We start from the raw sequence: 57,671 nt of genomic DNA, 5'->3' as shown, positions 1-57,671 counted from the left end.
CGTAATGTCGCTTTCCTGTTACAGAGTCACGACTTTTCGCACAGATTGCGACCGCCTGTTCGTCCACCTCACCAGGAAGCTTTCCGTAGGGCAGGTGTAATTGCCGGGCGGTATTCCGTTTACGAGCGCCAGAATATGGCCGCCAAGAGCATGACAGAAATAGTATTCGATTTATCTGCCGTATCGTTCCGCCCGGTTTTCACTGGGTTTCCCGTCGTTTTCTGCTGTGTCACGGGAACGGAGGGAGGGGAGCGGCGCAAGGGCGCTGCGCCCTGACCGGGGCACCGGAGGGTGAGAGGGGTAGCGCCCGCCCGATACCGTTAGGGCGTGCAGGCAGCAAGTGAACTTCCCGAGAGCCCCAGCGGCCGACTCCACCGCGCGCGTGTCCTCTACCGGAACGTCTCCAAGCGCAGGACCGCGTGGCTGTTGCTCAAGGACACCGTCAACTCGTGCATCGAGTACCGGATCCTGGGTCTGGCGGCGGAGGCGGCCTTCTTCACGCTGCTCTCCGTGCCGCCACTGCTGCTGAGCCTGATCGGGCTGCTCGGCTACGTCGACGACTGGACCGGCACCGACACCATCACCAGCCTGGAGACCAACATCCTGGAGGCGTCCCGCACGGTCCTGTCCGACAAGGGCGTCGCCGAGATCGCCCGGCCGATCCTGGACGACGTGATGAAGGGCGGCCGGCCCGACGTCATCTCCATAGGGTTCCTGTTCGCCCTCTGGTCCGGCTCGCGCGCGGTGAACGTCTTCATCGACACCATCACCGTGATGTACGGCCTCGACGGCGTCCGCGGCATCGTCAAGACCCGGCTCGTCTCCTTCGTGCTGTTCGTCGTGGGGCTGCTGATCGGCTCGGTCGCGCTGCCGCTGATGGTGGCGGGCCCGGACGCCGTACTCAAGGTCCTGCCCTGGTCGGAAACGCTCGTACAGGTCCTGTACTGGCCCGTCGTGATCCTGCTGTCCATCGCCTTCCTGACGACGCTGTTCCACGTGTCGGTCCCCGTGCGCTCACCCTGGATCGAGGACGTCCCGGGCGCGCTGATGGCCCTCGCGATGTGGGTGTTCGGCAGCTTCCTGCTGCGCATCTACCTGACCAAGACGATCGAGGGCGCCACGATCTACGGATCGCTCGCCGCGGCCGTCGCCGTCCTCCTGTGGGTCGGGGTGTCCGCGTTCGCGGTGCTCGTCGGGGCCGCCGTCAACGCGGCGATCGACCGTGTCTGGCCGGCCGCCGCCACCGCCGCCGCGCGCGCCGCCAACGAACGGATCCGTGAGGAGGAGGCCGCCGAGTACGTCGCCCGGATGGCCACCGTCCGCTCCTACGAGCCCGATGGCGACGCCGATGACGACCCCGACGACTGCGACATGCCCTCCGAGTTCCCGGAACGCTGGTCGCGCTTCCTGCCCCCGGAGGACGTGACGTCCCGCCTGCGGACCCACGTGAAGAGCACACCCAAGACGGGAGAGGGCCCGCCTCCCGTGAAGTGACGCGCCCCGACCCCCTTCGACGCCACCCCGCACGCCCGCCGGGTCGGCCACGGCAGCGCCTTCAAACGGGTGTTCGGTGGCTGCCCCGAAGAACACCGGCGGCGTAGCGTGTCGTACGTGTACGAGGAACGGGCCTCCCGACTGCCGGGCGCGACGGTGTGGACGAACACCCCGGCCGGCTCCGGCGACGCGCGGCCTGTCCTGCCCGACGGCTGCATGGACCTGCTGTGGAGCGAGGGCCGACTGCTGGTCGCGGGACCCGACACCCGCCCGCACGTCCCCGAAGGCGCCCCCGCGCACTGGGCGGGTGTCCGTTTCCACCCCGGTACGGCGCCGGCCCTGCTGGGCGTACCGGCGCACGAACTCCGGGATCGGCGCGTCGAGTTGGCCGACCTGTGGGGAGCTGCCGAGGTGCGACGCCTGACGGCACGCTTCGACGCGGTGGCCGACCCCGCGACGGCGCTCGAAGAGGTGGCACTGGAACGGGCGGCGCGCTCGGACCCGCCGGACAAGCTGCTGGGTGGCCTGGTCACGGCCCTTCGAGCAGGCCGCCCCGTCGCGCGTACGGCCGACGAACTGGGCCTGAGCGCACGTCAGTTGCACCGCCGCTCCCTGACCGCCTTCGGCTACGGCCCCAAGACGCTGGCCCGCATCCTCCGTCTCCAGCGCGCACTCGCCCTGGCCCGGAAAGGGATGCCCTTCGCGGAGACGGCGACCCGTGCGGGCTACGCCGACCAGGCCCACCTCGCCCGGGACGTACGCGAGTTGGCGGGGATGCCGCTGGGAAAGCTACTCGGCTGAGGGGGCGGGGGAGGAGGCCAGGGGTGCGAACAGGTCGACCCCGTTGCCGTCCGGGTCGAGCACGGTCGCGTACCGCTGTCCCCACACGGCGTCCCAGGGCTTCAGCTCGCTCCGATACCCCGCACCCACCAACTCCTCGTACAGGGCGTTGACGTCGGAGGCGGAGCCGCACAGCATGGCCAGCCCGATCCGTCCGCCGCCGCTGGGTGACCGCCACCCGGGGTGGAAGGACCGGACGGTCTCCTCGGTGTCGAGCAACAGCCGCAGCCCGCCCGGAAGTTCGGCCTCGACATGCGGCTGCTCCTCGGCCCCCTCGGGGAAGTCGAGCCCGAGCCGGCGGTAGAACGCGACGGAGGCCGCCAGATCGGCGGTGACGATGCCGATGGCGTCGAACCGGGGAGTGGGGCGTGGGGTCGGTTGTGAAGTCATACAGCCAGGTTAGGCGGGGTGCCCCGGGCCGGTCTTGAACGAATCGGACGCGACGGCATCCCCGTTCCACCCCCGGTTGCGGGCCCGGCGCAGGGCGCCAATAGTGGGAAGGACAGCTGCACCTTGACCGGTGGCCAGAGCCCCGCGCAAGGAGCCGGCTCGGTCTCCTGACCGCGGCTGCCCACCGCCCCACACCTCACTGACCTCTCCCCTTGCGCAAGAGATCCTTGCCAAGAGAGGAGTGCTGCCATGCGCAAGCACACTCGGGCACGTCGACTTCTGACAGCCTCGACGGTCCTCTTCGCCGGCGGCGTCCTACTGCTGCCCACCCCCACGATCGCCCAGCCGGAGAAGCCGGAATCGCGGGACTCCGCAGCAGTGATCCCGGCATCCGAGTTCCAGATAAGGAACCCGCAGACCGGCAAGTGCATGACGGTCGCAGGCGGGCGCTCGACCGAGAACAACGTACGGCTCGTCCAGTTCAACTGTGACAAGGACCCCTCGCGCCGCTGGAAACTTGTCGGCGGAAGCGACAACTCCCACCAGCTCGTCAACGTGCAGACACGCAAGTGCGCGACGGTCGCGGGCGGGCGCTCGACCGAGAACAACGTCGAACTGGTCCAGTTCGACTGCGACTCGGACGCCTCACGCCGTTGGAGTCTCGTCAACTGGGACAGCGGCGCCTTCGAACTCGTCAACGACCGGACAGGCAAGTGCGCGACGGTCGCCGGTGGCCGCTCCACCGAGAACAACGTCGTTCTGGTGCAGTTCGAGTGCGACGGGGACCGGTCCCGCACCTGGACCCTGAACCTGGCGGGCTGACGGCCCGCACCCACCGAATGGCTCCTTCCGCGGGAATACCGGCAGGTCATGTGTTGCTCTGATCTGAACGGTTCACGAGCGGCGGCGAGGGAGCTGGTGGGCAGATGACGGACGAATCGACGCGGCCCGTCGTGCGGACGCCCTACGGGGACGTCCGCGGCAGATACGAGGGCTACGAAGGCCACAAGGGCTACGAAGGCCACGAAGGACACGAGCGCCGCGAAGGACACGACGACGACAGGATCGCCGTGTTCCGCGGTGTCCCGTACGCCGCCCCGCCCTTCGGCCCCCTCCGGTTCAGGCCGCCCGTGCCGCCCACCCCCTGGGACGGGGTGCGCGACGCGGGCGGCTTCGGTCCCACCGCGCCGAAACCGCCGTACTCCGAGGCCTTCGCCCGGCTGCTGTCGGACCCGGTGGTGCCCGGCGACGACTGCCTCAACCTCAACGTCTGGACACCGGAGCCCAGCCGCGGCGCCCGGCTCCCGGTCATGGTGTGGATCCACGGCGGCGCCCTGACCCGTGGCTCATCCGCCGTGCCCGTCTACGACGGCCGTGCCTTCGCCCGCGACGGCGTGGTCCTCGTCTCGGTCAACTACCGTCTGGGCGTGGAGGGTTACGGCCTCTTCCCGGACGCACCCCCGAACCCCGGCCTCCGCGACCAGCTCGCCGCGCTGGAATGGGTGCGCGCGTCGATCGCGGCCTTCGGCGGCGACCCCGACCGCGTCACCGTGTTCGGCCAGTCGGCCGGCGCGATCAGCATCGGCGCGCTCCTCGCCTCCCCACGGGCGCAGGGGCTCTTCCGGCGGGCGGTGCTGCAGAGCGGGTCGCCCGAGGTGAGCGACCGCGACAAGGTGCGGCGGATGGTGCGCCGGATGGCGACCAGGCTGAAGATCCCGGCGACCGCCGAGGCCTTCGCCGCCGTCGACCGGGAGCTGCTGCTGCGTGTCCAGGGCGAGGTGGGGCGGCTGAGCAGCCCGGTGCTCGGCGGGCCCGCCTTCGGCATCGTCGTCGACGGCGACCTCGTACCCCGCGACCCCTTGAAGGCCCTGGTCGACGGCGCCGCCGCCGGCATCGACCTGCTCCTTGGCTGGACCCGGGACGAATACCGGCTGTGGCTGGTGCCGGGCGGGCTGATGGAGCGTGTCGACCGGCTCGGCCCGGTCGCCCTGGCCGGCGCGATGGCCCGCTGCCACTGCGGCCCAGAGGTCCCGCGCGGCTACCGTGCCCTGCACCCGGGCGCCGGCACGGCCGATCTCGTCGGCCAACTGGTCACCGACCACCTGCTCCGCGTACCGCTGCACCGACTCGCGGACGCCCGGGGCGAGGACGGCAGTGCCGCGTACGTGTACGAGTTCGCGTGGCCGTCCACGCAGCCCGGCCTGGGCGCCTGCCACGCCCTCGAACTGGGATTCGTGTTCGACACGCACGAGGCCCCCGAGTCGGCCAAGCTGGCGGGCCAGGGTGCTCCGGAGGAACTCGCCGAGGCCATGCACAGGGCGTGGGTGCGCTTCGCCGTCGACGGTGACCCGGGCTGGCGGCCCTGGGACGCCTCGCACCCGGTGCGCGTCTTCGGTGAGGGCGACCCGCACACCGTGGAAGGCCCACGGGACCGCGAACTGGCCCTGTGGGCCGCCGACCGGGCCTCCGTGCCCCCGACGGCTGCGGAGCCCGAACCCCGGTCGGCCACGCGGCCCCGGTTGCCCCTGCGGGGTGCGGAACCGCTGTCCGTCGTACGACGGCTTCGCCGCTCCGGCGGTGTGCCCCGGCGCTGACCACCGCCACCCGGCGGGATCCGGCCAGGTGGCGGATCTGCCGCTCGTGACGGCAAACCGCCAGTTCACGCCGGTGAACGACCCACGACGGGGTGGTGCAACACTGCCGCAACACCACCGGGGGCGGCCGGTTACGGCCCGGGGGACACGAACCGTTCGCCGCCGTCCGCAAGGCCGCCGTCCGGGCGCTGCGCCACCGAGGCCACGACGGGCTACCAGGGTCGCCGACGCCCTCGCCTCGGTGGCGGGGGACGCGGACGCGGACTTGGACGCGGGACGTACGGGCCTACGCCCGGCTGTAGTAGCGGTGGAGTGGGGGCGGCCGGCCCTTCCGCGCCACCGCGAGATGCGCCGAGTGCGTCGTCAACGAAACGTGTCGGCGATCGACGTGATCGCCTGCGGCCCCACCCGGCAGCATCCGCCGATCAGCCGCGCGCCCGCGTCCCGCCAGCCAGTCACCTGACCGGCGGCGAAGGTCGAACTGCCGGTCCAGGTACGGGCGTCGGCGTCCCAAACCTCGCCGCTGTTCGGATAGACCACGACCGGCTTGCCGGTCACACGGGCCGCCAGTTCCACGGCGCCGTCCACGTCCTCGGGCACACAGCAGTTCACGCCGACCGCGACGACCTCGTCCGCCTCGGCGGCGAGCGCGAACGCCTCGGCCAACGGCTGCCCGGCCCGCGTCCGCTCCCCGGCCACGCTGTACGAAAGCCACACCGGCACCCCGAGCCCGCGCACCGCGCGCAGCAGGGCGTCGGCCTCGTCGAGGTCGGGAACCGTCTCCAGGGCCAGCACATCGGGTCCGGCGGCGGCCAGCACCTCCACCCGAGGCTGGTGGAAACGCTCCAGCTCGTCCACGCTCAGCCCGTACCGCCCCCGGTACTCGGAGCCGTCCGCGAGCATCGCCCCGTACGGCCCGACGGACGCCGCCACCCACAACGGCCGCTCCGTCTTCGCCCGGCGCGCCGCCTCGCGGGCCAGCTCCACGCTCAGCGCGAGCAGCTCGGCCGCCCGTTCGCGGCCGATGCCCCGCTTGGCGAAGCCCTCGAAGGTGGCCTGGTAGCTGGAGGTGATCGCGACGTCCGCGCCCGCCTCGTAGTAGGCGAGGTGCGCGTCGACGATCGCCTCGGGCTGCTCGACGAGCAGCCGCGCCGACCACAGCTCGTCGCTCAGATCATGCCCGGCGGACCGCAGTTGGTTGGACATGCCGCCGTCGAGGACGAGGGGCGCGCCCGAGGTCAGGGCGGCGGAGAAGGAGTCGTCGGCGGAGGAGCTGGCGGCTGCACTGGTCTCGCTGGTCATGCCTCGACGCTAGTCGACGGCTGACCTGACGGCCGCATGTGTCCAGTACATGAACAGATGGACCACAATGTGGGATGGCGAGTTACGATCACGCCCTCCCCACGCCCCCTCCCCGCCCCCCGGAAGTGTCATGACTGCTCCCAGCACCACCGAGGCAGACGAGCCGGAGCTGACTCCGACCGCGCCGACCGAGGCCACCCCCCGCCGCACCTTCGGCCTGGCCGCCGCCACCGCGCTCGTGATGGGCAACATCATCGGCGGCGGCATCTTCGTCCTGCCCGCCACGGTCGCCCCGTACGGCTCGGTGAGCCTGCTCGCCTTCCTGGTCCTGTCGGTGGGCGCGGTACTGCTCGCCCTTCTCTTCGGCAAACTGGCCCGCCGCAGCCCGGTCACCGGCGGCCTTTACGTGTACCCGCGCGACGCGTTCGGGCCCTTCGCGGGGTTCCTGTCGGCGTGGTCGTACTGGACGATGACCTGGGTCAGCATCGCCGCCCTGGCGGTGGCGGCGGTGGGTTACGTCGACGTACTGATCCCCCTGAACGACAGTCACGCCCTGGGCGCGCTGGTCGCGATCCTGGCCCTGTGGCTGCCGGCCGCCGCGAACTTCGCGGGCACCCGGTGGGTGGGGCGCGTACAGATCGTGTCGACGATCCTCAAGTTCGTACCGCTGCTGGTGGTCGCCACGGTCGGTCTGTTCTTCATCGACACGGACAACTTCGGCGCGTTCAACGCGTCCGGCGACAGCGTGCCCGGCGCCCTGGCCGCCTCAGCCGCGCTGCTCCTCTACAGCTTCCTGGGCGTAGAGTCGGCGGCCGTCAGCGCGGGCGAGGTGGATAACCCCGAGCGCAACGTCGGCCGCGCGAGCGTCCTGGGCACGCTCGGCTCGGCCCTCGTCTACATCCTCGGTACGGTCGCCGTCTTCGGCCTGGTCCCGCACGACAAGCTGGTCGACTCCGGCGCCCCCTTCGCCGACGCCGTGAACTCGATCACCGGCGGCAGCTGGGGCGGCACGGCCATCGCGCTGGTGGCGGTGGCGTCGATCGTCGGCTGCCTCAACGGCTGGATCCTGCTCGCCGCCCAGATGCCGTACGCGGCGGCTCGCGACGGCCTCTTCCCGGCACCGTTCGCGAAGGTCGGCAAGGGCGGGGTGCCCGGCTTCGGCGTCTGGGCCTGCGCGATCCTCGGCACGATCCTCATCGCCTTCAACTACACGGCGGGCCCGGACACCACGTTCCGCGTCCTGGTCCTGATCACGACGTTCACGGGCTGCTTCCCGTACCTCCTCTCGGCGGCGGCCCAGCTGTACTGGCTGGCCAGGGGCTCGCGGTACCGCGTCCGCCCGGCCGGCCTGGTCCGCGACCTGATCGTCGCAGGCCTCTCCTTCGCCTTCTCCTTCTGGCTGATCGCGGGCGCGGGGTACGCGGCGGTGTACCAGGGGGTGCTGTTCCTGTTCGCGGGGATCCCGGTGTACGTGTGGATGCGGGCTCGGCAGTGGACGGGAGAGCCGGAGGAGGCGGAGGGGTCGGAGGAGAGCGAGGTGGCGGAGGGGTCGGAGGAGAGCGAGGTGGCGGAGGCTGTGGCCTAGCCGCGGTCAGGTCGTCCTGGGCGGAATCGAATAGGTTGGCGAAAACCTCGCGTGTTACCTGCCAGTAGGGAATGATGGCGGCCGGACGACCATCCACACGGCAGAGGCTGAGGCAGCGGTGACGACTTTCGACGAACGGACCATCGTGCACGCTTTCAGGGACGACTCCCTGGGCGAGCACGACGCCGTCGGTCTCGCCGCGGCGATCCGGCGGGGCGAGGTGTCCCCCGCCGAGGTCGCCCGGGACGCCGCGGAGCGGGTGCGGGCGGTCGACGCACGGCTGGGCGCGGTCCAGGTGCACGTCGACAGCCCGGCGCACGCCGCCGGAACGGGCGGTGACTTCGCCGGGGTGCCGACGTTCCTCAAGGACAACACCGACTACCAGGGGCTGCCCACGGGCCACGGCAGCGCCGCCTTCCGGCCGAGGCCGGCGCGGCGGCACGCACCGTTCGCCCAGCAGCTCCTGAGCAGCGGCGTCACGGTGCTGGGCAAGACCCGGCTGCCCGAGTTCGGGTTCAACGCGAGCACCGAGTACGACGGTGCGGAGCCGGTGCGCAACCCATGGAACACGGGCTACTCGGCAGGCGGTTCGTCGGGCGGCAGCGCGGCACTGGTCGCCGCCGGTGCCGTGCCGATCGCGCACGCCAACGACGGCGGTGGCTCGATCCGGATCCCCGCGGCCTGCTGCGGACTCGTCGGCCTCAAGCCGACTCGTGGCCGCGTCGTGGGGAGTGAGCTGGGCCGTCGGCTGCCGATCGACATCGTCTCCGACGGAATCGTGAGCCGTTCCGTGCGGGACAGTGCCGCGTTCCTCGCCGCTGCGGAGACGCACCGGCGGAGTCCCGGACTGCCGCCCGTCGGCCTGGTCGAAGGCCCCTCGGAGCGACGGTTGCGCATCGGGTTCCTGCTGGACTCGCCGAACGGAGCTCACACCGACGCGGCGACCCGGGCGGCGGTCACGGAGACCGTGGCCACGCTCGGACGGCTCGGACACACCGTGGAACCGGTAGAGCTGGACTTGGACCCGAACTTCACCAGCGACTTCCTCACGTACTGGGCGATGCTGTCCTTCCTCCTCGGTGTCACGGGCCGAAGCCTCGGCGCGGACTTCGACCGGCGCCGCATGGACGGCCTCTGCCAGGGGCTGCGCGAGGACTATCTGCGGAAATGGCGGCGGACTCCCGGAGTGGTGCGACGGCTGAAGCGTACGAAGGAGGCACACGCGGCGTCCTTCCGCGGGCTCGACCTCGTGATGTCGCCCGTGCTCGCCCACACCACGCCACCGATCGGCCACCTCAGCCCGACCGTTCCCTACTCGACGCTGATGGAGCGGCTCATCGCGTACGCGGCGTTCACACCGCTCGACAACATCGTCGGCACTCCGTCGATCTCGGTGCCCGCCGCGAGCGGTACGACGGACGGGCTACCCATCGGCGTCATGTTCTCCGCCGCCTCCGGCGGTGAACGCAAGCTGCTGGAGATCGCCTTCGAACTGGAGGCCGACCGGCCCTTCCGACGCATCCAGGACCTTGACATCGGCACTGTCCGCCGAACCGACCCGACCTGACCAGGGCCCGCCCGAGGTCGGACGCACCTCGTAGGACCGGTCACCGACTCCTGGCGGTCGGCCCGGTCGCCCGGCCGGGTACGGCGGAAGTATGGGGCGCCTGCGGCATCCGGACGACCGCGACCCCGCCCTCCAGGTCCACCGTCGTCCGGTGCGGCGGCGCCCCGTCCTCCTCGTCGTCCCGCATCAGCAGCGACGACTGTCGCTCCTTGAGTTCGTTCTGCTTCCCGGGGGAGAAGGTCGCGTGGAGTTGTTCGAACCCGGTCGCCGATATCTGGCCCTGGCGGGCGCTGTTGCGCCAGGGGAGCCATCCGGCCCGCCCGGCACGCAACAGCAGCTGGTCCGCGAAGGCCGTGGCGGTCAGCAGGATGACCAGCCCGGGCAAGGTCATGAAGACGGCGAATCCCATGCCCTCCAGTATCCGGGGCGGTGGGCGAGGCCGACAGGCATCGCCCACCTCGGATCAGTTCCGCCCGGTTCCTCGGTTCCGCTTGGGCACGCTCAGCCCTGCGCCGCGTGCCGTCCGCCCCGCCGCCGCCCGTTCCCGCGGCCCCGGACCTTCCGGGTAGCCGGAATCATCAGCCCCGCCAACAGCCCGACCGCCATCGCGTACGGCCAGAAGCCGAGCCCCGTACCGGCCGCCGCGGAGGCGGAGTCGGTGCTCGCGTCGGACGCCGCGACCGAGCCTGATCCTGCCCCCGCAGCCGACCCCGAGCGCGCTCCTGAACCCGCAGCCGGTGACGCGCTCCTCGCGACCGCCGTCAGGACCACGTCGTTGCCGTCGCCGCCCCGGTAGCTGATCCGGTACGTCGTGTCGCCGAGCTTCAGCGCCGTGCCCTCCTTCAACCCGCTGAACGCACCGGTCGTCTTCGCCCGCCCCGCGTGGTTCAGCACTGTGATCGTGCGGGCGGAGGCGGAGGCAGAGACCGAGGGCGAACCCGTTGCCGACAGGTCCAGCGACCCCGTCAGCCGCACCGCACCGGTGACCTTCAACGGCCGCTCCCGCAAAACCAGTTCGCCCGCCGCGGCCTGCGTATAGCTCCCCGTCACCGTCAATCCGCCCGCCACCACGCCCTCGTTCGTCACCGAGCCCTTCACCGTCCCCGAGCCGGTGAGCGTGGTCCTCACGTGCAGTCCCGCCGAGCCCACGTCCAACCGTGCGCCCGGCGCAGTCAGCCGAATCGCCTTGCTGTGAGAGAGAGTTGCTCCGCCCCTGAGCGCCAGCGTGCCCTTCGTGACCGTCGTGCTCCCGTCGTACGTCACTCCGCTGCCCGTCAGTGTCGTCGTCGCCGCGCCCGACTGTGTGAACGAGCCGCCGCCGCTGATCCGCGACAGCGACAGTGCCCTGCTCGCGTTCCGTACCACCAACGAGCCGTTGTTCACGACCTTGTAGAGCGAGCCCGCGGTGTACAGACCGCCGTCGCCGCCCGCCCTTCCGCTGCCCAGTCGCAGTACCGCGCCCTTCTCGACCGTCGTCGACCCGTCGTAGTACTGGACGGCGGCGAACGTGACATCGTTGCCGCGCGTTCCCTTGATGACGATGTCCCCGGCGCCGGGCGCGGACAGGGTGTCGTGGAACCGGCCGCCGCCGATGGGAGCGCCCAGCGTCACCGGGCCGTTGTAGTCGAACGTCAGGAGCGAACGGGACCTCGCCGCGAGGAGGTTGATGTATACAGTCTCCGACGTACCCGGCATGAAGATCTTGTTCGTCGTGCCGTCGCCCCACTGGACGTTCGCGCCCTTGATGTTGGTGCCCCGCTTGTTGACGTTCTTGCGGGCGGGCGTCCAGTTGAGGGCGGGGTCGCTGAGCGAGGGGTCGGTGTCGCCGCCCCGGTTCGACCAGCTGTACTGACCGGTCAACACCACCTTCGAGCCCGGGCGGGACTGGACGTTGATGTCGCTGCCGTACTCGCGCTGGTAGAAGTCCATCCCCATGGTGACGGTCTGGCCGAGTGGCGTGTCGACCGTCCAGGTGCCCTGGTTGAGGACCTTGCGCACGCGGGGGAGCGACGTCGCGAACTCCGGTCGTCCCGCGTTCACTTGAGTGCCGTTGTCGATCACTCCGGAGAAGGCGTGGACGCCCGAGAGATCCCAGGTGCCCCAGAGGAAGCGGGGCTGGGTCACGAGTCCCGCGCCGCTGATCGTGCCCAGGTTGTACGCGCTCTTCAGCGACAGCCGCAGGGTGCCGTCCACCCGGATGTTGTCCTGGTTCAGTCGGAACGCCGGGGTGTTGTACGGGAAGTGGCCGATCAGGCCCGTCGTTCCGCCGTTGCCGTACTGGAGGGTGGCTCCCCGCTCGACCGTCACCGCTGGTGGGTCGGGGTTCTTCACCGTGACGTACGGATGGTTGCCGCCCGGGATGCGGACCTGCTGCCCCTGCCGGGACCTGGGCAGCGTGAAGTCGCTGTCCCTCGTCAGGATCAGGGTGCCGGTGCCGCGCACGGTGAGGGTGCCCTCGCCGCGGAAGACACCGTTGTACGTCGTCGTCCCGGCGGGCACGCTCACCACCGTGTTGCCGGTGAGCGTGACGTCCCGGCCGGCGAGTACGTCGGCGGTGGCGTCCCGGGGGCCGGCCGCCGACGCGGGCGGGGCGCCGAGCAGGAGGGAGGTCAACGTGAGGGCCGCGGCAGCCGTGACGGTCGTCCGGTGAGCGGTCCTGGGGGCGGGGCTGGTGTTGGGGGAGTGGCTGTGCACATGACGGGAGACGGACGGGACTTCCCGGTAATAACAGAAAGTTGCTCAGCGGATTCATCTCTTCCGACCCGTTGACCTTCCCGTAACACGCGCTTACCTTTTCGGCACTCGGAATGACAGATCTTGTTCGCAATTACGAACGTTTCTCGTGTCACCCCCCACGCACGCACACAAATGCACACCCGAGACCCGAACCCATCGACACGACACCGACACCGACACCGACATCTCGTGCCCCACCCCCGAGAGGCAGTCCGCATGAGCCGCGCCGACGACCTGCCCGAAGACCCGCCGGGAGACCTGTCCGATGACTCCGCCGTCTCCGCTCTCTCCGCCCGGAGAACCCTTCTGAAGGGCGCCCTGGCCGGCGGGGTCCTGGCGGCCAGCTCCGCCGTCCCCGGTGTCTCCGGCACCGCGCACGCCGCCACCACCCCGGCGGGTGCCCCCTGCGCCGGCACCGCCCCGTACGTCAACCCCCTCGTGCGCAATCGCGCCGACCCCCACATCCACCGTCACACCGACGGCCGTTACTACTTCACGGCGACCGCCCCCGAGTACGACCGCATCATCCTGCGCCGCTCCCGCACCATCCGGGGGATCGGCACCGCCGACGAGTCCGTCATCTGGCGCAAGCACGAGACGGGCGCCATGGGCGCGCACATCTGGGCGCCGGAGATCCACCACATCGACGGCAAGTGGTACGTCTACTTCGCCTCCGCGCCCGCAGAAGCCATCTGGGACATCCGTATCTGGGTCCTGGAGAACGCCAACCGTGATCCGTTCACCGGCACTTGGGTCGAGCGTGGGCAGCTCAGGACCGCCTGGGAGACCTTCTCCCTGGACGCCACCACCTTCACCCACCGCGGCTCCCGCTATCTCGCCTGGGCGCAGCACGAGCCCGGCATGGACAACAACACCGCCGTCTGGCTGTCGAAGATGGCCGATCCGCTGACCCTGACGGGTCCTCAGATCCGGCTCACCACACCGGAGCTGGACTGGGAGCGCATCGGCTACCGGGTCAACGAGGGGCCGTCGTTCATCAAGCGCAACGGCCGGATCTTCATGTCGTACTCGGCGAGCGCCACCGACTTCCACTACTGCATGGGCCTGCTGACCATCGACGCCCGCGCCGACCTCATGGACCCGGCCAACTGGACCAAGTCCCCGACACCTGTCTTCACCAGCAACGACACCACCAAGCAGTACGGCCCCGGCCACAACTGCTTCACCGTCGCCGAGGACGGCCGTACCGATGTCCTCGTCTACCACGCACGGCAGTACAAGGAGATCGTCGGCGATCCGCTCAACGATCCCAACCGGCACACCCGGGTGCAGAAGCTCGGCTGGAACACCGACGGCACCCCGGACTTCGGCGTCCCCGTCGCCGACACACAGGCAGGCACACAGACAGGCACGCAGGTCGGTTCACTTTTGGAGAGTGGCTCATGAGACGTGTGTACGCGGTTCTCCTCGCCCTTTGCCTGGCGCTGGCCGGCGCCCTCGCCACCGCCGGGCCCGCCCAGGCCGCAGCCGTGACGATCACCAACGGCACCCAGTTCACCGCCACCAACGGCGACCCCGTGCACGCGCACGGCGGCGGGGTCATCAAGGTCGGGTCCTACTACTACTGGTTCGGCGAGCACCGCAACGCCGACAACACCTTCCAGTACGTGGATGCCTACCGCTCCACCGACCTGAAGACCTGGGAGTTCCGCAACCACGTCCTGACCCAGTCCAGCGCCTCCGAACTCGCCACCGCCAACATCGAGCGGCCGAAGGTCATATACAACGCGGCCACCGGCAAGTACGTGATGTGGATGCACAAGGAGAACGGCGCCGACTACAGCGAGGCCCGCGCCGCCGTCGCCGTCTCCGACACGGTGGACGGCAACTACACCTGGCAGGGAAGCTTCCGGCCGCTGGACACCCACATGTCCCGTGACATCACGGTGTTCGTGGACACCGACGGCACCGGCTACATGATCTCGGCGGCCCGCGAGAACTACGACCTCCAGATCTACAAACTCACCGCCGACTACACCGGCATCGCCGCGCTGGTCGCCGACCCCTGGCACAACGGTCACCGCGAGGCGCCCGCCCTGTTCAAGCGCAACGGCGTCTACTTCATGCTGACTTCGGCCGCCACCGGCTGGAGCCCCAACCAGCAGCAGTACGCCACCGCGACCAGTATCACCGGCCCGTGGACCGCCATGACGAACGTAGGCGACTCGACGACGTACGGGTCGCAGACCGCGTACGTCCTTCCTGTGCAGGGGAGTTCGGTCACCTCGTACCTCTACATGGGTGACCGCTGGGGCAACGCCTTCGGCGGGACCGTCAACGACTCCCGTTATGTCTGGCTGCCGTTGAGCTTCCCGTCCTCGACCACCCTGTCCCTGTCCTGGTCGCCGGAGGTCACCCTCGACACCGCCACCGGGACGGTGACAGGCAACAGCGCCACGTACAACACGCTGATCGCCCGGCACTCGTCCAAGTGCGCAGATGTCACCAGCCAGTCGCTGTGGGCGGGAGCCCAGATCAAGCAGTACACCTGCAACAGCGGCAACAACCAGAAGTACTGGTTCAAGTCCGTCGCCGGTGGTTACTACCAACTGATGGGCCGGGGCAGCTCGTTGTGCGTCCAGGAGAACGCCGGCACGGTCACCCAGGAGAACTGCAGCTCCTCGGCCACCAACCAGCAGTGGTCGCTCACCACCACCGGCTCCTACGTCAAGGTCGTCTCCCGCGCGAGTGGCAAGTGCCTCGACGTGAACGGCGCGTCCACCGCCGACTCGGCCGCCATCATCACGTACACGTGCGGCAGCGGAACGAACCAGCAGTGGACACGCGGAACATGACGAACAGTCAGGCTGTCAGGTCAGCAGGTCGAGCGCGTCGATCGCCGTCCCCGCACTGAGGTAGGAGGTCGTCCCCGAACCGCTCACCACGTTGATCTTCAGCACGTTGTACTGACTGGTGTCCGTGAGCCAGGCGCTCGCCGGCACGCTGTAGGTGAACGTGTTGTTGTTCCCCCGGTAGGACCCGTTGGTCAGGGACCGGCTGGTCGGCTGGGTGGGCGGGGACGGGATGGCCGACGTCCAGGTGTCGTTGACGACGACCTGCGGGCGGCCGTTGGCGAAGGCCGTCGTCACGCCGATGCGCAGGGTGTGCGCGGCGGCGGCCTGGGCGGCGGTCAGCTTGAAGTACACCAGCAGGCCGCTGTTGACGTCCTTCCAGATGTAGCAGGGGAAGCCCGACGTCTCGGTGCCGCTGCCGATGACCACGTTGCCGGTCCAGGCGGCGGCCCGGACGTCCGACGGGTGTGCGTACGTCATCAGGTCGGCGTTCTTGAAGCCGCTCGGCGTGCCGTTCCAGTCGTTGATCCGCCAGATCGCGCTCGCGTTGCTCGGGTCGTTCGTGGACGGGATCGCGATCGAGTTGAGAGTGGTGGTGCCACCGGCGGTGACCGTCACCGAGGTGGTGTAGACGCCGAGTTCGCCCTTGAACACCGTGAGCGTGTACGTCCCCGGCAGGGCGCCCGCGATGGAGAAGTAGCCGTCGGACGAGCGGGCCGAACCCCAGTACTGCGCGGCCGAGTTGGCGATCCCGACCGTGTACGCGTACGTCGTGTTGCGCCCGGTGATCCCGACGCCCGCGACCCGGCCCCGGCCGCCCGCGGCGACGTAGCCGGAGATGCCGAGCGAGTCCGCCCAGGAGGTGATGAGGGTCCCCGCGTACAGGGACGAGGAGGGCGCTCCGCCGTCCGTGAGGGCGATGACATACGGGCCCTGGAGGCCGAAGCGCTGGTCCTCGGTCTGGTTCTGGCCGTAGTACAGGATCTCGTACAGGCCGCCGCCGTCCGCGCTCTGGTGGCGCAGGAGGGAGCGGTAGAAAGGGCCGCCGGAGGCCTTCTCGTGGTTGCTTCGGACGACGTACAGGCCGACGCTGCCGGTGGTCCAGCCGACGTAGTTGTAGTCCATGACGCGCAGCTTCGAGTAGTGCTTCGAGCGGGTCTGGCCGTCGGGCTTCGCGAAGACGTCCGAGGCCTCGATCGTGCTGTTCGTGTAGGTGTACGAGTCGGGCTCGTCGTTGAGGAACAGGCCGGCCTTGACGCGCAGGATGAAGCGGGTCGCCGAGACCGACGTGTCGGCCTTGTTGGTCCACACGTAGACGTTGTTCTCGCCGCTGCGGGCCGCGTAGTAGTGCTTCAACGTGCCGTAGGTGACGCTGACCAGGATCGTCGAACCGGACTGCCGGATCGTCACCGTGGAGGAACCGAGGCCGGACTCGATGTGCGAGTTGTTGCCGCCGTAGCCCTGGTACTCGGTGCCCCGGTAGACCAGCGAGGACAGGTCGCCGTTGGACTTGCGGACCTTGAAGACGAGGTTGGCGCCGGTGTCGATGACGTAGTTCGTGCCGTCGTCGGTGTAGCCGAAGGTCGCCGCCTGCGCGGTACCGGGAAGGGCGAGTCCGGCGGCGGTGGCCGTGGCGCCGAGGACGAGCGCACGGCGGCCGAGGTGGGTCCCGGGGCGTCTGCTGTTGGCTGCGGACATGTGGGGGTGCCTCCTTCGGAGGTGGGGTGTGGGGTGTTGGGGGTGGGTGTGTGGGGGGTGCGGTGCTCGGAAGACTGACAGTTGAATCGATTTCGCGAAAGGGCTTTCGTCGTAAGGAAGTTGGCGGATATGTGAAATCGTGCAGGACTCTAGAAAGCGCTTGCCAGACGATGTACGGTCCTGCCGCTGGGCCTTGTCGAGCGTCGGAGGACTGCTGTGGGAACCGCGATGAGACGTTTCAACCGAGCCGTGCTGGCGGCCGTGACCCTGAGCACCGTGACCACCCTGGCCGCCGTGCCCGCCGTCGCTCACGAACGGCCCTCGCACGGCCCGCGTGCCCTGGGCATCGAGAACTGCACAGGCACCGCCTGCCACTTCGACGTGGCGCCAGGCACCTACGACGTCCGGGTGCTGCTGGGCGGTGAGGCCGCCGCCGGTACCGCCGTCACCGGCGAGACCCGGCGCGCGCTCCTCCCGGAGACCGCCACGGCGGCCGGCGAGCACGTGGCCCGCAGCTTCACCGTCAACGTCCGTACGCCCGAGGGCGAACCGACCGGCGCCGAGGGCGCCCCCGGCCTCGACCTGGTGCTCGGCGGCTCGGCACCGGCCCTGGCGGACATCCGGGTGACCCCCGCCGCACGCCACACCCGGCAGATCTTCCTGGTCGGCGACTCGACCGTCTGCGACCAGCCCGGGGACCCGTACACCGGCTGGGGCCAGGAGCTTCCGCAGTACCTGCGCAGGGGGCTGTCCGTCGCCAACTACGCGGATTCCGGGGAGAGTACGGTCACCTACCTCGCCAACTCCGCGCTCTTCCCGACCGTCCAGCCGCTGATCCGCCCCGGCGACCTTGTCCTCGTCCAACTCGCGCACAACGACAAGCAGACGGACGAGCCGACGTACCGCGCGAACCTGGAGACGCTCGTCGCGGGTATTCGCGAGCGAGGGGGGAAACCGGTACTGGTGACTCCGATCGTGCGCCGCTGGTTCAACTCCGACGGCACCCTGAACAACGGCACGGCGCTCCTGGTCAACGGCCTCGGCGTCGACCACCCGGCGGTGATCCGCGCGGTCGCGGCGGCACAGGACGTACCGCTGATCGACCTGACGGCGAAGACGAAGGCGCTGGTGGAGTCCCTCGGCGTCGAGGGCTCCAAGGCGCTGTACCTCTACAACGAGAAGCGCGACAACACGCACACGTCCGTCCACGGGGCCACGGCGTACGCCGAGTTGGTGCGCGACGAACTGGTGGCGCAGCGGCTGGTTCCGCGCGGCGGGGTCCGATAGGGCCACCACAAAAGCGCCTGGAGCGTCCTGACCGGAACCGGGGCGCTCCAGGTTCGACAGCGGCTCGCCTCGGCCGGCCCCGACTACTTCGGCGCCGCGACCAGCCGTACGGCGAGGCCGGTGAAGACCGTGCCGCTGAAGATGTTGAGGCCGCGGGCCACCCGGCGGCTGCCGCGCAGCGCCGACGACAGGCGGCCGGAGAGCAGGCCGATCGAGGCGTCGACGGTGAGGCCCATCAGGACCAGCGTCAGCCCCAGCAGCAGTAGCTGCCAACTCACTTGTCCCAGGGCCGGGTTCACGAACTGCGGCAGGAACGCCACGTTGAACAGGATCATCTTGGGGTTGAGGAGGTTGGTGACGGCGCCCTGCCAGAAGGCGCGCCGCAGGCCCGGGCCGGATGGGCCCGCCGCCGCTGTGCCGTCCTTCTCGGCCGCCAGTGGCGAGCGGTCGCGGAACGCCTTGACCGCGAGGTGGAGGAGATAGGCCGCGCCCAGCCAGCGAAGTACGTGGTACAGCACCGGCAGAGTCGTGAAGAGCGCCGACAGGCCGAGCGCCGCCGACACCGCGTGCACCAGGGCACCGGCCGCGACACCCAGCGCGGCCAGCACTCCGGTTACCGGGCCGCCGCGTCCGCCGATGGCCACGATGAACATCATGTCGGGGCCGGGAGTGACGCACAGGGCGAAGGCGGCGGCCAGGAAGGCCGCGTACAGAGAGGGATCCACCATGGCGGTCATGCTCTGCGGTACGCGGCGAACCGTCGATCGAATTTCGCGGGCCGAGACGCACGAGGTCCTGCCGGTGCGGCCGGTGTTGCCGGTTCAGAGCGCCAGGCGGGCGATCCGCAGGGTCGCCGCCGTCGGGGACGCGCCCGTCAGGGGGGTCGCGTACGACGGTGTCACCGGTACGTATGTCCAGGCCAGGGAACCGTCCTTCAGGGCCGCTATATCGCCCGTGATGCGCGCCTGCACGACCTTGTCCGGTGTCTTGAAGGCGCCGTTCCAGTCGATCAGCCGCAGGTGCGTGCCCGTGAACGTGCCGGTGCAGGTGCCGCTGGCGCACTTGGTGTTCTTGAGGGACTCCCAGGACACCAGGAGCCGGTCCTTGCCGTACGGGGCGACCCGGACGTTGACGTGCTCGGTGCCCGGCGCGTTCGTCAGGTAGATGGCCCTGCCCGCAGGTGAGTTGCGGTTCTTGAGGAACGACACCGCCACCTGGTGCGTGCTCCACCTCGGCTTCACCGTCCAGCCCCGGCCGCTGGAGTCGTCCGGGTTCTTCGCGGCGGAGGCCGAACCGCGCGAGCCGTAGGCGGTGGCATAGCGGCCGGTGGACGACTTCACCAGGTCGCCGGTGCGGCCGGCATACATGCCGCCGCAGTAGCCCGCCCAGCACTGCTCGCGCTGCACGGCCGGCGCGTTGTCCGGGGCGCCGATGCCCGTCGACACGAACAGGCCCGAACGCCAGTCGTCGAAGCAGAGGGAGGTGAAGGCGCCGGTGGTCTCGGCGTGCAGGGCGATGCCCTCGTTGTGGGAGCAGCCCCAGCCCCAACCGCCGCCCAGTTTGGTGCCCTTGGCGCTCAGGTACGACAGCTTGTCCCCGAAGTGGCCGTCGGCGAAGCCGCCCGCGCCGTGTACGACGAAGTAGGCGCCGTACTTGGTGCCGTTCCAGGTGAGCTGGCCGTCCAGGGTCGGCGACGTGTCGTGGGACGCGGTGCCGGTCAGCTTGGTGCGCCAAGCCTCCCTGCCCTGTGAGAAGCGGACGAGGGCCGCCGCCGTCTCCTTCCACTTGTTGGTGTCGGCGACCCGGGTGAGCAGCGCGAAGCCGTCGTTGTGCGCGACCAGTCCACCGACCTCCTTGGCGCCTTTGACGATCGCGTCACCGCCCGCACGCTTGCCGGCCGAGGTCAGCGGCGTCACGTGTACACCGTCGGACGCCGGCCAGGCGACCCGCAGTGTGCCGTTGGGCGCTACCGCTGTCGCCGTGCGCGTCCACTCCCGCGTGTTGTTGTAACCGGCGGACAGATAGGGGAACTTGGCCGGGAGTGTCACCGAGGTGTTCGTGACGGTGAGGGCGGGTGAGGCGGGCGTCGCCGTGGTGGTCGCCGCCCCGGCCGTCGCGTACCAGGCACCGGCGAGCAGACCGGCCGCGGCCAGGGCGCCGAACAGGGGCTTGCGGGCCGCGTGGGTGCGACGGTGGGCGGAGGCGCGGGGGAGTGGTGCTGATGTCATGCCCGGCTGTTGCCTTGGCGCGGGGAAAGGTTGCCGCCGGGTCGGACCGGACCTGGCCGTGAGGCCGAGCCCGCCGAGCAGGCCGGGGCGGTTCGGCCCCAGTCTCGGCCGACCGGAATCAGCCGACCGGAACCAGCGTCTCCCGGAGCCGCGCCGCGAACTCCACCGGGTGTGTGAGCAGCCCGAGATGCCCTCCCGGGAACTGGCGGGCGGCGCTGCCTGTCCGTCGGGCGAGGAACGTGCCGGTGCGGTGCAGGAGTTGGCCGGTGGAGTCGATGCCCATGCCGACGGTGAGCCGGGGAGAGAGGGCGGAAAGGGTGGTGAGGTCGGGGACGTAGGAGGTGAACGGGACCAGGACGCGGGTGAGGGAGATCCCCATCGGTGTCTCCAACTCATCAGTGGAAGACGGAGGTTGGGCTGCCGCGCCCGACTCCTTGTCCAGTTCCTGTTGAGTGAGGGGCCGCTCCTCCAGGCCCGCCGTCATATGGGCCGAGGCTGCCTCGACGCCCCGGGCGCGGTAGGTGTCGCGCACCTCGGTGAACATCGCCCGCTGCCGTTCGGCGTCCGGGAGGACCGCCATGACCGGCGGCTCGTGCGCGACCACGTGCCGCAGTCGGCCCGGGTGTCGGGATGCCAGGTCGAGGGCGGCGACGGCCCCCGCGCTGGTGCCGAACACGTACGCGGAGTCGCCCTCGGGGAGCACTTCCTCCAGCACCCGGGCGGCGCCCTCGCTCCACCACTCGACGCGCTGTTCCTCGACGGGCTTGCCGAGTTGTCCGTGGGCGAGGCCGAGGGGGTCGTACGTCACGACCGTGAAGTGTTCGGAGAGGAGGGCGGTGGGGTTCTCCAGGCCCATGGGATGTCCGGCGCCGCCGGGGATGATGAGGAGGACCGGGCCGGTACCGCGCACGTCGTAGTGATCACTCATCTTCCCGAAGCTACCGGCTGGGAAGGCCCGGCGCGGAATGATTTTCCGGACGTCCGGGCGGGTGTGCGAATGGGCGGACGCCAGGAGGGAGTCCGCCCACACAACAGCAGCCCCAGTGAGGGGAGTCGGGCTGGTCAGGCGATCGGTGCGTACACCACGCCCAGCTTGTCGATCTCGGTGCCCGAGCGGCCCGTGAAGCCGACGATCTGCCAGCCCGACGGTGCCGTGAACGTCGTCGTGTCCGTCGTGGCCGTGCCGGAGGTCAGGGTGCGGGACCTGTCCGTCGTGAACGCCGCCGAGAAGATCCTTGTCCGGCCGTCCTTCTGACCCTGCGTCAGCTTCACCGAGGTGAGGTGTTCGCCGGACGCCAGGGTGAGGGAGGACGCGGTGCCGCCCGTGCCGCCGTGGGTCAGGGTCGTGCCGCCGTCCAGCGCCAGGGACACCCCGTCCAGGCGGGAGCTGCCGCGCAGCGTGAGCGTGCGAGGGGAGGGCGTCGCGGGGAGGTCGTCGGCGTCGTTGAACGCCGTGCCGTGCGGGCCGCCGACGACGTCGCTCGCGCGCAGCTTCGAGGGCAGCGTCCAGGAGAAGTCGACCGTGTGCGGGAAGTGGTCGGAGAGGTTGCCGCTCTTGGAGTCCAGGAAGGACGCCCACTCGTTGTTGTAGCGGGTCGCGGAGAGGTTCACGAGCTTGCTGCCGCGGTAGAGGACCTTGTCGACAACCTCGCAGCTGTTCGTCGGCGCGGTCGTCGGGCACATGAGCGGCTCGGCGCCCTGCGTCGGCTGCACACCGCCCTTCGCCAGCTGGACCCAGGCGTCCGTCAGGCCGTTGTCCGACACGAGCGAGCGGATGTTGTCGGGCGTGCGCGTGTACCGCGTGTTCGTGTCACCCGCGACGATCACCGCGTTGCCCGCGGAGTTGGCCTGGATGAAGGCGGACAGCTGCGAGATGTTGGCCCGACGGGCGGCGTGCGCCTCGTTGGTGTCGTCCGCGTTGGGGTGGGCGTTGTACACGTCCACGTAGACGCCTTCGGCGAGTCGCACCCGGGCCAGTGAGAAGCCCTTGGGGGTAAGGCAGTTGGTGCCGGTGCAGGCGTTCCACTTCACCCGCTCGAAGTCCTGGAAGGCGTAGTCCGAGAGGGTGTTGAGGCCGTCCCCGAAGGGCACTCCGCCGCTCGTCGCGGTGCGGTTCGCGTGGTTGTCGTTCGCGTACAGCGCCGCGTGGTAGTTGAAGTCCTCCTGCACGTTGACGATGTCGTACGCGCCCAGACGCGGAGAAATCAGCGGGGTGTTCACCTCGGGGTTGCCCGAGCTCAGGAGGTCCGGGAGGCCAGCGACGTTGTACGTGAGGAGGTTGAAGGTGCCCGAGGTGGCGGCGACCGCCGGCGTCGAGCCGGTCGAGGCGAGCCCGGCTAGCGCCAGGGTGCCGGCGACGAGGGTGCCGATGAGTCTTCTCATGGTGGGGGGTCTCCGTGGGGGTAGGTGAACACTGTTCAGGTTCACGGCCAACAGTGTGCTGGACAAGGGCTGTTGGGGGAACAGTGAGTGGAGTGACGATCCGCCGTGTCCGGGTCGTTCGGAGATCACCCGCTGGTTGAGCGAGGTTCATGTTCCACATTGATCCTCCTCAAGCGACGCACTGTCACGGGCGCCGCGTGACGGAGGAGAACGCAGCCATGGGGCACGGGCACTCGCACGGACACGGGGATCACCATCACCACGGAGACGGTCACGAGGCCGACACAGGTTCGGCGCTGCCCGCGGCCTTCGACACCTCTGTGCCCGACGAGGAGCTGAGCCCCGAACAGCGGTCGCGCCGCACGCTGTTGCGCAGGGCGGGGCTGCTCGGCGCCGGCCTCACCGCCGCGAGCGTCGTCGCCCCGGCTGCCGCCCCCGCGTACGCGGCCACGGGCGGCCGCCGTACGAAGGGCTTCCTGTGGCTGGCCGGGGACCACCACATTCACACGCAGTACAGCAACGACGGCAAGTACCGCGTCGTCGACCAGGTCGGGCAGGGCGCCCGGCACGGTATGGACTGGCTGGTCATCACCGACCACGGCAACGTGACGCACTCGAAGATCGGTGTCGAGAAGGTCAACCCGGACATCAGGGCGGCCCGTGCCGCCTACGAGGACACCCTCGTCTTCCAGGGCCTGGAGTGGAACATCCCGGCCGCCGAGCACGGCACGGTCTTCGTGCACCCCGGCAAGAACGAGGTGTCCGTCCTCAAGCAGTTCGAGACCGACTACGACGGCAGCGTCAACGGCACCTCCAACTCGACGCCCGCCAACGAGGCGCTAGCCGTCGCCGGTCTCAACTTCCTCGCGGAGCAGGTGAGGCGGCGCAAGGTCAAGGACGCGCTGATGCTCGCCAACCACCCGGCGCGGCGCGGCGTCGACTCCCCGCACGAGATCCGGGCCTGGCGCGACGCGACCCCGGCGAGTCACCGGATCGCCGTCGGCTTCGAGGGCGCGCCGGGTCACCAGGCGGCCGGCATCGCCGCACCGACCGGTATGGGCCGGGCCCGCGGCATCTACGACAACAGCCCCAGCGCCAACTCCTTCGCCGGTTACCCGCTGGAGAGTTACCGCACATGGGGCGGGTTCGACTGGATGACGTCCACCGTCGGCGGCCTGTGGGACAGTCTGCTCGCCGAGGGCAGGCCCTGGTGGATCACCGCCAACTCCGACTCGCACCAGGTGTACACGGACACCGCCAAGCGCGGCGGTCCGGACAGCGACTACGACCTCAACGGCAGGCACACCGACCCGGTGTACTCCGGCGGGATCGACCTCACCCAGGGCGACTACTGGCCCGGCCAGTACAGCCGCACCCACGTCGGCGCCGACGGTTTCTCGTACGCCGCCGTCATGGACGGCATCCGCGCGGGCCGGGTCTGGGTGGACCACGGCCAGCTGATCAGCGGCCTCGACGTGCGCCTCTCGGGCGGTGGCCGATGGAGCACGCTCGGCGGCGCCCTGCATGTGAAGAAGGGCACCAGGGTCACCCTGACGGTGGACGTGACGCCGGCCGGCGGATCCAACTGGGCGGGATTCGTACCGACGTTGGCCCGCGTGGACGTCATCAAGGGTGATGTCACCGGCCCGGTCGCCGACAAGGACACCTTCACGGCGCCCACGGCCAGGGTCGTCAAGTCCTACGAGGTGAACCGGTCCACCGGCACGGTCCGGCTCACGTACGACCTCGGGCGCGTCGACCGTCCGGTGTACGTCCGGCTGCGCGGCAGCGACGGCAACCGGTCCGCCGTCGGCGCGATGGGCGCGGCCGTTGATCCCGCAGGTCCGGCCATCGACGTGGTCGGTGACGCGGACCCGTGGCGCGACCTGTGGTTCTACTCGAACCCGGTGTGGGTGCTCCCTTCGTGACGTCGTACGCCCTCTGGGCCGGCACCTCGGTGTCGGCCCTCCGCGCGGCCGATCGACTCGTCCTCGACCTGGCGGCCGAACTCGGCCTCCCGGAAGCCGCGTTCGGCTGCACCCACTTCCTGCGCGGCGACCGGCCCCGGGTGGCCCTGTCGTTCACACTGCCGTCGGAGCCGCTCCTGCGCACCGCCGAGGAGCGGCTCCGAACTCTGGGGTACGAGGTGACGCCCGGGGTGCCCGACGAGGCGGGCCGCGCGGTCGTCTACCCGGGCTTCGGCTCAATCACGGGCACTGTCACGGTGGGTGAGTTGCTGGCGGGGAGCGCGATCGACCGGGTGACGGTGCTGGGGAGTCCGGGTCAACCATCAGCAGACCAAACGCTGGTGACGCACAGTCATGTACGTCCACAGTGGCACGGCGACGAGCTCGTGCTCGCCGCCATGCCCGCTGTCGGCGGCACCCTGGTCCCGTTCGAGGTGCCGGACCCGACACCGTGCTGCGCGGACCACTGAGCCGAGGGTGTGGGCTGGAACTGGAGTGTGAGGGCTCCAGCCCGCATCCGCCTCCTCGCGTGCCCCGGGGGGCAAGGGGGGAGCCATCTGGGTCAGTTGGCTTCTGCTCCAGGAGGGGTTCGGGGGAGTTGGATGATCCGGAGCCGGGTGTTCATCCGCTCCATGGCGCGCTCGCTCATGGCCAGCAACTTCTGTACGCACTCCCGGCATGTGTACAGCGGGGTCTCGCCCTCGTTGCTCGTGATCTCGCCTGAGCGGGTCACCTGGACCCGGCGAAGGCAGCAGCGGAAGCAGGTGCCCATCTCGTATTCGTACGCCGCAATCAGGGCGCCGAAGCGATCTGTCGGGACGCGTTCGGGAGACCTGGTCACGACTCCTCCTGGCGCCGCCGGATCTGCTCCTCGCGAGACACGGTGATCTCCAGGCAGTCCGCGTTGGGGATCGTCCAGGTGCGGAACCGCACGTAGAGGGGGCGCAGGACGTAGGTCCCGTCCGGCTTGACGTCGGTGACCACACCCTCTCTGCCGGTGTTGACGTCGTGAACCTGGTCTCCAACCCATACCTTCGGCTTCATACCGGTCACGGCGCCTCCAACTCGCGGTAGGGGTTGCCCTCGGAGGGAACGACCCGCCAGAAGCTTGTGATGATCGCGCGGTAGGTCCGGTGCGCCGGGTTGGCACCGGTGTGCTTCAGAGCCCAGACCTCGGCTGGGAGGCGCTCGCCCTCCGTGGCCCCTGACTGTTCTCCGCACGTCGTGCACTCGGACTCGTACAGAGGCTCCTTGGGGGCGCCCTCGGCTGTCTCGGACCCGAGTGTCCACTCGGCTGCTCTGATGATTGCTGTCACGTCTTGTCCTCTGTGCTGAGCAGAGCCCACAGCCCTTGGCCGTCGGTGTTGACGCCGCACTGGGCGGAGAGGGCGCTGACGATCTGGAAGCCGGGGCCGTGGCTGTGCAGGACGCCCAGTTCCACCGAGCCGGCCGCCGTGATCCGGATTCGGAGGCCAGCTGTGGCGAGCGTCATCTCGATCGCTTCGGTCCCCGTGGCGAGGACGGATGCGAACAGCTCGTGCGCGACCTGCGCGGCGTACGGATGCTCCAGGCGACTGGCCACCCACTCGCGGACCTGGCGGGCCTCGACACGATGCGCCTTGAACCCCCGACGCCATGATTGACCTGTTTCGGGCATGTTTGTCACCTGGGGCCACGGCTTTCTGAGTACAGATAACTCTTATCTGTGCACAGATTGGCGGGCCGGGTTGGCGCCGGTCAAGCCGATCGAGGCAATATGTGTGCACAGAAAGCGGCGATCACTCGAAACGGTGGTAGGTCAGTGGCACAGCCCGAGTACTTGCGAATCGCTGCTGAGCTGCGTCGTCGCATCTCGTCCGGTGAGTTCAGCGCGGGCGACCAGATCCCGACCCTCCCCGCACTCTCGGAGCACTACCGCGTGTCGGAGACGACGATCCGAAACTCCCTGGCGCTCCTGCGGAACGAGGGGCTGATCGAGACGCGGGCCAGGGCCGGAACGCTCGTACGGCAGACGCCTCCTGTGCACCGCATGGCCGCCGATCGGTACCGCAACAAGCCCGGCGCTCCGTCCACGCCGTACACCAGGGACCAGGGGATCGGCTGGAGCGAATACCGGTTGGACAAGAGGTTCGAGCGCGTGACGGCGACACCGGAACTGGCGGCCCTCTTCGAGTGCGAGGTGGGTGAGCGACTTCTTGCCCGGCACTTCGTCTTCTACGACAACGACCACCCCACCCAGATGAGCACCTCGTACGTGCGCTGGAGTGACGTGGAGGGGACCCCGGTGGCCGACCCGATCCACGAACCATGGCCGGGTGGGACGAGGGCGCAGATGGCCTCCCTCGGCATCCGCATCACGAGGATCACCGAGTCCTTCACGACGGGCATGCCGAAGGACCACGAGGCCCAGACGCTCCGGATCGGTACGGGAGTCCCGGTGCTGCGCTACACCCGGCGCCACATCGCCGACAGCGGCCGGATCGTGGAGGTCGCCCACCCGATCGTGAGGCGCGGCGACACCACGGTGGTGGATTTCGTCATCGACCTGGAGGACTGAAGACTTGGTTCGGCTCGTTGTCGGCGTCTTCCAATGACCCGCAGATCGGCCGCGATCACCCTGCCCTCATCACCGCGCGCGAACCGCCCGGCGGCCTCCGGCCTCAGCAACACCCGCTTCTCCTGCTCCGCGGGCGTATACCTGCCCCTCTGCGCATACCGCATGATCCCGTCGTATTGCAGGGATCATGAACCGTCACGACCCCGCAGGCGTCTACGAGTTCAACCTGAGCACCACTCACAGGTTTTTGGTCATATGCACGAGCTTTACTGCCAGGTTGCTCCCGAGGTGACCCGTTTGCAGAACATTTCTTGTTCCCTGCGTGTACGAGGCCGTATCGGCGCTAGCATTAGTGAACTGACGGTTACCATCCAAGGAGCTCCACTATGGCCATTCGGCATTTTGACATTCCAGCAACTCGCGGTTTGGTGCGAGCACAAGCTGAAGAGTTGCCTAACCTGGTCGCGATTGCAGGGCCAAATGGGGCAGGGAAATCTACCCTACTAGAGGGCATCAAAGTCAATAAACAAAGCTTCCTGGAGCCCGGAACTGCGCTGCTTTACGTGGGTCCGCATCGCACTTGGCGTAGCAGTCAAATTTCACAGGTGCATGTAAGCGGATTCCCGTTTTCATTTGAAGATATTTTGCGGGCTGATGCGATTCCACAGTACCAGCACGGCGCGCCGTCCGGCCTGCATTGGCTATCAGGTATTGTTCGAAACGGCAACTCTGCCGATGATGCGAATGCTCTGGCAAAAACATCAATTGTGCGACTCGATAATCAGAAGCGAGACTTGGTCAATGCCCAGTTCGAGGCACAGGGGGGAAAATCGATGAAGGGACGGTGCCCGATCTGTTGCAACCATTGAAGCAACTTGTATCCATCCTGCTTCCGCATCTTGCATTTGCTGGAATTGACGCTACAATCGACCAGAATATCAAGGTACTCTTCAAAAGGGCCGATATTGATTCCGGCCCGGTGTTCGACATCGATGAGTTGTCTTCGGGAGAAAAAGCCGCCGTTTCTCTTTTCCTCCCGCTTGTTGAGCGCGAAGCGAAAGCGCTCGCTGAGGGCGATCTCGTGCCCGACTCGGACGTAGTGCCAATCACTATGATTTTGGATGAGCCAAAGATTCACTTGCACCCACTACTGCAACTGAATGTTCTGGAGTATATGCGAACTATCGCACACCAAAGGCGGGCTCAATTCATCTTTGCGACACAGTCACCGGTCTTTCTCGATTCACTTCAAGATGATGAACTTTATGTCTTGTCGCCGCCAGGGTATGCCGTCGAAAATCAGCTTTCCAGGCTCAGCTCTTCGGCTGAGCGCCTTGAGGTTGCACGCGGTCTAACCGGGGGTACTCATATGTTGACCCGCGGTAAGCCGATTGTTTTTATCGAAGGGGAGTCGACCGTTACAGGAAACCGCTCAGCTGTTACGGATGAGCGTCTAATTAAGCTCCTCATCCCTGAGGCCAAACATTGGGCAATTGCTCCTGCCAGGAGCAGGAATGAAGCGGCAAGTGCGGCGCAATCACTCAGAAACGCCTCACTACACCTTCCGGGTATGCCGGTATTTGGCCTAGTTGATTCGGATACCTCAGCTGCCGGTCTTCCTGACTATGTGGTGTCGTGGCCTGTGGCAATGATCGAAAATTTGCTGCTGGACCCTGAACAGCTCTGGGAAATCTTGAAGGATCATGGCCCTACAGTCGGCATGTCATCTTTGGGTGATGTGACTCAATCCCTTGATTCGATCGTTGCTGATCGAGTGGAAGAGGAAGTCAGGCTTCGAATTCGTGCGTCAGTTCCAGGTGCTTTCATTACGACAGACAAAGTTGATCTACAGCAAGCGGTGAATGATATCGACAAGAAGGTTTCTGAACTTAAGGAGAAGATCACACGGATGGGTCTTCCGGATAAGGTGATGATTTTTCGATCCCGTGTGCAGGAAATTCTCAACTCCGGAGAAGCTCTGGAACGCTTCCACGGTAAGAGCATCCTGGCTGAATTCTATAAAAGAAATTCGCTGTCTAAAGTTTTTGCGATCAATGGATTCAAGATTGCTGCCGCGCAGGCTGCGGCTAGGGGAGATCGGATTCATAGGATTGCTTCCCCTGCCGCAAGCAAGATCCGGCTCTACATTCCGCAAAATGGCGTTGAGGTTCTTGAGCGGGGTGCCGAATCTCCTGAAAGAGAGCAGCTGATTGCGGAAGTGGGGTTGCATAGGTCATCATGGGAGAGCGGGTCACCTATGTCGGCAGGTCGTGAAAAGTTGCGAGAATCACTTGCCCGTTATGCGCGGCAACAGGAGCCGACCACCGCAGCTGAGATCTTCCATCTCGCTAATGAAATTGGAACGCCCTAGTGAAGCGTTGCTTTTAAATTAATTCAAGACGTATTCGGTCTTGTCGTTCCGCGGAATTCCTCAAATCTGCCGGTCGCTTGAGGAAGCGTTGCAGCCTCGGATGGGTGTGGCGTTATTGTTGTGGAGTCCAGCCATAGCGCGCCTCGCAGGGCAGCTCAGGGTATTTTCGGCCCCAGGCGTCCCCAGTGAGGGTTTACCTAGGGGAAACCACAGGTCAAGGCCACCGAACCTGTCCCACTGCAAATCTGCCACTGCACTCGCAGGAGCGGGCCTCATCATCGCTACGCGGAAAGCTGTCGATATGGGATCTCGGCAGCCGAATTCGATATCATGGTGGCTCATTTGAGCCGCCTGTCTAGCGCACGGCAGGAGGCACGAGATTGTTGCAGCAGCGATATTCTCCTGCCGCGTCAGTACGGACGAAATGTGCTGCCAGCGCAAATGGCCTCTCGGAAGCGCTCCCAGTCTTTTACGGATATGCGCAAGGGTGGGAACGCCGCGTTCTTATTGCCGAGCACCAGGCTGTTCGCGCCCGCAGGGACCGTGGGGGGCAGAGCCCAGTTCAACGCCTCTGAGAACGACTCGGGACGCAATTCCACCCCACCGCGGCGAACAAGATAACCCTCGTGCAGTTGCTGGAGAATCTCTGCGGGCAAAGGACGGTGGTAGCCGGCGCGGCGGGCGTCCACAGCCGCTGCAACCAATGCCGCCGCCCGAGGGTGGCGTCCTGGCATCCAGGCGTGCCGCCAGGCTTCAACTAGTTCCGGGCCGGCCGCCAGCAGTTCGGCTACCCCGAAACGCTCATCGCCCGCCAACGCGCGGATCAGCCGGGGATCGACCATCACAGCCCGGGCCCGTTCGCGTTCGGTATGCGTCCATCGCCGCTCGACGTGAACCACTTGTGCTTGTTCAGTACGGCCCGGCCCTGGCGCCAGACCTCTTGCGCAGCCCCAGATGCCTCTGTCTCCGCGCGATCCCGGTAACGGTCGTACTCGTGACTGCGCATGGTGGCCAGGAGCAGTACCTGCTGGTCCTGAAGAAGCAAACGGTGCAGCGTAGAGGTGGTCAGTCCCCCCGGCCCCAGGAAACGTTCCAGGTCATCCAGCCACACCACAAAACGGTCGACTGCTCCCCAGTCGTCCATTAGCACTTCCACGGCCTCACGCGTGGAGGGAGCCACGAAGTAGTAGTCAGGATGCAGGAGCCGAATTGCCTCGAAGGCGGCTCGAGTTTTACCCGCGGTGGATTCGCGGACCAGCAGGACAAAACCGCCGCGCCGCAGGGCGGCGTGCAGGTGCGGCTCCACGTCGCGCGTGACGTAAGCCGGGACCCGGTCGACCGCGCCACCCTGCTCAATAGTCTCGGCCGGGTGCACTCCCACCGCGACCGGATCATGCAGATCCCGCACCAGCGGAAATCGGCCTTCCGGCGAGGGAATCTCCAAAGCACGGGGCCGACGGCGAGCGGCTTCGGCCTGCTGCTGCCTCTCCGTCTGCATGCCGACGGCAACGACGCTCACCACAGCCGCGACCGCAGCCCCCAGCACCCCCGCCCATGCCTCCGACCCCCACAACGCAGCGAGTAGTCCGATCACCGCGCTGACCACTGCCATGGCCACCAAGCGCAGCCACGACCGGTACGGTCCCCCAGCAGTCCCCACAGTTCCCCCCACCTTCGATGGCAAGGGACGCACTCGAAGCCTCCCCCAAATAGGTCTCACCGAATCCGTAGCCGTCGAGTCAGGGCGGTCGACTAGGGCGCGTATCGGGTTGTGATCAGGAGACGGCCTGGGTGAGGTCTTTGATCCAGATCATCGAGGCGCGTAGGTGGAGGCCGGCGAGGTAGCTTTCCGGGGTCGTGTCGTACCGGGTGGCGATGCCTCACCAGGCCTTGAGGTCACTTCCCGGTCGCCTGAGTCGAGGCCGTCGGTCTCGGTCGGTCCTGGGCCGTGCCCCCGACCGGCCCCACCGTGGTCGGCGCCGGAAACCTCGGCTGGCTGAGCGGCCGTACGACCGCCGCCGCGCTCACGGCCGGCCGTCCGCTGCCGGATCCGCCCGCCTGGCCGCTGCCGCCGGCCCCCGGCTGGGGCTGAACCGGACAGCCGGGCCCGCTGGAGGCGTTCCTCACACGCGGATGGTGATCTTGCCGCGGGCCTGACCATCCCTCAGATACCGGATGGCCTCGGGGACGTCGGCCAGCGGGTACGTCCGGTGGACGACGGGTTTCACGGAGCCGGCCTCGACCAGGTCCGCGAGGAGCCGAAGGTCGTCGTGCTTCTGTGTGGAGACGAGCCACAGCAGCCGTTGGCCGACGAACGGCGACAGCATCAGTGCCCGCAGTGTGCGGCCGATGTCGCCGGTCCACTTGCCGCCGCCCTCGCCGCCGACGATGACGAGGGTTCCGCGCGGGGTGAGGGCGCGGCGGAGCCGGTGCAGCGGCCGGTTTCCGGCGATATCGAGGACGAGGTCGTAGCGGCGGGTGCCGTCCGTCGGGTCCTCGCGGGTGTAGTCGATGACCTCGTCCGCGCCGAGGGAGCGGACCATGTCCGTACCGGCCGTGCTGCAGACGCCGGTGACGTGCGCGCCGAATGCCTTGGCGAGCTGGACGGCGAAGCTGCCCACTCCGCCGGACGCGCCGATGACCAGGACGCGCTGCTCGGCCCGCACGCGTCCGGCGTCCCGCAGGGCCTGCAGGGCGGTACATCCGGACACGGGTATCGCAGCCACCGCCGCGAAGTCCAGGCCGGACGGCTTCGGCGCGAGCCGGTCCTGCTTGGCGCACGCATACTCGGCGAATGCTCCGTCGCAGGTGCCGTACACCTCGTCGCCGGGCCGGAAGCGGCTCACCCCCGGGCCGACGGCCTCGACGACACCCGCCGCGTCCATGCCCCGCACGCGGGGCTTCGACCCGCGCAGGCCGTAGGGCGTGGCGCGGATCAGGTACGGCAGCCCGGCCGTGACGTGCCACACGCCCGGATCGACTGCGGAGGCGTGGACGCGCAGCAGCACCTCGCCGCTGCCGGGCGTCGCCGGCTTGGCGACCTCCTCGAGGCGCAGGACCTCGGGCGGTCCGTAGCTGTTGTGGACGATGGCCTTCATGGAGCCTCTCCCTCGGATTCGGGGTACTGGAAGACGTCTACGAGCGGAACGGCGAACACCCGGGCGATCTGGAAGGCCATCTCCAGCGAGGGCGAGTAGCGGCCCTGCTCGATGGCGATGATGGTCTGGCGGGTCACGCCGATGCGGCGGGCGAGTTCGGCCTGGGTCATCTCGCCGTGGGCGAACCGCAAGGCCCGGATCGCGTTGGTGACCCTGGTCGGCCTCACCACGGGTGGAGGCCGAACCGGTAGGCGACGATCTTCGCCCCGGATGCGAGCAGCGCGGACAGGACGAACGCCAGGTAGATCGCGTTGGCGATCCAGAACTGGTCGACGCGGGCCATCGCCAGGACGAGCCCGGCTACGCCGCCGATGACCAGGAACGACTGGCCGATGTACGAGCCGAAGCGGTGGATCTCCCCGTCGCGCTGGTCCTTGAGGTTCGCACCCTCGGGCGACACGGTCGACACGATGACGTGCAGCGCGATCGACGCGGCGATTGCGGCGCCGACCGTCCACAACAGCGCTGCCGCATAAGGCGCGTGAGCGAGGGGCGCATGTCCGCCCCGCCCGAGGACGACCGCCAGGTACGCCGCGTACGACGTGATCGTGACCAGGGCCAGGATCCAGGCCCGTTTCTCTTCGAATGCCACTACCGGCTCCCCGTGTGAATAGAACCTGACACCAGGGAGTGTCAAGCAGTCGCGACACGATGTCAAGATTTCTGTACATCGATGTTGTGGCTACCGAGTGCCTCCGGTAGATCGTCTTGCGTGACGCGAGTGCAACTGACGGATGCGGAGTGGGAGTTCATCGATCCGCACCTGCCGATCGGCCGGTACGGCCCGTACCCCGAGCAGCTACGGCAGCAGTTCGAGGGCGTGATCTGGTGGTTCAAGACCGGCGGGCAGTGGCGGGAGATGCCGCAGGAGTTCGGCGCCTGGTCGACCGTTCACAACCGCTTCCGGCAGTGGCGTGACGCCGGCGTCTTCGAGGCCCTGCTGGAGGGCCTGATCGCGGAAGCCGCGAAGCGGGGGAAGGTGGACCTGTCCCTGGTCAGCATTGACTCCACCACCGCGCGCGCTCACCACGACGCTGCCGGGATGCACCTGGGCGAGGACATCGTCACCGCGCTGGAGAAAGCCGCCGCCGAGGAGGAGAAGGCCAGATCAAAGGGGGCGGCCTCGAAGAACAAAACGGGCAGGACGCCGAGCCCGATCCCGAGCGGGAAGAGCGACGACGCATCCGGCGCCGCCGAAAACTCCGACTGAAGGCCGCTCTCCTCGGACGCTCCAGGGGCGGGCAGACCAGCAAGGTCCACCTCGCCGCCGACCGCAAGTGCCGCCCGCTGGCGTTCGTCCTGACCGCGGGACAGGCCGCGGACAGCCCGCAGTTCATCCCCGTGCTGGGGAAGATACGGGTCCGCGGGCCCGTCGGCCGTCCCCGCACCCGGCCGGGCGCCGTCGCCGGGGACAAGGCCTACTCGTCCCGCGGAAACCGCGCTCACCTGCGCAGACGCGGCATCAAGGCAGTGATCCCGGAGAGGAAGGACCAAGCCGCCAACCGGAAGAAGAGGGGCTCCGGGGGCGGTCGGCCCGTCAGTCACGACGCCGACCTCTACAAGGAGAGGAACACCGTCGAGCGCCTGATCAACAAGCTCAAGGCCTGGCGAGGCATCGCCACCCGGTACGACAAGACCCCGGAAAGCTACCTCGCCGGCCTCCACCTACGCGCCTCGATGATCTGGATCAAAGACCTCACCCAGGCCGTCTCCTGATCACAACCCGATACGCGCCCTAGAGCCGTTCTAGGTAGTGGTGGCCGCGCCAAAGCGAAGCCCTGCGCGCCGCAGGGGGCCCGTGTGGAGCATGTAGTAACGGGAGATAAGGAAGCCAGGTCACCGGGATATCGGACGCGGTCTGTAAATCTGCCGGATGGGTGCGCCTGATGCTTCATCAGGTGACTGCCGTCAGGCCTGATAGAAGACGCCGTGGGCCATCTCTGGGTCAGATGGCCAGCCGAGAGTGATCCGGACGGCGTTTGGTCAGGTCAACTGTGGTACGGACGTGGCCAGAACGAGGCTCTTGAAAACCGTCGTGGCAGCGATGTCACCGTGAGTTCGAATCTCACCGCTTCCGCCAGGTCAGAGAGTGTGCAGGTCAGATGGGGTGTCTCCCGGGGAGGGGCACTCCTTCTGCGTGCGGCTGTCTCACCTTGATGCTCTGTCGCGTTGTTGACCAGGGTGTGTGGACCAGGCGTGGACCACGGTCCATGCCGCGTTTAGGCCCTCTGTCGGGTCCGGTGCATCGCGCGTGTCTTCGGCCAGGATCACCGGCTTGGGGCGTATGTGGGTCACGCCGGACAGACAGAATGCCATCAGGGTTCCCGCAGCAGCCGTCTACGCTCTCGGCATGCACCGCAGCGATGTCACGCGGGACGACGGCACGTGGGTGGGCCTGTCCCTGGACGTACAGGGCCGCCACCAGCCGGGGTTGTGCGTGTTCACTGCCAGTGGGCAACTGCTGGTCTCCCAGATGTCGCAGCCTGTGCTGCTCGCCGTCGTCGATGAACAACACGATGGCGTGGACTTCTGGCGCACCGACGGGTATCGCTCCTTCGTCCCGCCCTTGCGTGCTGATACGGGCCGCGCCCTGGCGGGCAGCCCGGAACGGTGGGCCCACCGGTTTGCGCAGTACCTCATCGACGCGCCGGGCAGCCCGTTGCACGAGGGCCGGTGGCTGCTCTCGTGCGACAGCCCGCTCCGGCACTGGCGCCACGCCGACGTCTCGCACGCCGAATACTGGAACTCGATGCTCGTCGACGGCCATCCGAACGGCTACATCGACTGGTTCCTCCATGCTCATTCATGGGAGGTCCTGCCGCTGCGGCCGATGCCCGATGCCGACGACAGCCGGGTCAAGGCGTACCGCAAGCAAGCCCGTGAAGGGACACTCCCACCCGTCCTGTTGTGGTGGGTCAGTGGCCTGGACTGCCATCTGATCCTGGACGGTCACGCGCGGTTCGCCGCGGCAGTCGCCGAATCCGTCGAGCCTCCGCTGCTGGAACTGCACCGCACGGTCCCGCGCGATGACCTGGCCACGCGCACCGAGGAAGCCGTGGGCTACTACGAGGACGAACTGGCACGCTTCGCCGCACTCCGCGCTGTCCACGGTCCCGCAGTCCCGGACGGCGCTGCCACCGCCGGCCCACAGCTCGTCCGCCTCCTTCACGACCTGAACACCGCCGAACAGCCGACCTGGGCCTGGCCACTGCCCGGCGGGGAAAGGCAGTGGCATCGCATCGCGCGCGAGGTGACAGCCAGCCAGAACTGGCTCTGTACCTGACTCCTGCCAACGCCTCCGCCAACCATGACATCCGGGCGTACCGCCGCACCGTCAGGGGCGCGCCGCGATGAAGGCCAACCTTCCCAGGCTCGAACTATCACGCGTACGCAGGCTGCCCTCAGCAGGTGTCCGCGCCCGAGTCGGTCCGACCCGCCCTAGGACCCGGCTGGCCGTTGGGCGGCATCTTTTGTGGTGCCCGTGGTCCGTGTCCGCGTTCCGCATTGTGGGGTAGGGGATCAAGCGTTAGGCATTCCGGTACGTGTTCCAGGTGCTTCGTCGCGCTGGCGGTCTACGAGGTTTCCTGCTGCACGGAGCCACCACCGCTGGCCTGCGGATTCCGGCGGCTTGATCGGCTACTCCACCCGGCGGGATGCCATCTCGTCCGTAGGTCAGGCGCCAGTGCCTGGGGAAATCCACTGAGCAGATGTGGGGTCATCCCTGAGTAGAGGTTGGCCGTTTCCAAGACTCTGACCGCGTTTTGGTGAATGATCTTGGTTTGTATGTGCGAGCGGTCTGACCACGTCGGTGTGGCCGTGCGCCGTCACGTGTGCTTGTCGGCGGAGTGGGTGACGACCGGCTCGAAGTCGGCGGGCAGGAGCTTCACCGCGAGATCGACGGCCTCTGTGGCAGTTTCGACTTGGCCGACCACGGTGAGGGGATCGCGGCGACGGACCTTGAACGATCCGTTGCGGAGAGGTTCGATGGATCCGGCCTGCAAGATCCAGGGGTAGTCGGTGCGGCTGCTGAAGAGCAGAGCGAAATGACTGGTGAACGGATACAGCCGCCGCAGCCGTGGTGTCGCGGCAGCCGCCTCCAGCAGCGGAACGATGCCCGGATAGGGGTGTCCTGGCGAGCGAATCTCGTGTACATCGCGTGCCCACTGCCAGCTGAGTTGTAGTGACAGCCATCGGGCTTCGATGGCGGCGGCCGACCCGTGACTGCGCGCTTCGGCCATGTCGGGCAGAACCGGCTTTGGAGGCAGGAGCGGCGGTTCTGAGGCTTGGCTGCTCGGGTCCACCGCCACAGTGTGCTCCTGCCTGGGCTTTCACGGAATCACGGGCAGATCCGTTTCCAAAGAGCGCCATCACCACGCACAAAACCATGAGCGAAGGCAGAACTCAGACGGGACCTACTGCTTTGCCGGACCTCCGTATCGGCGGACCAAGAACCTTGTCGACCTCCTCGGATGCGGCGTCGAGGAGCTCCTCACCGAACAGGCAGATGGTGTCTTCCCAAGGGTGCCCAAAGCTACCGAAGTGGAAGTCTTCCGACAGGAAGATGAAGTAGTCCCCGTCCGGGTACGGGCTGAGAGGCCAAGCCGGTTGCCCAGGACCGCCGACCGCCTGCGGGGCGAAACGATACGAAGTGTGCTGCCAGTCGAGCGCGAACAGCGTGCTCTGCGGTCCAACGCAGGACGTCAGCCCCTGCTCGACCACCTCGACCAAGCGGTCGAGACGCTCGTAGTCAGGCTCGTCGGGAAGCGTCGCCAGACTCCAGGTGACCGACGCAACGGGTTCCTTGATGGCCGGCCACTTGAGCGAGTTCGTACTCGGCCGGAAATTGAACTCTGCGTAGAAGCGGTCCCAGACACGTCCATACTCAGCTTCTGGCAGCACGGCCACGGGATCTTCCATCATTCGACGATCCTAACGAGCGCCAGAGCGAAGATCGTTATGGATCGTTCACGAAAGTGCGGACGGAACCATTCTCAAGGGGCTCGTCAAGGCCGGGTGTGACCAAGAACCGGCGTACTGGGTCTGGGAATTTGCTGGTCAGCGGCATTGTCTCGCTGGGGCGCGCGGACCATGCCCAGCAGGGAGAAGGCGCCGTCCTCTCCCCGTTGTGGGGTGAGGACGACGCCTGAGGTTGGACGGATCACCTCGCCTATTCGTCGTCGGCAGACTTCAAGGCCCGTCCGATCTGCTGGTTCGCGCGCTGCTGGTTGCGGTGGATCGCCTTGGCGTAGAAACGGAACAGGACCGCGATGCTGTGGCCCGCCCGGCGCGCGACCTCGGCCGGGGAGACGCCGGACGCAAGCCAGAGCGAGACGCCCGCGTGGCGCAGGGAGTAAGGCACGCCGGCCAGCGGTGAGGCCGCTTCGGACTCCGTCAGCGCTGTGAGCCGGGCCGTCTTCCACGCCTCGCCGTACTCCTTGGAGAGGAGGTGGCCACCCTGGGTCGCGCGGAAGAGCCGGCCGTCCTCGGCGGTGCCGAACTCCTTGATGTGCTCGCGGACCAGGCGCACGAGAACCGGCGGGATCGGAACTGGCCGGGTCGCCTTGCGGGCCCGCTTCTTCAGGCCGCGCGTATCGAACGACTCCCCCGTGTCCGTCCAGCCGGAGCCGACTCGGGCCATGCTCGTGGAGAGTAGGACTTCGCCCCAACCCTCCTCGGGAAGGCTGAAGTCGTCCTCACGAAGACCGGCCGCCTCACCAGGGCGGTTGGCCGCGTAGTAGAGGCAGCCGAAGAACGCCATCAGGTGCCGTCCGCGTTCGCCCTGCTCGCCGACAGCGTCGATCAGCGATTTCGCCAGCTTCGGGCCGGGGACGAACCGGAAGTCGATCTCGTCGTCAGCCTGGGGCGGAGTCCAGTCGACCTTGTCGAGGGGCAGGGTCGTCAGCAACTCCCGCTCTACCGCGTACCGGAGACAGTTGCTGAGAACCGTCCGCTTGCGGTTCACCGTGTTCTCGGCAGCGGCCGTGCCGTCCTGCTTCAGCTTCAGCGCGTCGAGCGCCGTACGGACCACCGAGGGCGTGTTGAGGTCGGTGATGTCCACGGACTTCCGGCCGATCCAGTCCAGCGCGGCCACGATGTCGGCAGGCGGCTCCTCGACGTCGAGGCGCGGCCTCAGTGTTCCGTCATCGCCGAGGACGAACCGGTAGACCCACGAGTAGAGGGCGATCCGGAGCACCTTCGGAGCCGGAGCCCCGCGTTGGTCCTTGACCAGCTTCGGCGTGATGGTCGCGAGCGTGTCAGCGATGCTCGCGCGGTGCTTGGCCGATGCGCTCGGCCACTTCATCTCGGCGTACGTGCGGGTATGGACGTACCAGGTAGCGGAGTTGAGCGCCTGGACCTCCGAGGCAGGCAGGCCGGTTTCCGTGTCGAACTGCTCGCGGTTGCGCAGGGCGGTCAGCAGCTCGGCACGGCGCCCGTCGGCCTGGGCCTTGATCTTGTAGCTCTTGGAGAAGGGGCGGGGGCCGACGCGCCAACGGAGTTGGTGTGCCGCCGCGCGGTTGGGCCGCTTGCGGATGCCCCAGATCTGGACGTCGTAGGTCAGCACGCTTCCTGCACCTCGCAGCCGTCGAACCAGGCGTCGAGGTCGGCCCGGCGGATACGTATCTGACCGTTGGGGAGCTTCAGGTGCCTCGGTGCCTGGCCCCCCCGGGCCCGCATTCGGTAGCACTGCCTTCGACGCACACCCTTTACGAGCTCTTCGGGAGCCTCTGGCCTCACGGCCCCCGCGGTCGGGGTCGGAGAGGGACCGTGATGGCCGGATTTCCGTCGGCTCAAGCGCTAACGGGGCAGCGCCCCACGTACGCTGGACTGGGGCGCCGTGCCTGCTACCCGTTCACCCCCGTGTAGTGCCCCAAACTCCACCGCCACAGTAGCCGCGCCCCCAGAAACGCGGCCAGACCCAGCAGTGGTGAGGCCGCCGCCAGCCAGTACGGTACGCCCGTGTCGTGGCCGTGGCCGGTCAGTACCGCCGCCGGGAAGTAGGCGACGAACGCGAGCGGCAGTCCGAAGGTGAGGAAACCGCTCACCGCCCTGGGCAGCACGTTGAGCGGATAGCTGCCGAACGTGCCGAGCAGTTCCTCCAGCCAGCGGCCCCAGTAGTCGGCGGCCGGGAAGCGCAGCGACGCGCACGCCACCACCGTGAACAGGGCAGCCTCAAGGAGCATCCCGCCGAGGACACAGACCACGAGGTACATGATCCGGCCCGCCGTCCAGTCCAGGTCGCTGCGGGAGAGCGCGCCCACCATCAGGCCCACGGCCACCGTCAGGTCGCCGATGGCGTTGGTGGGGAAGACGGACAGCTGCACCTGCCGGAACACCGGCATCGGACGGACCAGATACGTGTCGATCATTCCTTCCTGGATGATCCGGCCGATTCCGTGCAGCCGCCCGAGGAACAGCACGAAGATGCCGTGTGCCAGCATCCGGGTCGCCGGGATCAGCAGCACCTCCGAGCTGTCCCAGCCGCCCATCCCGGCGAACCGGGTCAGCAGCACTGTCGCGAACACGATCACCGACACCTGCCAGATGGCGCCGATCGCGATCATCAACAGGAACTCGGAGCGGTACTCCAGCTGGGCGCGGAAGTTGAGGCGCGTGATGCGCCACGCGATACGTACGGCGTTCACGGGTCTCAGCCTCCCTGGGAGACGACACGGAGGGCGGCCCGCCGCCACAGGAACCGGGTGAACAGGGCCAGTACGAGGATCCAGCCGGCCTGGACGGAGAGCTGGAAGGCGGCGTCCGAGAGCGGGACGCGCCCCACGTACAGCGACAGCGGCACGCTCAGCGTGGCCTGGAAGGGCAGCATGGAGCTGAGCGTGATGAACCAGTCCGGGAAGAACCACAGCGGTGCGTAGACCCCGGACAGCAGGTTCTGCGCGAAGATCAGGATGAGCATCGCGGCGCCGTTGCGCAGCGTCCAGAAGCACAGCTGGTCGATGACGAGCATGACGTAGTAGAGAACCAACTGGCCGAGCAGCAGACTGAGCGCGAACACCCCGGCCACGGCTGCCGATCCGGGCGGCTGGACCACCCCGGCGGCCAGGCAGAGGGCGAAGCCGGCCAGCGCCCACGCGAACCCGTACAACTGCTCGCCGAGCGCCCGCAGCGCGTAGTAGCGCTGGGGTGGCAGCGGGCGCAGGTACCAGTACACGATCGTGCCGAAGTGCATGTGCTGGAGCACGGTGTCGCGGCCCGCGTACTGGTCCAACTCCCGCAGCCGCGAGGCGAGTACGGCCATGACGGCGTACGTCACCGCCTGCTCGCGGTCGAGGCCGGCCGTCGTACCGGTCTGCTGGTACAGGCCGTTCCACAGCGACGCGACCAGGACCACCTGGACGGTCAGCCGAATCAGGGCGGCAGTCATCCGGGGCGGGGCATACAGCTCACCGAGAGGGGTGACCCTGGCGGACCGCCAGGCGTGCAGGACGGCCATGTCAGCCGCCCCCGTGCGATTCCGGTGCCTCGGCCTGGACGTACGCGGCCCGCATCACGTCCTCCAGGTCGGCCTCGTCGAGGGCGATGTCCGTCACCTCGTACCGCTCGATGACCCGCTTGAGCGCCTGGTGGACCGTCGGGGCGTCCGGGCCTTGGGGTCCGAAGACCACCTTCGGACCCTCGCGGCGGAGCAGTGCGATGCCCGGGAGCGCCTCGACCTCCGCGTGCGGGTCGGCCAGTGTCGCCCGGACCTGCCAGGTCGAGCCGAACCGCTTCTTGATCTCGTCCAGTGTGCCGTCCAGCACCAGCCGGCCGTGGTTGACGAGGACGACCCGCTCGGCGAGCCGCTCGACCTCCGTCATGTCGTGCGTGGTCAGCAGCACCGTCCGGCCGCGCTCCTCGACCTGATGGCGCAGGAACTCCCGCACCTGCTCCTTGACGACCACGTCCATCCCGATGGTGGGCTCGTCGAGGAACACCACCGGCGGATCGTGCAGCAGCGCCGCCGCCAGGTCGCAGCGCACCCGCTGGCCCAGCGACAGATGCCGTACGCGGGTGTCCCAGAAGGTGGAGAGCTCAAGGAGGTCGTCGAACTCCTGGAGGCGTACGGCGTGTTCGGGCTTCGGTATCTCGTAGATGTCCCGCAGGATCGAGAACGACTCGCGCACCGGCAGGTCCCACCAGAGCTGGGTGCGCTGGCCGAACACCGCCCCGATGTTGCGGGCGTTGCGCTCGCGCTCCAGGTACGGCACCACGCCGGCGACGCGTGCCTCGCCGGACGTGGGGGTGAGGATGCCGGTGAGCATCTTGATGGTCGTCGACTTGCCGGCGCCGTTCGGCCCGAGCAGGGCGAGGAGTTCACCCGGCGCCACGTCGAAGGTGACGTCGGAGACGGCGTCCTTCGCGACCCGCTCCGGCTGGACGAGGGAGCGCAGCGCGCCGGTGAAACCGGGACGCCGCACGGTGGTGTGGAAGGTCCGGGACAGCCCCCGGACCTCTATGGAACCACTCACTCAGGGCACCTCCGAGAGCTTGCGACGCACGAACACGGCCGTCCGGCTGGGGGGCCGGACGGCCGTGTGACCGGTAACATTCTCAGTCGGCGACGGCCGAGAAGACAACGGAGAATTCAGCGGGCTGAACCCGCAGCAGGTACTGCGGAAGTGCGCCCGGCCCGCAGGACTGTGAGCCGATTCCCTGCTGCCCGTGGTCGAGGTTGACCCACACCGTGTCGCCGGGTGTCAGGTCGGTGAGGTGGTCGGCCGCGTCGAGCTGTTCGCTCGTCCAGCGGCGCGCCGTGAACCAGAACTCCGGGTCGCCGTCGACCCGCAGCCCGCCGAGTTCGGCCCAACGGACGCCCGCCCGGGCGCCGTTTTCCTGCGGGCGGAGGTAGGGGGTCTGCAGTTCGTCGACAGTGGACTCCCAACGACCCAGCATGGAGGCCGAGTCGGTGTCCGGGTACCCCTCGCCGGGGCCGCCGCCGAACCACGTCACCCGGTCCGCGCCAGACAGTCCCAGGCGAATACCGAGCCTCGGCAGCGGCAGCGTCCAGTCGCCCTCCGGGTCGACGGTCACGGTCAGCTTCAGCTTGTCGCCGTCGGACGTCCAGCGGTACACCGTGTTCAGGCCCACCTCGGCCGCGGCGGGTGCCACCCGGGTCCGTACCGTCAGCGCGTTCTCGCCCGACTCGACGGAATCCAGGCGGTGTTGCATCCGGTGCAGGCCCAGCTTGCGCCAGAGCATGCCGTATCGCTCGTCGGGCTGCCAGGCAGCGCCGTCGTCGTTGTCGGTGGGCGCCCGCCAGACGTCCAGCTTCGGGCCGATGACATCGACCCCGTTGATCGACATCAACGCGCCGGTCGAGGGGCTGAAGACGGCAGGACCGAGCATGATGCCGTCCCGCTCGGCGCGGGCGGAAGGCTCGCCCCCGGTGCTGATCCGCAGCAACCTGGACTCGGCGGGACGCTCGCTCGCGGCGACGTTCACCAGGGTGCGGGCGTGGACAGGGAGTTGGCCCCAGGCCACCGGATGGCCCTGCGACCCCCACATCGTGTCCTCGGCGAGTGTGGCCCGCACGGTCCAGCAGGTCTCGGCGCCCCTGCCGTCGGCCGGCGGCTGCGGCAGCTTCACCTCCGCCGACTCGCCGGGCGCGAGCGCGGGCACCACCAGGGTGCCGCTCTCGACCGCCGTGCCGTCGACGTCGTACGACCACGCGAAGGTGAGCGCGGACAGGTCGGCGAAGTCGTACGCGTTGGTCACGCGCACGGTCCCGTCCGTGCCGTCGCCCTCGATGCGGACCGGCTCGATGACCTTCTTGTACTCGACGAGCCCCGGTGACGCCGTCCGGTCCGGGAAGATCAGCCCGTCGCAGACGAAGTTGCCGTCGTGCAGCTCCTCGCCGAAGTCGCCGCCGTACGCGTAGCCGAACCGCTCGTCCTTGATGCCGTGGTCGATCCACTCCCAGATGAAGCCGCCCTGGACGCGGTCGTGGTCCTCGAAGATCCGCTGGTAGTCGGCGATGCCGCCGGGGCCGTTGCCCATGGCGTGGCCGTACTCGCAGAGGATGAACGGGAGCCCGCGGCGCTTCTGCGTGCCGCCGTCCAGGCCCTGGCCGATGCGCTCGGTCTCCGCGTGGTCGGCGTACATGCGCGAGTACATGTCCGTGTCGCGGCAGTCCCAGTCGCCCTCGTAGTGCACGAGCCGGGAGCTGTCCCGGCTGTGGATCCACTTCGCCATGGCGGTCAGCCCGCGTCCGGTGCCGGCCTCGTTGCCCAGCGACCAGATGACGATCGACGGGTGGTTCTTGTCGCGCTCGACCATCCGGGAGGCGCGGTCCAGGAGGGCCGGGGTCCAGCGGTCGTCGTCGACGGGGTTGTCGCGCCAGTTCTGCTCGGTGAAGCCGTGGGTCTCCAGGTCGCACTCGTCGATGACCCACAGGCCGTACTCGTCGCACAGGTCGAGGAAGGCCGGGTGCGGCGGGTAGTGCGAGGTGCGGACGGCGTTCAGGTTGTGCCGCTTCATCAGCAGCACGTCGGCCCGCATGGTCTCCAGGTCGAGGGTGCGCCCCTTCTCGGGGTGCCACTCGTGCCGGTTGACGCCCTTGAAGAGGACGGCCTTGCCGTTGACCTTGATGAGTCCGTCCGCCAGTTCCACGGTCCGGAAGCCGATGCGCAACGGCACCCGCTCACCGGCGGTGACCAGCTCGCCGTCGTACAGACGGGGTGTCTCGGCGGTCCACGGCTCGACCGCGACCGCTACCGGCTCACCGGTCCTGACATCGATGTCCAGCTCAGGGACGGTGACTCGCCCCTCGACATCGGACTCGACGCGGAGTGTGCCCTCGCCGGTCGTGTGGTCGTACGAGGAGTGCACGAAGAAGTCGAGGACACTGGCCGCCGGGCGGTGCAGCAGGGTCACGTCCCGGAAGATGCCCGGCAGCCACCACTGGTCCTGGTCCTCCAGATAGGAGCCCGCCGACCACTGGTGGACCCGGACGGCGAGGACGTTGCCGCTGGGCTTCAGCAGCTCGCCGACCGCGAACTCGTGCGCCAGCCGTGAGCCCTTGAAGTCGCCGATGTCCGTGCCGTTCAGCCACACCCGGGCGCACGACTCGACGCCGTCGAAGCGCAGCACGGCCCCGCCGTCCGACAGGTCGGGCCAGTCCGACGGCAGGTCGAAGACGTGTAGGTGGTCGCCGGTCGGGTTCTGGGTCGGCACGCGCGGCGGGTCCACCGGGAAGGGGTAGAGGTGGTTGGTGTAGATCGGCGAACCGAATGCCCCGTCCCCCTGGAGGACCCAGTGACCGGGGACCGTCACCTCGGCCCAGTCCCCGGCGTCGTAGCCCGGCTCGGCGAACGAGTCGTCCGCGCCGTCGGCGGTCGGTGACAGCCGGAAGCGCCAACTGCCGTTCAGGGACAGTGAACCGGCGTCCGAGGACGCGTACCAGGCGCGGGGCGGAAGGGCCCCGCGGCCGGGTGAGACGTCTTCGACGTAGTCGGTGGACATGGCAGTGGTGCGGAAGGACATCGGTCTCCAGGTATTGAGGGAAGGTTCAGCCCTTGATGCCTGTCCGTGCGATCCCCCGCACCAGCCGGCGCTGGAGGAAGAGGAACACGGACACCAAGGGAAGGACGGAAATGATGGTCGCCATGAAGATCAGGTGGAAGTCGACCGTCTGATTCGTCATGTACGACGACAGTGTCACCCGCACCGTCCAGGTGCTGGGGTCCTGGCCGATGGCCAGTGGCCACAGGAAGGTGTTCCAGCCGTTGATGAAGGTGATCGTGGCGATCGCCGCGAACAAGGTCAGCGAGTTGGGTATGACGACACGCCAGTACGCACCCCAATAGCCGAGCCCGTCCACGCGCGTCTCCTCCTCCAGCTTCTTCGGGAACCCCAGGATGTACTGCCGAAAGAGGAAGCAGGTGAAACCGCTGGGGAGGCCCGGGATGATGAGACCTCGGTAACTGTCCACCCCCATCCGCGGGGCGATACCGGGACGAAGCTGGGCACGATGGTCACGGCTGCCGGGATCATCAGAGTGGTCGGGGCGCCATGGACCACCGTGCCGACCGGACGGATGTGGAACCGGACGGGCGGCCTTTGGCCAAGGCTTCGGAAATCGATTGGGCGAACTCCGTTCGGGACGGTCAGGGGTTTGGACCGGACCTATTTCAGTGGCCCGGGACCGCTGCCGCGCCGGACGGCCGACGACCGTTGGGTGGCCGCGGACAGGGCGCCTTCGAGGGCGAAGGTGGCCGCGCCCAGGCACACCGGATCCCCCGGGATGGGGGAGAGGACGATCTCGGTGGCCGCCAGGGGCCGTTTCAGCGCGTGCCGGGCCACCGCCTCGCGTACCTCGGCGACCAGCGGCTCGCCGAGTGTGGCGGCGACCCAGCTGCTCAGCACGACGATCTCGGGATTCAGCAGGTTCACCAGGTCGGAGATGCTCGCGCCCAGATAGCGGGCCATGTCCCGGACCACCTTCACGGCCACCGGATCACCGGCGGCGACCCCACGGGCCAGCGCGTCGACTGTCGCCGTCTGGTCGTCGGGATGCAGCAGCGCGCCACCCGGGTCCAGCTCCTCCAGGTTCAGCATGATTCCGGGCGCGCCGACATACGTCTCGACGCAGCCGCGGTTGCCGCAGTGGCACAGGCGCCCGTCCAGTACGAGGGTTGTGTGCCCCCACTCCCCGGCGCTGTTGCTCACCCCCCGGTGCACCCCGCCACCGATCACGAGGCCGGCGCCGACGCCCGTCCCGAGGTTCACCACGACCGCGTCGGCGTGCCCGCGTACGGCCCCGAACCACAGCTCGGCCACTGCACAGGCACGCAGCGGGTTGTCGAGGTGCAGCGGATAGGCGATGTGCTCGGTGAGCAGGTCGAGGAGGGGTACGTCGTGCCAGTCCCAGTTCGGCGCGTACTCGGCGACACCGGTGACCCGGTCCACCTGCCCCGGCACGCTCACCCCGACACCGAGAACCCGGGCGCCCTCGATCCCGGCCTGCGCGACCACCGAACCGACGGCCGTGGCGACATGCCCGACCACCTGCTCGGGGCGGCTCTCGCCGGGGCGCATGTGCTCGGCGGCGCGGGCCAGGACGTTCAGCCCCAGGTCGAACAGTTCGGCCCGGACGTATGTCTCCGCGATGTCGACACCGATCAGCGCGCCGCCCGTCGCGTTGACGGCCACGAGACCCCTCGGGCGCCCGCCGGCCGAGTCCTCGAAGCCGACCTCGGTCAGCATCCGCAGGTCGATGAGTTCCCCGACGAGTGTGGCGACCGTGGCGAGACTGAGCCCGGTGCCGGCGGCCAGCTCGGGCCGGGACGTCGGTGACTCGGCGATGATCTGGCGCAGCACCGCATAGCGGTTCGCGGTGCGGATGTCACGTGACGTGCGCTTCACCACCGGGCTCGCCCCCTCGCCGTGCAGATCTCGGTGCGGAACTCGGTGCGGACGGGCCGGAGCGCGACGGCACCGGCGCGGCGCAAGGCTATGGGCAGTGAGGGAGGTTCGACAAGGGGTTAGGAAAGGGGCTGAGGAAAGTCTCGGCGTACGCGGCGCCGTATCCGGCCCGGGGTCAGTCGCCGAGCACCTCCCGTACGAACGCGTTCGTGAACTTCTTCGAGGGGTCCAGGAACGCCGCCAGCGCAGCGAAGTCCGCCAGCTTCGGATACCGTCCGCGCACCACCTCCGCCGGTACGGCGAACACCTTGCCCCAGTGCGGACGTGCCCCGTACGGGTTCAGCGCCGCCTCGACCCGTCGCACCACGGGCAGTACCGCGGCGGTGTCCGCCACCCAGGTGAAGTGGAACGCCACGCTGTCCCGCCCGTACGCCGGGCTCAGCCACTGTGTGTCCGCGGCGATCGTCCGGACCTCGCACACCTGGAGCACCGGCGCGACGACGTCCCGGATCGCGTCGAGCGAGCGCAGGGCGTCCAGGGCGTAAGGGCGCGGCAGCAGGTACTCCGACTGGAGCTCCTCGCCGCTGCTCGGCGTGAACTCCGCACGGAAGTGCGGGAGTCGCTCGTGCCAGGGCCCCGGCACCCCGAACTGCTCGGTGCAGTTCACGGCCGGCATCCCCGGCACCGGGTGCATCGCCTCGGTGGCGGGCGCGGCCCAGGGGAAGTCCTGCCGTGCCTGGTCGGTGCGCCGCTTCAGCCACACCTGCCTGAAGCCCGGCGCGCGCCAGTCCGTGAACAGGCTCACGCTGTACGCGGCACCGGCCACGTCCTCGAAGTCCAGCCCGTCCAGCGGCAGTTCGGTGAACACGTACTGCTCGACCTCGAAGTCCGCCTCCAGGTCGAGGGTGAGGGCCGTGACGACGCCCAGCGCGCCGAGTGAGGTGACGGCGCCGTCGAACCGGTCCTCGCCCCGCGTGATCGTCACCGTCGAGCCGTCCGCCGTGACCAGCTCGACCTCACGTACCGGGGTGGCGAGCGAACCGTTGGTCACCCCTGAACCGTGCGTGCCGGTCGCCACGGACCCCGCCACCGAGATGTGCGGCAGGGACGCCATGTTCGGCAGCGCGAGTCCGCGCCCGTGGACGAACCGCGCCAGCTCCGCGTACCGGACCCCGCCCCCGACCCGGACCGTACGGGCCGCCGTATCGACGTCGACCTCCTGCTCCAGCCCGGCCAGGGAGAGCAGGACACCGCCGTCGCCCGGCTCGGCGATCTCGTTGAACGAGTGCCCGCTGCCCAGCACCCGCACCCGCGCGCTCTCGGCCACCAGCGCCCGCAGGGCGTCCAGGGAGCCCGGTCGGTGCAGCTCCGTGGGCGTGTAGATGATGTTGCCCGCCCAGTTGGTCAGCGTCTCGGCCATCGGGTTCGTCCCTCCGCTCAGATGTGTCGACCTTCTCACGCAGCCGCGTGTGACATGCCCGAGGGGCCCCGCGACCACAGTCGCGCAGCCGGGGGCATACCGTGAGGAGTCGAACGCCGGAGTACCGCCGGAGCTGGAGGAGACACGGGATGGGCAGCCGCACCGCGCTGGTCGAGGATCTGATGGAGCGCTTTCCGCACGTACCGCGGGAAGCTGTCTTCAAAGAGGACCTGCTCAGGGGTGGTGTGGCCTTCGACCCGTCCGCGCTCAGCGACAACGAGAGCGGCGACGTCAAGCCGAAGTCGTACTTCATCTTCTCCTTCGACCACGGCACCCTCCCCGAGCTGGGCGAGGCCGCGCTGCGCCGCCCGCCGGAGGAGATCATCCTCACCGGCGGCCCCTACGACCTGCGCCGGACCGTCGTGTCGGTGCGGGTGAACCCCGCCTCGCCGTACCGGGTGGCGTCCGACGAGGACGGCGTCCTCGGGCTCTACCTGGACGGGAAGCGGATCTCGGACGTCGGGGTGCCGCCGATGCCCGAGTACTACAAGCACAAGCTCTCCAACGGGAAGTCCGTCATGGAGGTCGCCCCCACCATCCAGTGGGGCTACCTCATCTACCTGACCGTCTTCCGGGTCTGCCAGTACTTCGGCGCCAAGGAGGAGTGCCAGTACTGCGACATCAACCACAACTGGCGCCAGCACAAGGCGGCCGGGCGGCCCTACACGGGCGTGAAGGACGTCGACGAGGTACTGGAAGCCCTGGAGATCATCGACCGCTACGACACGGCGAAGGCCTCCACCGCCTACACCCTCACCGGCGGCGCCATCACCTCCAAGCTCCAGGGCCGCGACGAGGCCGACTTCTACGGCATGTATGCCAAGGCCATCGAGGAGCACTTCCCGGGCCGCTGGATCGGCAAGGTCGTCGCCCAGGCGCTGCCGAAGGACGACGTCCAGCGCTTCAAGGACTACGGCGTGCAGATCTACCACCCCAACTACGAGGTGTGGGACCGCCGGCTCTTCGAGCTGTTCTGCCCCGGCAAGGAGCGCTACGTAGGCCGCGACGAGTGGCACAAGCGCATCCTCGACTCGGCTGACGTCTTCGGCGCGCGCAACGTCATCCCCAACTTCGTGGCCGGCGTGGAGATGGCCGAGCCGTCCGGGTTCACGACGGTCGACGAGGCGATCGCCTCCACCACCGAAGGCCTGCGCTTCTTCATGTCGCACGGCATCACGCCCCGCTTCACCACCTGGTGCCCCGAGCCCACCACCCCGCTCGGCAAGGCCAACCCGCAGGGCGCGCCGCTGGAGTACCACATCCGCCTGCTGGAGGCCTACCGCGCCACGATGGACGAGTTCGGCCTCGACTCGCCCCCCGGCTACGGCGAACCCGGCCCCGGCCGAGCCGTCTTCTCCGTCAGCTCCTTCATGGACAGCCTGCCGGCCCGGGATTCGGCGCCGAAGGTCTGAACGGAACGCCGCCGAGATCCGTATGGGGGGACGGTGGTAGTACTTCCGGGGAACGAATCCGGTCGTTTTTCCCACCCCGGACCACCGTACGGCGAGCCCGCGTTGACATGTTGCGACATGTGGATACGTCGCTTGTCAGTTGCGCGGGGAACGTGAAAGGCTCGGGCTCCGTTTCGCGAAACGGTTCCCAACTCCCCTTCTCGTGGGGTCAGTTGACCTTGACGTTGGCGTGTGCAAGCCGTTGATGCTGGAGTCCCCCCATATGCCAGATCTGCCGACCCCTCAGGACGCCGCCGAAGCAGCGCTGTTCTCCGAGTGCTGGGACGCGGTCCTCTCGTACGCCGACCTCTGTACGTCCGGCTCGTCCGCCGGCACCGAACTGGCCGCCGAGGCGTTCACGCACGGTATCCACGCGGCCCGGGCCGCCGACTTCGGGGCCCGCAGCACCGGGCGCCGCACACCCCGCCTGCCCTGGATACCCCTGCTGCTGGCGGCGGTTCGCAGTACCGCCGCGTCCTGGGAGGAGACCGGGCACGGCAACCACCTCGACCCCGACCTGCGGCTGTGGCTCAACTCCGACAAGGCCGCCCGGTACGTGGGGCCGCCGCTGCGCCGCCCACTGGCGCTGCGCGCCCTGCGTGACATGCAGGCAGCGGACGCCGACCTGATCTGGCTGGCCGAGGTGGAGGCGCTGCCCCTGGACCAGGTGGCCCGCCGGCTCGGCCTCGACCCGGTGAACGCCGCCGAGGAACTCGCCCAGGTGCGCATCCTGTTCAGGGACCGCTGCCAGCGCAACCTGCTCGACACCCCGCTGGACCCCGACTGCCGCCGCTACGCCCGGCTGCTCGACGCGGTCACCCGCTCACAGGGCGCCGAGGTGCCCGAGGACCTCTCCCGGCACCTCGCGACCTGCGTGGAGTGCGCCGAGGCAGCCGCCTGCCTGCGGCTGTACGGCGGGATCAGCGGGCTGTCCGCCGCGCTCGCCGGCGGTGTCATCGGCTGGGGCGGGCTCGCCTACCTGGAACGGCGCCGCCGCGCCGCCGAGGCCGGTCTGCTCGGCGGGCGCTCCGAAGCGGGCATCAACACCGGTCTCACCATCGGGGAGTACCGCCCGCGCATCGGCCGTACGGCGATCCTGGTCGCCGCCGTCATCGTCTCCGGGCTGGCGCTCACCGTCTCGATGTTGCCCTTCGACGGGTCCGGCGACAGCCCCACCGCGAAGGGCGGCATGACCGACGGCAAGCCCGTGATGGATCCGTCACCCGTCCTGCCGTCCGGCCTGACCGTCCCCGCGGGCTCCACCCCGTCCTCGGTTCCCCGGCAGTCGGACGCCCCGGACCCGGACCCGAAGTCGTCGCCGACGCCCGCCGACAAGCCCGACCCGGAGCCCCAGGGCACCTCCGTCGCCACCGCGCGCGGCGAGACGCCGAAGCCGAGCCCCGACGAGAGCGCACCGGTGTCCTGCGAGGTCGAGTACGACCTCGTCAACGAGTGGCCCGACGGCTTCCAGGCCACCATCAGCGTCACCTCCGCGAAGGCCGTCGACGGCTGGCGCATCGCCTGGAGCTTCCGCAACGGCCAGCAGGTCGGCCAGATGTGGGACGCGGGCTTCTCCCAGGACGGCGCCCGCGTCACGGCCACGGCCGCCGACTACAACAGGGTCGTCGCGGCCGACGGCACCGTCTCCTTCGGCTTCCTCGCCAGCTGGCAGGGCAAGAACGAGGCTCCGTTCGACTTCACGCTGAACGGCAGCAGCTGCACGAGCTGAGCACCTCCGCACCCGGGCCGGTCACGCTGGCAGCGATATCGCCGCGAGCGTGACCGGCCCGGTTCGTGCTGCCGACCGCCCGAGGTCAGATCACCTCGGTCTCGCTCCGGTCGGCCCGCTCCCAGAGCGTGTGGAAGCGCCCCTCGCGGTCGGTACGCCGGTAGGTGTGGGCGCCGAAGTAGTCGCGCTGACCCTGGGTGAGGGCGGCCGGCAGGCGCTCGGCGCGCAGGGTGTCGTAGTACGACAGGGCGGCGGAGAACGCCGGGACCGGGACACCGTGCCGGGCGGCCGTGGCGACGACCTCGCGCCAGGGGACCTGGGCGTCGGCGATCTCGGCCGCGAAGCCCTCCTCGGTGAGCAGCGTGACCCGGCGGGGATCAGCCTCGTACGCGGCACGGACCCGGTCGAGGAAGGCGGCCCGGACGATGCAGCCGCCGCGCCAGATCTTCGCTATCGCGCCGAGGTCGATGTCCCAGCCGTACTCCGCCGACGCGTCCAGGATCATCTTCCAGCCCTGCTCGTAGGCGATGAGCTTCGACGCGTACAGGGCGTGCTCGACCAGGCAGGCGAACCGTTCCGCCTCGTACGCGGTGAGGTCCCAGCTGGTGCCGCCGGGCAGCTCGCGATAGGCGGCGCGCAGGGCCCGCTGGCCCGAGGCGGCGCGGGCGAAGGTGGCCTGGGCGATGGCGGTGACCGGGGAACCGAGCTCCAGGGCGGTCCGTACGGTCCAGCGGCCGGTGCCCTTCTGCCCGGCGGAGTCGGCCACCACGTCCACGAAGGGTCTGCCGGTGGCGGCGTCGGTGTGGGCGAGCACCTCGGCGGTGATCTCCATCAGGTACGAGTCGAGACGGCCCTTGTTCCACTGGCGGAAGACCTCGGCGATCCGCGCCGGTTCATAGCCGCCGACCTGGCGAAGCAGGTGGTACGCCTCGCCGATCAGCTGCATGTCGGCGTACTCGATGCCGTTGTGCACCATCTTCACGAAGTGCCCGGCGCCGTCCGTGCCGACATGGGTGACACAGGGCTCGCCGTCCACCTTGGCACTGATCGTCTCGAACATCGGCCCGAGCGCGGCGTACGACGCCACGGAGCCGCCGGGCATGATGCTCGGCCCGTGCAGCGCGCCCTCCTCACCGCCCGAGACACCCACGCCCACGAAGTGGATGCCGAGCCCGCGCAGCGCCTGTTCCCGGCGGCGGGTGTCGGTGAAGTGGGCGTTGCCGCCGTCGATGATCATGTCGCCGGGTTCCAGGAGCGCGGCGAACTCGTCGATCACCGCGTCGGTGGCCGCCCCGGCCTGCACCATGATCATGAGTCGCCGGGGGCGCTCCAGGGCAGCCACGAACTGCTCGGCCGTCTCGGCCGGCACGAACTCGCCCTCGTGCCCGAAGTCCTCGACCAGTGCCTTGGTCCTGGCGGGGGTCCGATTGTGGAGAGCCACGGTGTAACCGTGCCGAGCGAAGTTCCGGGCCAGATTCCGGCCCATCACCGCCAGGCCGGTGACGCCGATCTGCGCGGTCGCCTTCATGGTGTGCTCCTTCGCTCGGTGCGGTCCCAACCGCCACACGATCAGTTACGGCTGGTGGGGCCCCAGTTGTTCAGCTGGATGTCGCGTGGCGTCGAGAGCGGGGGCACGCTTGAGGCGAAAGTGCTTTCTGCGACGGCCGTCACAGGCCGCGTCGACCGCGGCCGACGCGACGTCGCCACCGCCGACGGTGTACCCAGAAGTGGGATTCTTCCGTCAGGGAAAGCAACCGCCCTCCGTGATGCGTCATCCTGGTGGTGTCCTGCGCAGGACCGGTCGCGGTCCGGAAGTCATCGGTGCTCGTTCTCGTGAGGTGTCCCATCGCCAAGCCCGGCGGATCAACACTGGCCGTATGGCTGAGCGGTCTCGAATCCCGGCAGTTGGAGCTGGTCCTCGCAGCTCGCGCGGATGCCGTGGCGCCACCGGAACCACGGTCGCTCGGCGAACTGGCGGACCGCCTTCAACGCCCGGCGTCGGTGGCGCTCGTGCTCCCCGGGCTCGCGCTGCCGCACTGGCAGGTTGCCGAGGCGCTGGCGGCGCTGGGGCCGGCTTCACGTGCCGCGCTGGCGGGTCTGCTGGGCGCGACCGGAGCAGAGGGCTCCCGGGGCCTGGACGCGGCTCTCGGGGCGATGGCCGATCGCGCGCTGGTCTGGCCGGACGGCGAAGGGCTGCTGCGTCTGGCGGCGCCGTTGCGGGAGGCGTGGGACACGCCGCTGGGACTGGACGCGCCGCTGGTCCGGCTGCTGGCGGACACGACCTCCGAGGAACTGCGCCGGATGCTGTCGGCCCTGGGCGTCCGGTCACCGGCCGGCAACAAGCAGCAGCGGCTGACGGCTCTCGTGGCTCACCACAGCGATCCGGAGCGGGTCGCCATGCTGGTGGCGGGGGCACCCGCGGCCACCCGGGAACTGCTTGAGCGGCGAGCGAATGACGAGACGGGACTCTCCGGTTCGCAGGCGGAGTTCGTCGCTCTCGGGGTCTCCCGGCCCGACTCCGGGCCGGGTGCGCGCTGGGCGCTGGAGCGGGGACTGCTGGTACAGGACCGGCACCGCTACGGACCCGCCCGTATGCCCGCCGAGGTGGCGCTCGCGCTGCGCGGGGACGACTGGCACGCCCCGTTCGCGCCGGCCCCACCCGAAGCACGTTCCATGCCCATCACCCCGGCGGACGTGGACCGGGAGGCGGCGGCCTCCGCCACGGCGTTCGCCGCCCACGCCGCGTCCGTCCTGACGGTGTGCTCGGCTGCTCCGCCGGCCCTGTTGAAGTCCGGCGGGGTCGGCGTGCGTGAGCTGTCCCGGGTCGGCAAGGCGGCGCGGTGCGACGACATCGTCGTACGCCTCGTCCTGGAGACGGCGTACGCCGCCGGGCTGCTGGCCCGGGACGGCAGCCACGTCGTGGCGACGGACGGCTACGACGCCTGGGCGCAGCGAGAACCGGCGGAACAGCTCACCGTCCTGCTCCAGGTGTGGCGGACGCTGCCGTCGACCCCGTCCCGGGCTCGCGACGAGGACGGCAAGGCAATGCCCGCACTCGCCGGAACACCGCCCTGCAACGGCTGTGCACAGGCGCGGGAGGGACTCCTCAGCGCCGTGGCGCACCTCCCGGCGGACCAGGCGGCGAAGAGCGCCGAGGAACTGGGGCCGCTGGTCGCCTGGTACAGCCCGCTCGCCCATCGACTCCCGCAGGACACCGTGCCGTTCGCGACGCTGGTCGGCGAGGCCGAACTGCTCGGAGTCATCGCTCGCGGCGCCCTGTCCCGCATCGGCGCCGCCGTGCGGGCCGACGACACGAAAGCCCTGGCCGCGGCTTGTCGGCGCCTGCTGCCGGCCGCCACCAGGACCGCCCGCTTCGGCGCCGACCTCACGGCCGTCGTCACCGGCACGCCCGCCGCCCACCTCGCGGAGCTGCTGGACGCCGTCGCGGACAGGGAAGCCGGAGGCACAGCGTCGGTGTGGCGGTTCAGCCCGGGCACCGTCCGCCGCGCCCTGGACTCCGGCCGTACACCCGACACCATCGCGGCCGACCTGGCCGCCGTCGCCGTGGGTTCCCTGCCGCAGCCGCTGTCGTACCTGATCCACGACACCGCGCGCGGCCACGGCCGTGTGCGTGTCACGTCCGCGGCCTGCGTGATCCACGGCGAGGAACCCGCCCTCCTCGCCGAACTCGCCGTCCACCGAAAGCTCGTCGGCCTCGGCCTGCGGCAACTGGCGCCGACGGTTCTCATCAGCCGGACCCCGCTCGACAAGACCCTCGCCGCGATCCGGGCCGCGGGCTACGCCCCCGTCGCCGAGGCCGCCGACGGAACCGTACGTGTCGAACAGACCCCGAGCCAACGTGCCGCCGCCCCGGTGCCGCACCCACGTCCGCCCGGCGGTGAGGGCGCACAGGCGAAGCGGTCCCCGGCCGTTGCCGACGTGAGCGCGCTGGCCGCCAGGCTGCGGGGCGCACCGGTCTTCGCGCCGGAGCCTGACCCGTACAACGGAATTCCCTTCGGCACCGACACCGAGGAGATCATCGCCGGGTACGCGCACCTGCTGTCCTTCGCCGACGTCCGTCAACTGGCCCACGCCATCAACGAGGGACAGGCAGTGACCATCGAGTACGTCGCCGCGTCGGGCAGCCGCACCGTGCGCACACTCAGCGAGATCGATTTCGACCCGCCCTACCTGTACGCCTGGTGCCATCTGCGCGACGACGAACGTGTCTTCACCCTCTCCCGGATTCAAGGCGTCATGCCCGCGTAGCCCTGGGCATGGTGAGACCTGCTCCGTCCCTCCCGGCATTCACGGATCGATGTCCGACGAGGCATCCACAGTTCGCCGGTCATGGACCTCCGAGGCTTCCTGGTGGGTCTGCCAGGTGGCCTGGACCAGAACTCGTTCGGTGCTCGCCAGGTGGACCGCCGCGGCGAGCCAGGCCGACGCGTAGTGGTCGGGGTCGGCTTCTTCGAGCCGGCCGAAGACGTCACGGGTGCGGTGGTCGGCCGCCGTGGTGAGTGCCGTGGCCAGGTCGGCGGCGGTACGGAATCCCGTACGGCGCAGGGAAGCCGTGTCGCGGTCGAGATCGCCGCTGCGGGCGGGCTCGGCGACCGCACGGCGGCCTCCGGCGACGGCCAGTTCGACCAGACGGCGCACCCGCCACAGCGGTGAGTCGGCCAGGGGGTCGGGCGGGGACCGGGTGAGCGCTTCGGCGGGCGGACCGGCGTCGGGGGGCGGAAGATGCGCGCCCTGGACGCGGTCGTAGCCGAGATCGGCGCGGTCCAGCCATTCCGGGGGCAGCCGGAGTGTCGCTTCGGTGCCGGGTACGGGGCCGACGGCGAGCGGGTGCAGGGTGGCGGCCCGGTCGGGGTCGAGCCGGCCGACCACGCGTATGCGGAGGCCGGGGCGGGAGGCGAGCCGGCGGAGGTTGGCGGTGTGGGCGAGGTCGGGATGGGGGTTGGCGGGGGCCAGACGGATGAGGGGGCCGGTGGCGGCGGGCAGTTCGCGGGCCAGGAGGTGGTCGCCAAAGGCGCCGACGACGACCAGGTCGCAGCCGATCGGTTCACCAGTCCGTCCGTCCTGGCCTTCCTGGCCCGGGGGCGTGGCGAGTCGTTCGGCGACGGCTTCGGCGAGTGGGCGGGCGAACAGGGCGGCCAAGGGCCCCGATGACCAGGGGACGCCGGTCAGGGGGGTGGCCCGGACGCCCTTGCCGGAGCCGAGGCGGCCGTCCGGGGAGACGGTGGCCCCGGTGATCAGCAGGCCGCCGCGCGCGAGTTGGGCGTGGTCGAGCACGGCCGGGCCGAGGGAGACGGGAGCCGTGGCGGCGCCCCGGGCGCGGGCCGGGCCGCCGGGCCTGACGTCGGCGACGGAGAACCAGCGGCCGTCGTCGGAGACGACGTGGGTGACCACGCCGCCGTAGCCGGTGGCGCTGATCACCGGCTCGCGGCAGACCCCGTGGACGCGCAGACCGCCGTCGCCCGGCCGGTAGCCGCGGCGGGCGGTGCCGATCAGGGCCGGGTCGGGACGGTCTGCCGCCAACAGACGGGTGGTGAGCAGGAGTTCGCTCAGCGCGGCGACCAGGTCGGCCAGGCGATGGCCGTCGTGCCGGGCACGGGCGCCGCGCAGGCCTCGTACGACGCGCACGGCGGCGGCCTCGGCCCGGTGCAGGCCGGCCAGGC

At 69.0% G+C, this 57,671-nt stretch carries 49 protein-coding genes and 2 pseudogenes; 20 read left to right on the top strand and 31 right to left on the bottom strand.

Annotated elements, in window-relative coordinates:
* Positions 1 to 327: 327 nt before the first annotated feature.
* Together G3I56_RS38800 and G3I56_RS38795 are read left to right on the top strand one after the other, a co-directional pair.
* Positions 328 to 1,494 (top strand): YihY/virulence factor BrkB family protein, encoded by a 1,167-nt coding sequence (locus G3I56_RS38800; protein ID WP_164417591.1) that lies wholly within the window; start codon positions 328 to 330, stop codon positions 1,492 to 1,494.
* Positions 1,495 to 1,611: 117 nt separating this feature from the next.
* A complete protein-coding gene (locus G3I56_RS38795; protein WP_164417588.1) occupies positions 1,612 to 2,295 on the top strand; it encodes a helix-turn-helix transcriptional regulator in 684 nt (227 codons plus the stop codon).
* Here G3I56_RS38795 and G3I56_RS38790 read toward each other — a convergent pair.
* The gene (locus tag G3I56_RS38790) at positions 2,284 to 2,724 is read right to left on the bottom strand and encodes a VOC family protein (RefSeq protein WP_164417585.1); all 441 of its coding nucleotides are present in this window, start codon (positions 2,722 to 2,724) and stop codon (positions 2,284 to 2,286) included. The genes G3I56_RS38795 and G3I56_RS38790 overlap by 12 nt on opposite strands.
* A gap of 249 nt (positions 2,725 to 2,973) precedes the next feature.
* Here G3I56_RS38790 and G3I56_RS38785 point away from each other — a divergent pair, with 249 nt between their 5' ends.
* Positions 2,974 to 3,546 carry an RICIN domain-containing protein gene (locus tag G3I56_RS38785; protein ID WP_164417583.1) on the top strand — a complete coding sequence of 191 codons (573 nt, stop codon included), beginning with the start codon at positions 2,974 to 2,976 and terminating at the stop codon, positions 3,544 to 3,546.
* Positions 3,547 to 3,650: 104 nt separating this feature from the next.
* Complete coding sequence (locus G3I56_RS38780; protein WP_164417581.1) at positions 3,651 to 5,318, top strand: carboxylesterase family protein; 1,668 nt, start codon at positions 3,651 to 3,653, stop codon at positions 5,316 to 5,318.
* Positions 5,319 to 5,681: 363 nt separating this feature from the next.
* Here the strand turns inward: G3I56_RS38780 and mmuM are convergent, their stop codons facing one another.
* Complete coding sequence (gene mmuM / locus G3I56_RS38775) at positions 5,682 to 6,620, bottom strand: homocysteine S-methyltransferase (RefSeq protein WP_164417579.1); 939 nt, start codon at positions 6,618 to 6,620, stop codon at positions 5,682 to 5,684.
* A 130-nt stretch (positions 6,621 to 6,750) separates the two neighbouring features.
* Between mmuM and G3I56_RS38770 the strand changes: the two genes are divergently transcribed.
* Positions 6,751 to 8,205, top strand: a complete 1,455-nt coding sequence (locus tag G3I56_RS38770) for an amino acid permease (RefSeq protein WP_164417576.1) — start codon at positions 6,751 to 6,753, stop codon at positions 8,203 to 8,205.
* Positions 8,206 to 8,323: 118 nt separating this feature from the next.
* Positions 8,324 to 9,772, top strand: coding sequence for an amidase (locus G3I56_RS38765; RefSeq protein WP_164417573.1), 1,449 nt, complete (start codon positions 8,324 to 8,326; stop codon positions 9,770 to 9,772).
* A 40-nt stretch (positions 9,773 to 9,812) separates the two neighbouring features.
* Here the strand turns inward: G3I56_RS38765 and G3I56_RS38760 are convergent, their stop codons facing one another.
* Together G3I56_RS38760 and G3I56_RS38755 are read right to left on the bottom strand one after the other, a co-directional pair.
* Complete coding sequence (locus tag G3I56_RS38760; protein ID WP_164417570.1) at positions 9,813 to 10,181, bottom strand: DUF6191 domain-containing protein; 369 nt, start codon at positions 10,179 to 10,181, stop codon at positions 9,813 to 9,815.
* 92 nt (positions 10,182 to 10,273) lie between these two features.
* The gene (locus G3I56_RS38755; protein WP_164417603.1) at positions 10,274 to 12,373 is read right to left on the bottom strand and encodes an autotransporter; all 2,100 of its coding nucleotides are present in this window, start codon (positions 12,371 to 12,373) and stop codon (positions 10,274 to 10,276) included.
* Positions 12,374 to 12,724: 351 nt separating this feature from the next.
* On the opposite strand from G3I56_RS38755, the gene G3I56_RS38750 reads away from it, so the two are divergent.
* Positions 12,725 to 13,915, top strand: a complete 1,191-nt coding sequence (locus G3I56_RS38750) for a glycoside hydrolase family 43 protein (RefSeq protein ID WP_164417567.1) — start codon at positions 12,725 to 12,727, stop codon at positions 13,913 to 13,915.
* Positions 13,912 to 15,324, top strand: coding sequence for an RICIN domain-containing protein (locus G3I56_RS38745; protein WP_164417564.1), 1,413 nt, complete (start codon positions 13,912 to 13,914; stop codon positions 15,322 to 15,324). Before G3I56_RS38750 ends, G3I56_RS38745 begins: the two co-directional genes overlap by 4 nt.
* 15 nt (positions 15,325 to 15,339) lie before the next feature.
* On the opposite strand, the gene G3I56_RS38740 is transcribed toward G3I56_RS38745, so the two are convergent.
* A complete protein-coding gene (locus G3I56_RS38740) occupies positions 15,340 to 17,019 on the bottom strand; it encodes a rhamnogalacturonan lyase B N-terminal domain-containing protein (protein WP_164417562.1) in 1,680 nt (559 codons plus the stop codon).
* A gap of 228 nt (positions 17,020 to 17,247) precedes the next feature.
* On the opposite strand from G3I56_RS38740, the gene G3I56_RS38735 reads away from it, so the two are divergent.
* A complete protein-coding gene (locus G3I56_RS38735; protein WP_164417559.1) occupies positions 17,248 to 18,306 on the top strand; it encodes a rhamnogalacturonan acetylesterase in 1,059 nt (352 codons plus the stop codon).
* Between the two features lie 83 nt (positions 18,307 to 18,389).
* Here the strand turns inward: G3I56_RS38735 and G3I56_RS38730 are convergent, their stop codons facing one another.
* From G3I56_RS38730 to G3I56_RS38715, 4 genes are all read right to left on the bottom strand, one after another.
* Complete coding sequence (locus G3I56_RS38730; RefSeq protein WP_164417556.1) at positions 18,390 to 19,034, bottom strand: LysE family translocator; 645 nt, start codon at positions 19,032 to 19,034, stop codon at positions 18,390 to 18,392.
* 93 nt (positions 19,035 to 19,127) lie between these two features.
* Positions 19,128 to 20,534: a hypothetical protein gene (locus tag G3I56_RS38725; protein ID WP_164417553.1), complete on the bottom strand. Its 1,407-nt coding sequence runs from the start codon at positions 20,532 to 20,534 to the stop codon at positions 19,128 to 19,130.
* 118 nt (positions 20,535 to 20,652) lie between these two features.
* Positions 20,653 to 21,462, bottom strand: a complete 810-nt coding sequence (locus G3I56_RS38720) for an alpha/beta fold hydrolase (RefSeq protein WP_164417550.1) — start codon at positions 21,460 to 21,462, stop codon at positions 20,653 to 20,655.
* A 134-nt stretch (positions 21,463 to 21,596) separates the two neighbouring features.
* Positions 21,597 to 22,916, bottom strand: coding sequence for a jacalin-like lectin (locus G3I56_RS38715; RefSeq protein WP_164417547.1), 1,320 nt, complete (start codon positions 22,914 to 22,916; stop codon positions 21,597 to 21,599).
* A gap of 218 nt (positions 22,917 to 23,134) precedes the next feature.
* Between G3I56_RS38715 and G3I56_RS38710 the strand changes: the two genes are divergently transcribed.
* On the top strand, positions 23,135 to 24,844 hold the full coding sequence (locus G3I56_RS38710) for a PHP domain-containing protein (protein WP_164417545.1): 1,710 nt from the start codon (positions 23,135 to 23,137) through the stop codon (positions 24,842 to 24,844).
* Entirely contained in the window at positions 24,841 to 25,353 is a 513-nt protein-coding gene (locus G3I56_RS38705; RefSeq protein ID WP_164417543.1) for a hypothetical protein, read from the top strand. Before G3I56_RS38710 ends, G3I56_RS38705 begins: the two co-directional genes overlap by 4 nt.
* Before the next feature lie 92 nt (positions 25,354 to 25,445).
* On the opposite strand, the gene G3I56_RS38700 is transcribed toward G3I56_RS38705, so the two are convergent.
* From G3I56_RS38700 to G3I56_RS38685, 4 genes are read right to left on the bottom strand one after another with little or no spacing between them, the layout of a single operon-like run.
* Positions 25,446 to 25,724 carry a hypothetical protein gene (locus G3I56_RS38700; protein ID WP_164417540.1) on the bottom strand — a complete coding sequence of 93 codons (279 nt, stop codon included), beginning with the start codon at positions 25,722 to 25,724 and terminating at the stop codon, positions 25,446 to 25,448.
* Positions 25,721 to 25,936, bottom strand: coding sequence for a hypothetical protein (locus G3I56_RS38695; RefSeq protein WP_164417538.1), 216 nt, complete (start codon positions 25,934 to 25,936; stop codon positions 25,721 to 25,723). Before G3I56_RS38695 ends, G3I56_RS38700 begins: the two co-directional genes overlap by 4 nt.
* Positions 25,933 to 26,199, bottom strand: a complete 267-nt coding sequence (locus G3I56_RS38690) for a hypothetical protein (RefSeq protein WP_164417535.1) — start codon at positions 26,197 to 26,199, stop codon at positions 25,933 to 25,935. The genes G3I56_RS38695 and G3I56_RS38690 overlap by 4 nt, the downstream gene beginning before the upstream one ends.
* Positions 26,196 to 26,540 (bottom strand): hypothetical protein, encoded by a 345-nt coding sequence (locus tag G3I56_RS38685; RefSeq protein WP_164417532.1) that lies wholly within the window; start codon positions 26,538 to 26,540, stop codon positions 26,196 to 26,198. Before G3I56_RS38685 ends, G3I56_RS38690 begins: the two co-directional genes overlap by 4 nt.
* A 162-nt stretch (positions 26,541 to 26,702) precedes the next feature.
* Between G3I56_RS38685 and G3I56_RS38680 the strand changes: the two genes are divergently transcribed.
* The 3 genes from G3I56_RS38680 (at position 26,703) to G3I56_RS38670 (ending at position 29,811) form a co-directional block, all read left to right on the top strand.
* Positions 26,703 to 27,440 (top strand): GntR family transcriptional regulator, encoded by a 738-nt coding sequence (locus G3I56_RS38680; protein WP_239135357.1) that lies wholly within the window; start codon positions 26,703 to 26,705, stop codon positions 27,438 to 27,440.
* Between the two features lie 386 nt (positions 27,441 to 27,826).
* Positions 27,827 to 28,309 (top strand): hypothetical protein, encoded by a 483-nt coding sequence (locus G3I56_RS38675; protein ID WP_164417527.1) that lies wholly within the window; start codon positions 27,827 to 27,829, stop codon positions 28,307 to 28,309.
* A complete protein-coding gene (locus G3I56_RS38670) occupies positions 28,285 to 29,811 on the top strand; it encodes an AAA family ATPase (RefSeq protein ID WP_164417524.1) in 1,527 nt (508 codons plus the stop codon). Before G3I56_RS38675 ends, G3I56_RS38670 begins: the two co-directional genes overlap by 25 nt.
* Before the next feature lie 410 nt (positions 29,812 to 30,221).
* Here G3I56_RS38670 and G3I56_RS38665 read toward each other — a convergent pair whose 3' ends face one another.
* Together G3I56_RS38665 and G3I56_RS38660 are read right to left on the bottom strand one after the other, a co-directional pair.
* Positions 30,222 to 30,656 (bottom strand): hypothetical protein, encoded by a 435-nt coding sequence (locus G3I56_RS38665; protein ID WP_164417522.1) that lies wholly within the window; start codon positions 30,654 to 30,656, stop codon positions 30,222 to 30,224.
* On the bottom strand, positions 30,653 to 31,423 hold the full coding sequence (locus G3I56_RS38660; protein WP_164417519.1) for a hypothetical protein: 771 nt from the start codon (positions 31,421 to 31,423) through the stop codon (positions 30,653 to 30,655). The genes G3I56_RS38665 and G3I56_RS38660 overlap by 4 nt, the downstream gene beginning before the upstream one ends.
* A gap of 336 nt (positions 31,424 to 31,759) precedes the next feature.
* On the opposite strand from G3I56_RS38660, the gene G3I56_RS38655 reads away from it, so the two are divergent.
* Positions 31,760 to 31,903 carry a hypothetical protein gene (locus G3I56_RS38655; protein ID WP_164417516.1) on the top strand — a complete coding sequence of 48 codons (144 nt, stop codon included), beginning with the start codon at positions 31,760 to 31,762 and terminating at the stop codon, positions 31,901 to 31,903.
* A 31-nt stretch (positions 31,904 to 31,934) separates the two neighbouring features.
* Here the strand turns inward: G3I56_RS38655 and G3I56_RS38650 are convergent, their stop codons facing one another.
* From G3I56_RS38650 to G3I56_RS38640, 3 genes are read right to left on the bottom strand one after another with little or no spacing between them, the layout of a single operon-like run.
* Positions 31,935 to 32,909 carry an NAD(P)-dependent alcohol dehydrogenase gene (locus G3I56_RS38650; RefSeq protein ID WP_164417513.1) on the bottom strand — a complete coding sequence of 325 codons (975 nt, stop codon included), beginning with the start codon at positions 32,907 to 32,909 and terminating at the stop codon, positions 31,935 to 31,937.
* Positions 32,906 to 33,109, bottom strand: coding sequence for a helix-turn-helix transcriptional regulator (locus tag G3I56_RS38645; RefSeq protein ID WP_343240183.1), 204 nt, complete (start codon positions 33,107 to 33,109; stop codon positions 32,906 to 32,908). The genes G3I56_RS38650 and G3I56_RS38645 overlap by 4 nt, the downstream gene beginning before the upstream one ends.
* 23 nt (positions 33,110 to 33,132) lie before the next feature.
* On the bottom strand, positions 33,133 to 33,561 hold the full coding sequence (locus tag G3I56_RS38640; protein ID WP_164417508.1) for a hypothetical protein: 429 nt from the start codon (positions 33,559 to 33,561) through the stop codon (positions 33,133 to 33,135).
* A gap of 120 nt (positions 33,562 to 33,681) precedes the next feature.
* Here G3I56_RS38640 and G3I56_RS38635 point away from each other — a divergent pair.
* Together G3I56_RS38635 and G3I56_RS38630 are read left to right on the top strand one after the other, a co-directional pair.
* Positions 33,682 to 34,685 (top strand): annotated as a pseudogene (locus tag G3I56_RS38635) (IS5 family transposase).
* Positions 34,686 to 35,319: 634 nt separating this feature from the next.
* The gene (locus G3I56_RS38630) at positions 35,320 to 36,252 is read left to right on the top strand and encodes a hypothetical protein (RefSeq protein WP_164417503.1); all 933 of its coding nucleotides are present in this window, start codon (positions 35,320 to 35,322) and stop codon (positions 36,250 to 36,252) included.
* Positions 36,253 to 36,793: 541 nt separating this feature from the next.
* Here G3I56_RS38630 and G3I56_RS38625 read toward each other — a convergent pair.
* The 11 genes and pseudogenes from G3I56_RS38625 to G3I56_RS38580 form a co-directional block, all read right to left on the bottom strand.
* Positions 36,794 to 37,276, bottom strand: coding sequence for a DUF6193 family natural product biosynthesis protein (locus G3I56_RS38625; RefSeq protein ID WP_164417500.1), 483 nt, complete (start codon positions 37,274 to 37,276; stop codon positions 36,794 to 36,796).
* 94 nt (positions 37,277 to 37,370) lie between these two features.
* Positions 37,371 to 37,889 carry a DUF2716 domain-containing protein gene (locus G3I56_RS38620; RefSeq protein WP_164417497.1) on the bottom strand — a complete coding sequence of 173 codons (519 nt, stop codon included), beginning with the start codon at positions 37,887 to 37,889 and terminating at the stop codon, positions 37,371 to 37,373.
* A gap of 247 nt (positions 37,890 to 38,136) precedes the next feature.
* A complete protein-coding gene (locus tag G3I56_RS38615; protein WP_164417494.1) occupies positions 38,137 to 39,531 on the bottom strand; it encodes a site-specific integrase in 1,395 nt (464 codons plus the stop codon).
* On the bottom strand, positions 39,525 to 39,644 hold the full coding sequence (locus G3I56_RS44385; protein ID WP_239135356.1) for an excisionase: 120 nt from the start codon (positions 39,642 to 39,644) through the stop codon (positions 39,525 to 39,527). The genes G3I56_RS38615 and G3I56_RS44385 overlap by 7 nt, the downstream gene beginning before the upstream one ends.
* Positions 39,645 to 39,811: 167 nt before the next feature.
* Positions 39,812 to 40,612: an ABC-2 family transporter protein gene (locus G3I56_RS38610; protein ID WP_164417491.1), complete on the bottom strand. Its 801-nt coding sequence runs from the start codon at positions 40,610 to 40,612 to the stop codon at positions 39,812 to 39,814.
* Positions 40,613 to 40,617: 5 nt separating this feature from the next.
* Positions 40,618 to 41,421: an ABC-2 family transporter protein gene (locus G3I56_RS38605; protein WP_164417488.1), complete on the bottom strand. Its 804-nt coding sequence runs from the start codon at positions 41,419 to 41,421 to the stop codon at positions 40,618 to 40,620.
* Position 41,422: 1 nt separating this feature from the next.
* Positions 41,423 to 42,436: an ATP-binding cassette domain-containing protein gene (locus G3I56_RS38600; protein ID WP_164417486.1), complete on the bottom strand. Its 1,014-nt coding sequence runs from the start codon at positions 42,434 to 42,436 to the stop codon at positions 41,423 to 41,425.
* Between the two features lie 82 nt (positions 42,437 to 42,518).
* Positions 42,519 to 45,449, bottom strand: coding sequence for a glycoside hydrolase family 2 TIM barrel-domain containing protein (locus tag G3I56_RS38595; protein WP_164417484.1), 2,931 nt, complete (start codon positions 45,447 to 45,449; stop codon positions 42,519 to 42,521).
* Positions 45,450 to 45,474: 25 nt separating this feature from the next.
* A pseudogene (locus G3I56_RS38590) lies at positions 45,475 to 45,965 on the bottom strand (carbohydrate ABC transporter permease); the annotation flags it as partial.
* A 126-nt stretch (positions 45,966 to 46,091) separates the two neighbouring features.
* Entirely contained in the window at positions 46,092 to 47,330 is a 1,239-nt protein-coding gene (locus G3I56_RS38585; RefSeq protein WP_164417601.1) for an ROK family protein, read from the bottom strand.
* Between the two features lie 175 nt (positions 47,331 to 47,505).
* Complete coding sequence (locus G3I56_RS38580; RefSeq protein WP_164417481.1) at positions 47,506 to 48,750, bottom strand: FAD-binding protein; 1,245 nt, start codon at positions 48,748 to 48,750, stop codon at positions 47,506 to 47,508.
* Positions 48,751 to 48,899: 149 nt separating this feature from the next.
* Between G3I56_RS38580 and G3I56_RS38575 the strand changes: the two genes are divergently transcribed.
* Positions 48,900 to 50,222, top strand: coding sequence for a radical SAM protein (locus G3I56_RS38575; protein WP_164417478.1), 1,323 nt, complete (start codon positions 48,900 to 48,902; stop codon positions 50,220 to 50,222).
* A 262-nt stretch (positions 50,223 to 50,484) separates the two neighbouring features.
* Positions 50,485 to 51,990, top strand: coding sequence for a cellulose-binding domain-containing protein (locus G3I56_RS38570; RefSeq protein WP_164417475.1), 1,506 nt, complete (start codon positions 50,485 to 50,487; stop codon positions 51,988 to 51,990).
* Between the two features lie 85 nt (positions 51,991 to 52,075).
* Here the strand turns inward: G3I56_RS38570 and gndA are convergent, their stop codons facing one another.
* Positions 52,076 to 53,518, bottom strand: a complete 1,443-nt coding sequence (gene gndA, locus G3I56_RS38565) for an NADP-dependent phosphogluconate dehydrogenase (protein WP_164417472.1) — start codon at positions 53,516 to 53,518, stop codon at positions 52,076 to 52,078.
* Between the two features lie 305 nt (positions 53,519 to 53,823).
* Here gndA and G3I56_RS38560 point away from each other — a divergent pair, with 305 nt between their 5' ends.
* Positions 53,824 to 56,259 carry a helicase C-terminal domain-containing protein gene (locus G3I56_RS38560; RefSeq protein WP_343240181.1) on the top strand — a complete coding sequence of 812 codons (2,436 nt, stop codon included), beginning with the start codon at positions 53,824 to 53,826 and terminating at the stop codon, positions 56,257 to 56,259.
* A gap of 39 nt (positions 56,260 to 56,298) precedes the next feature.
* Here the strand turns inward: G3I56_RS38560 and G3I56_RS38555 are convergent.
* A partial coding sequence (locus G3I56_RS38555) for a hypothetical protein (RefSeq protein ID WP_239135355.1) occupies positions 56,299 to 57,671 on the bottom strand: 1,373 nt, incomplete at its 5' end.

It is taken from the genome of Streptomyces sp. SID12488 (genome assembly GCF_010548275.1).
GTDB lineage: Bacteria > Actinomycetota > Actinomycetes > Streptomycetales > Streptomycetaceae > Streptomyces.
The sequence above is the reverse complement of the archived record's forward strand: the minus strand, read 5'-3'. Positions and strand labels throughout refer to the sequence as shown.

What these genes read in the sequence shown, in the direction of transcription:
- G3I56_RS38710 (WP_164417545.1), top strand. Translation starts at nt 23,135, where the DNA reads ATGGGGCACGGGCACTCGCACGGACACGGGGATCACCATCACCACGGA.
- G3I56_RS38735 (WP_164417559.1), top strand. Translation starts at nt 17,248, where the DNA reads ATGAGACGTTTCAACCGAGCCGTGCTGGCGGCCGTGACCCTGAGCACC.
- G3I56_RS38685 (WP_164417532.1), bottom strand. Translation starts at nt 26,540, where the DNA reads ATGCCCGAAACAGGTCAATCATGGCGTCGGGGGTTCAAGGCGCATCGT.
- G3I56_RS38675 (WP_164417527.1), top strand. Translation starts at nt 27,827, where the DNA reads ATGGCCATTCGGCATTTTGACATTCCAGCAACTCGCGGTTTGGTGCGA.
- G3I56_RS38760 (WP_164417570.1), bottom strand. Translation starts at nt 10,181, where the DNA reads ATGGGATTCGCCGTCTTCATGACCTTGCCCGGGCTGGTCATCCTGCTG.
- G3I56_RS44385 (WP_239135356.1), bottom strand. Translation starts at nt 39,644, where the DNA reads ATGCGGGCCCGGGGGGGCCAGGCACCGAGGCACCTGAAGCTCCCCAAC.
- G3I56_RS38720 (WP_164417550.1), bottom strand. Translation starts at nt 21,462, where the DNA reads ATGAGTGATCACTACGACGTGCGCGGTACCGGCCCGGTCCTCCTCATC.
- G3I56_RS38740 (WP_164417562.1), bottom strand. Translation starts at nt 17,019, where the DNA reads ATGTCCGCAGCCAACAGCAGACGCCCCGGGACCCACCTCGGCCGCCGT.
- G3I56_RS38660 (WP_164417519.1), bottom strand. Translation starts at nt 31,423, where the DNA reads ATGGCAGTGGTCAGCGCGGTGATCGGACTACTCGCTGCGTTGTGGGGG.
- G3I56_RS38785 (WP_164417583.1), top strand. Translation starts at nt 2,974, where the DNA reads ATGCGCAAGCACACTCGGGCACGTCGACTTCTGACAGCCTCGACGGTC.
- gndA (WP_164417472.1), bottom strand. Translation starts at nt 53,518, where the DNA reads ATGAAGGCGACCGCGCAGATCGGCGTCACCGGCCTGGCGGTGATGGGC.
- G3I56_RS38750 (WP_164417567.1), top strand. Translation starts at nt 12,725, where the DNA reads ATGAGCCGCGCCGACGACCTGCCCGAAGACCCGCCGGGAGACCTGTCC.
- G3I56_RS38790 (WP_164417585.1), bottom strand. Translation starts at nt 2,724, where the DNA reads ATGACTTCACAACCGACCCCACGCCCCACTCCCCGGTTCGACGCCATC.
- G3I56_RS38715 (WP_164417547.1), bottom strand. Translation starts at nt 22,916, where the DNA reads ATGAGAAGACTCATCGGCACCCTCGTCGCCGGCACCCTGGCGCTAGCC.
- G3I56_RS38620 (WP_164417497.1), bottom strand. Translation starts at nt 37,889, where the DNA reads ATGATGGAAGATCCCGTGGCCGTGCTGCCAGAAGCTGAGTATGGACGT.
- G3I56_RS38575 (WP_164417478.1), top strand. Translation starts at nt 48,900, where the DNA reads ATGGGCAGCCGCACCGCGCTGGTCGAGGATCTGATGGAGCGCTTTCCG.
- G3I56_RS38745 (WP_164417564.1), top strand. Translation starts at nt 13,912, where the DNA reads ATGAGACGTGTGTACGCGGTTCTCCTCGCCCTTTGCCTGGCGCTGGCC.
- G3I56_RS38725 (WP_164417553.1), bottom strand. Translation starts at nt 20,534, where the DNA reads ATGACATCAGCACCACTCCCCCGCGCCTCCGCCCACCGTCGCACCCAC.
- G3I56_RS38770 (WP_164417576.1), top strand. Translation starts at nt 6,751, where the DNA reads ATGACTGCTCCCAGCACCACCGAGGCAGACGAGCCGGAGCTGACTCCG.
- G3I56_RS38730 (WP_164417556.1), bottom strand. Translation starts at nt 19,034, where the DNA reads ATGGTGGATCCCTCTCTGTACGCGGCCTTCCTGGCCGCCGCCTTCGCC.
- mmuM (WP_164417579.1), bottom strand. Translation starts at nt 6,620, where the DNA reads ATGACCAGCGAGACCAGTGCAGCCGCCAGCTCCTCCGCCGACGACTCC.
- G3I56_RS38630 (WP_164417503.1), top strand. Translation starts at nt 35,320, where the DNA reads ATGCACCGCAGCGATGTCACGCGGGACGACGGCACGTGGGTGGGCCTG.
- G3I56_RS38605 (WP_164417488.1), bottom strand. Translation starts at nt 41,421, where the DNA reads ATGGCCGTCCTGCACGCCTGGCGGTCCGCCAGGGTCACCCCTCTCGGT.
- G3I56_RS38780 (WP_164417581.1), top strand. Translation starts at nt 3,651, where the DNA reads ATGACGGACGAATCGACGCGGCCCGTCGTGCGGACGCCCTACGGGGAC.
- G3I56_RS38650 (WP_164417513.1), bottom strand. Translation starts at nt 32,909, where the DNA reads ATGAAGGCCATCGTCCACAACAGCTACGGACCGCCCGAGGTCCTGCGC.
- G3I56_RS38570 (WP_164417475.1), top strand. Translation starts at nt 50,485, where the DNA reads ATGCCAGATCTGCCGACCCCTCAGGACGCCGCCGAAGCAGCGCTGTTC.
- G3I56_RS38595 (WP_164417484.1), bottom strand. Translation starts at nt 45,449, where the DNA reads ATGTCCTTCCGCACCACTGCCATGTCCACCGACTACGTCGAAGACGTC.
- G3I56_RS38580 (WP_164417481.1), bottom strand. Translation starts at nt 48,750, where the DNA reads ATGGCCGAGACGCTGACCAACTGGGCGGGCAACATCATCTACACGCCC.